The 48,540-nt window shown below is 60.2% G+C and carries 46 protein-coding genes and 1 pseudogene (1 of these 47 running past the window's edge); 24 read left to right on the top strand and 23 right to left on the bottom strand.

Annotation, left to right across the window (positions count from 1 at the left end):
• Positions 1–222 (bottom strand): annotated as a pseudogene (locus PMI11_RS07300) (sensor histidine kinase); the annotation flags it as partial.
• Positions 223–375: 153 nt separating this feature from the next.
• Complete coding sequence (locus PMI11_RS07295) at positions 376–2,367, bottom strand: methyl-accepting chemotaxis protein (protein ID WP_007815038.1); 1,992 nt, start codon at positions 2,365–2,367, stop codon at positions 376–378.
• A 454-nt stretch (positions 2,368–2,821) separates the two neighbouring features.
• Between PMI11_RS07295 and rpmH the strand changes: the two genes are divergently transcribed.
• The 4 genes from rpmH (at position 2,822) to yihA (ending at position 5,956) form a co-directional block, all read left to right on the top strand.
• Complete coding sequence (gene rpmH, locus PMI11_RS07290; RefSeq protein ID WP_016552555.1) at positions 2,822–2,956, top strand: 50S ribosomal protein L34; 135 nt, start codon at positions 2,822–2,824, stop codon at positions 2,954–2,956.
• A gap of 22 nt (positions 2,957–2,978) precedes the next feature.
• Positions 2,979–3,380, top strand: a complete 402-nt coding sequence (gene rnpA / locus PMI11_RS07285) for a ribonuclease P protein component (RefSeq protein WP_007815037.1) — start codon at positions 2,979–2,981, stop codon at positions 3,378–3,380.
• On the top strand, positions 3,380–5,173 hold the full coding sequence (yidC, locus tag PMI11_RS07280; protein ID WP_007815035.1) for a membrane protein insertase YidC: 1,794 nt from the start codon (positions 3,380–3,382) through the stop codon (positions 5,171–5,173). Before rnpA ends, yidC begins: the two co-directional genes overlap by 1 nt.
• A gap of 129 nt (positions 5,174–5,302) precedes the next feature.
• Positions 5,303–5,956 carry a ribosome biogenesis GTP-binding protein YihA/YsxC gene (yihA, locus tag PMI11_RS07275; RefSeq protein ID WP_007815033.1) on the top strand — a complete coding sequence of 218 codons (654 nt, stop codon included), beginning with the start codon at positions 5,303–5,305 and terminating at the stop codon, positions 5,954–5,956.
• 44 nt (positions 5,957–6,000) lie between these two features.
• On the opposite strand, the gene PMI11_RS07270 is transcribed toward yihA, so the two are convergent.
• The 3 genes from PMI11_RS07270 to PMI11_RS07260 all read right to left on the bottom strand — a co-directional run bounded on the left by PMI11_RS07270 (position 6,001) and on the right by PMI11_RS07260 (position 7,922).
• Complete coding sequence (locus PMI11_RS07270) at positions 6,001–6,558, bottom strand: fasciclin domain-containing protein (protein WP_007815030.1); 558 nt, start codon at positions 6,556–6,558, stop codon at positions 6,001–6,003.
• A gap of 111 nt (positions 6,559–6,669) precedes the next feature.
• Positions 6,670–7,389, bottom strand: a complete 720-nt coding sequence (locus PMI11_RS07265; protein ID WP_007815028.1) for an anti-sigma factor — start codon at positions 7,387–7,389, stop codon at positions 6,670–6,672.
• Entirely contained in the window at positions 7,386–7,922 is a 537-nt protein-coding gene (locus tag PMI11_RS07260; RefSeq protein WP_007815027.1) for a sigma-70 family RNA polymerase sigma factor, read from the bottom strand. Before PMI11_RS07260 ends, PMI11_RS07265 begins: the two co-directional genes overlap by 4 nt.
• Positions 7,923–8,092: 170 nt before the next feature.
• On the opposite strand from PMI11_RS07260, the gene argB reads away from it, so the two are divergent.
• A complete protein-coding gene (gene argB, locus PMI11_RS07255; protein ID WP_007815025.1) occupies positions 8,093–8,980 on the top strand; it encodes an acetylglutamate kinase in 888 nt (295 codons plus the stop codon).
• A 31-nt stretch (positions 8,981–9,011) separates the two neighbouring features.
• On the opposite strand, the gene PMI11_RS07250 is transcribed toward argB, so the two are convergent.
• The gene (locus PMI11_RS07250) at positions 9,012–9,857 is read right to left on the bottom strand and encodes an oxidoreductase (RefSeq protein ID WP_007815018.1); all 846 of its coding nucleotides are present in this window, start codon (positions 9,855–9,857) and stop codon (positions 9,012–9,014) included.
• Positions 9,858–9,976: 119 nt separating this feature from the next.
• Here PMI11_RS07250 and PMI11_RS07245 point away from each other — a divergent pair, with 119 nt between their 5' ends.
• Positions 9,977–10,894 (top strand): LysR family transcriptional regulator, encoded by a 918-nt coding sequence (locus PMI11_RS07245; RefSeq protein WP_007815016.1) that lies wholly within the window; start codon positions 9,977–9,979, stop codon positions 10,892–10,894.
• Here PMI11_RS07245 and PMI11_RS07240 read toward each other — a convergent pair.
• From PMI11_RS07240 to bchE, 3 genes are read right to left on the bottom strand one after another with little or no spacing between them, the layout of a single operon-like run.
• Positions 10,879–11,649: an isocitrate lyase/PEP mutase family protein gene (locus tag PMI11_RS07240; RefSeq protein ID WP_007815014.1), complete on the bottom strand. Its 771-nt coding sequence runs from the start codon at positions 11,647–11,649 to the stop codon at positions 10,879–10,881. The two genes, PMI11_RS07245 and PMI11_RS07240, sit on opposite strands and share 16 nt — an antisense overlap.
• On the bottom strand, positions 11,646–12,716 hold the full coding sequence (locus tag PMI11_RS07235) for a bifunctional transcriptional activator/DNA repair enzyme AdaA (RefSeq protein WP_007815012.1): 1,071 nt from the start codon (positions 12,714–12,716) through the stop codon (positions 11,646–11,648). The genes PMI11_RS07240 and PMI11_RS07235 overlap by 4 nt, the downstream gene beginning before the upstream one ends.
• A 55-nt stretch (positions 12,717–12,771) precedes the next feature.
• Positions 12,772–14,301, bottom strand: coding sequence for a magnesium-protoporphyrin IX monomethyl ester anaerobic oxidative cyclase (bchE, locus tag PMI11_RS07230; protein WP_007815009.1), 1,530 nt, complete (start codon positions 14,299–14,301; stop codon positions 12,772–12,774).
• A gap of 187 nt (positions 14,302–14,488) precedes the next feature.
• On the opposite strand from bchE, the gene PMI11_RS07225 reads away from it, so the two are divergent.
• The gene (locus tag PMI11_RS07225) at positions 14,489–15,196 is read left to right on the top strand and encodes a pyrimidine 5'-nucleotidase (RefSeq protein WP_007815007.1); all 708 of its coding nucleotides are present in this window, start codon (positions 14,489–14,491) and stop codon (positions 15,194–15,196) included.
• A 102-nt stretch (positions 15,197–15,298) separates the two neighbouring features.
• On the top strand, positions 15,299–15,928 hold the full coding sequence (locus PMI11_RS07220) for a calcium-binding protein (protein WP_007815005.1): 630 nt from the start codon (positions 15,299–15,301) through the stop codon (positions 15,926–15,928).
• Between the two features lie 134 nt (positions 15,929–16,062).
• Here PMI11_RS07220 and PMI11_RS07215 read toward each other — a convergent pair whose 3' ends face one another.
• A complete protein-coding gene (locus tag PMI11_RS07215; RefSeq protein WP_007815003.1) occupies positions 16,063–16,929 on the bottom strand; it encodes an LOG family protein in 867 nt (288 codons plus the stop codon).
• Between the two features lie 195 nt (positions 16,930–17,124).
• On the opposite strand from PMI11_RS07215, the gene dapD reads away from it, so the two are divergent.
• From dapD to PMI11_RS07200, 3 genes are all read left to right on the top strand, one after another.
• A complete protein-coding gene (gene dapD / locus PMI11_RS07210; protein WP_007815001.1) occupies positions 17,125–17,982 on the top strand; it encodes a 2,3,4,5-tetrahydropyridine-2,6-dicarboxylate N-succinyltransferase in 858 nt (285 codons plus the stop codon).
• Positions 17,983–18,084: 102 nt separating this feature from the next.
• Entirely contained in the window at positions 18,085–19,278 is a 1,194-nt protein-coding gene (dapE, locus tag PMI11_RS07205; RefSeq protein WP_007814999.1) for a succinyl-diaminopimelate desuccinylase, read from the top strand.
• Positions 19,265–19,861 (top strand): hypothetical protein, encoded by a 597-nt coding sequence (locus PMI11_RS07200; protein WP_007814997.1) that lies wholly within the window; start codon positions 19,265–19,267, stop codon positions 19,859–19,861. The genes dapE and PMI11_RS07200 overlap by 14 nt, the downstream gene beginning before the upstream one ends.
• Before the next feature lie 59 nt (positions 19,862–19,920).
• Here the strand turns inward: PMI11_RS07200 and truA are convergent, their stop codons facing one another.
• From truA to PMI11_RS07180, 4 genes are all read right to left on the bottom strand, one after another.
• Positions 19,921–20,727, bottom strand: coding sequence for a tRNA pseudouridine(38-40) synthase TruA (truA, locus tag PMI11_RS07195; protein WP_007814994.1), 807 nt, complete (start codon positions 20,725–20,727; stop codon positions 19,921–19,923).
• Positions 20,727–21,662 carry a methionyl-tRNA formyltransferase gene (gene fmt / locus PMI11_RS07190; RefSeq protein WP_007814991.1) on the bottom strand — a complete coding sequence of 312 codons (936 nt, stop codon included), beginning with the start codon at positions 21,660–21,662 and terminating at the stop codon, positions 20,727–20,729. The genes truA and fmt overlap by 1 nt, the downstream gene beginning before the upstream one ends.
• A gap of 97 nt (positions 21,663–21,759) precedes the next feature.
• On the bottom strand, positions 21,760–22,275 hold the full coding sequence (def, locus tag PMI11_RS07185) for a peptide deformylase (RefSeq protein WP_007814989.1): 516 nt from the start codon (positions 22,273–22,275) through the stop codon (positions 21,760–21,762).
• Between the two features lie 96 nt (positions 22,276–22,371).
• Complete coding sequence (locus tag PMI11_RS07180) at positions 22,372–23,871, bottom strand: globin-coupled sensor protein (protein WP_007814987.1); 1,500 nt, start codon at positions 23,869–23,871, stop codon at positions 22,372–22,374.
• Between the two features lie 193 nt (positions 23,872–24,064).
• On the opposite strand from PMI11_RS07180, the gene PMI11_RS07175 reads away from it, so the two are divergent.
• From PMI11_RS07175 to PMI11_RS07165, 3 genes are all read left to right on the top strand, one after another.
• The gene (locus tag PMI11_RS07175) at positions 24,065–25,285 is read left to right on the top strand and encodes a DNA recombination protein RmuC (RefSeq protein WP_007814984.1); all 1,221 of its coding nucleotides are present in this window, start codon (positions 24,065–24,067) and stop codon (positions 25,283–25,285) included.
• Between the two features lie 44 nt (positions 25,286–25,329).
• Entirely contained in the window at positions 25,330–26,229 is a 900-nt protein-coding gene (locus PMI11_RS07170) for a ribokinase (protein WP_007814982.1), read from the top strand.
• Positions 26,230–26,467: 238 nt separating this feature from the next.
• Entirely contained in the window at positions 26,468–28,807 is a 2,340-nt protein-coding gene (locus PMI11_RS07165) for a methyl-accepting chemotaxis protein (RefSeq protein ID WP_007814980.1), read from the top strand.
• Positions 28,808–28,883: 76 nt separating this feature from the next.
• On the opposite strand, the gene ptsN is transcribed toward PMI11_RS07165, so the two are convergent.
• From ptsN to lptC, 6 genes are all read right to left on the bottom strand, one after another.
• Positions 28,884–29,348: a PTS IIA-like nitrogen regulatory protein PtsN gene (ptsN, locus tag PMI11_RS07160; RefSeq protein ID WP_007814979.1), complete on the bottom strand. Its 465-nt coding sequence runs from the start codon at positions 29,346–29,348 to the stop codon at positions 28,884–28,886.
• 72 nt (positions 29,349–29,420) lie between these two features.
• Positions 29,421–30,002, bottom strand: a complete 582-nt coding sequence (raiA, locus tag PMI11_RS07155) for a ribosome hibernation-promoting factor, HPF/YfiA family (protein ID WP_007814977.1) — start codon at positions 30,000–30,002, stop codon at positions 29,421–29,423.
• A gap of 322 nt (positions 30,003–30,324) precedes the next feature.
• A complete protein-coding gene (gene rpoN, locus PMI11_RS07150) occupies positions 30,325–31,875 on the bottom strand; it encodes an RNA polymerase factor sigma-54 (RefSeq protein WP_007814975.1) in 1,551 nt (516 codons plus the stop codon).
• 156 nt (positions 31,876–32,031) lie between these two features.
• Complete coding sequence (lptB, locus tag PMI11_RS07145) at positions 32,032–32,745, bottom strand: LPS export ABC transporter ATP-binding protein (protein WP_244430541.1); 714 nt, start codon at positions 32,743–32,745, stop codon at positions 32,032–32,034.
• Positions 32,746–32,848: 103 nt separating this feature from the next.
• A complete protein-coding gene (locus PMI11_RS07140; RefSeq protein ID WP_007814972.1) occupies positions 32,849–33,502 on the bottom strand; it encodes an LptA/OstA family protein in 654 nt (217 codons plus the stop codon).
• Positions 33,503–33,515: 13 nt separating this feature from the next.
• Positions 33,516–34,181 (bottom strand): LPS export ABC transporter periplasmic protein LptC, encoded by a 666-nt coding sequence (lptC, locus tag PMI11_RS07135; protein ID WP_007814969.1) that lies wholly within the window; start codon positions 34,179–34,181, stop codon positions 33,516–33,518.
• Between the two features lie 223 nt (positions 34,182–34,404).
• Between lptC and sppA the strand changes: the two genes are divergently transcribed.
• The 3 genes from sppA (at position 34,405) to PMI11_RS07120 (ending at position 36,119) form a co-directional block, all read left to right on the top strand.
• The gene (gene sppA / locus PMI11_RS07130; protein ID WP_007814966.1) at positions 34,405–35,355 is read left to right on the top strand and encodes a signal peptide peptidase SppA; all 951 of its coding nucleotides are present in this window, start codon (positions 34,405–34,407) and stop codon (positions 35,353–35,355) included.
• A gap of 31 nt (positions 35,356–35,386) precedes the next feature.
• Positions 35,387–35,686, top strand: coding sequence for an integration host factor subunit beta (locus tag PMI11_RS07125; protein WP_003544934.1), 300 nt, complete (start codon positions 35,387–35,389; stop codon positions 35,684–35,686).
• Positions 35,687–35,786: 100 nt separating this feature from the next.
• Positions 35,787–36,119 (top strand): LapA family protein, encoded by a 333-nt coding sequence (locus tag PMI11_RS07120; protein WP_007814964.1) that lies wholly within the window; start codon positions 35,787–35,789, stop codon positions 36,117–36,119.
• Between the two features lie 6 nt (positions 36,120–36,125).
• Here PMI11_RS07120 and PMI11_RS07115 read toward each other — a convergent pair whose 3' ends face one another.
• Positions 36,126–36,566: a GNAT family N-acetyltransferase gene (locus PMI11_RS07115; RefSeq protein ID WP_037070850.1), complete on the bottom strand. Its 441-nt coding sequence runs from the start codon at positions 36,564–36,566 to the stop codon at positions 36,126–36,128.
• A 45-nt stretch (positions 36,567–36,611) separates the two neighbouring features.
• Positions 36,612–37,064: an SRPBCC family protein gene (locus PMI11_RS07110; RefSeq protein ID WP_007814958.1), complete on the bottom strand. Its 453-nt coding sequence runs from the start codon at positions 37,062–37,064 to the stop codon at positions 36,612–36,614.
• 115 nt (positions 37,065–37,179) lie between these two features.
• Here PMI11_RS07110 and PMI11_RS07105 point away from each other — a divergent pair, with 115 nt between their 5' ends.
• The 6 genes from PMI11_RS07105 to PMI11_RS07080 all read left to right on the top strand — a co-directional run bounded on the left by PMI11_RS07105 (position 37,180) and on the right by PMI11_RS07080 (position 43,662).
• Complete coding sequence (locus PMI11_RS07105) at positions 37,180–38,277, top strand: class I SAM-dependent methyltransferase (RefSeq protein ID WP_037070848.1); 1,098 nt, start codon at positions 37,180–37,182, stop codon at positions 38,275–38,277.
• A complete protein-coding gene (locus tag PMI11_RS07100) occupies positions 38,274–39,131 on the top strand; it encodes a TrmH family RNA methyltransferase (RefSeq protein WP_007814954.1) in 858 nt (285 codons plus the stop codon). The genes PMI11_RS07105 and PMI11_RS07100 overlap by 4 nt, the downstream gene beginning before the upstream one ends.
• Positions 39,128–39,634, top strand: coding sequence for a signal peptidase II (gene lspA / locus PMI11_RS07095; RefSeq protein ID WP_007814952.1), 507 nt, complete (start codon positions 39,128–39,130; stop codon positions 39,632–39,634). Before PMI11_RS07100 ends, lspA begins: the two co-directional genes overlap by 4 nt.
• A 55-nt stretch (positions 39,635–39,689) precedes the next feature.
• Positions 39,690–41,924: a hybrid sensor histidine kinase/response regulator gene (locus tag PMI11_RS07090; protein ID WP_037070846.1), complete on the top strand. Its 2,235-nt coding sequence runs from the start codon at positions 39,690–39,692 to the stop codon at positions 41,922–41,924.
• A gap of 108 nt (positions 41,925–42,032) precedes the next feature.
• A complete protein-coding gene (locus PMI11_RS07085) occupies positions 42,033–42,908 on the top strand; it encodes a GNAT family N-acetyltransferase (RefSeq protein WP_007814947.1) in 876 nt (291 codons plus the stop codon).
• Positions 42,909–43,026: 118 nt separating this feature from the next.
• On the top strand, positions 43,027–43,662 hold the full coding sequence (locus PMI11_RS07080; protein ID WP_007814946.1) for a bleomycin resistance protein: 636 nt from the start codon (positions 43,027–43,029) through the stop codon (positions 43,660–43,662).
• A 44-nt stretch (positions 43,663–43,706) separates the two neighbouring features.
• On the opposite strand, the gene PMI11_RS07075 is transcribed toward PMI11_RS07080, so the two are convergent.
• Complete coding sequence (locus PMI11_RS07075) at positions 43,707–45,992, bottom strand: NADP-dependent malic enzyme (RefSeq protein WP_037070844.1); 2,286 nt, start codon at positions 45,990–45,992, stop codon at positions 43,707–43,709.
• Between the two features lie 113 nt (positions 45,993–46,105).
• On the opposite strand from PMI11_RS07075, the gene mutS reads away from it, so the two are divergent.
• On the top strand, positions 46,106–48,540 hold the 5' portion of the coding sequence (gene mutS, locus PMI11_RS07070) for a DNA mismatch repair protein MutS (RefSeq protein WP_007814943.1). Its footprint extends 292 nt past the window's final position; 2,435 of the gene's 2,727 nt are visible here — the first part of the coding sequence; its start codon is at positions 46,106–46,108; the stop codon falls past the right edge of the window.

The raw sequence follows: 48,540 nt of genomic DNA, 5'->3' as shown, positions 1-48,540 counted from the left end.
GGCGGCCGTATTCAGCCGATCCTCCAGCCAACGCACTCGCATGCTGGCGATCGAGGGAAAGAAGATCAGGATTTCCGCCAGCATAATGAAAAAAACGGTGAGCCAGAGCAGCTTGCCGGAGAGGCGGCTGAACATGCCGGCACGCGGATACGAACCCTTGGCAGCCTCACCGGCCGCGATGTTCTCCGCTTTGGAAGTCTCGCCCTGGTCTTGAACCGGCATCTCGTCTTGTCCGTGCGGCGAAAGGCCGCCATCAGAATGAGCTCTTATATTAGACGAGAATGCTCCGCTTTCAAATCTTTGCGAGGAGCGGCAAGTCGTCACAAACGAAAACGCCGCCCGCAGGCGGCGTTCCGATCCCGGTCATAAAGGCTATCAGAATTCTTCCCAGCTCTGCTCCGCAACAGCGGCATTGCCGCTGAAGGCGCGGGCGACGCGGCCGATAGCGCGGCGCGCCGGAGAGGCGACTGGCTGGTGATGCTGCTGGCGGGCAACGGCAACGGGCGCTTCGTTGGAAACCTTGAAGCGGGAGATGAGGCGCACGAGGCCATCGGCTTCGGCCGACAGCTTGTGGGTCGCAGCCGAGGTTTCTTCCACCATCGCGGCGTTCTGCTGGGTCACCTGGTCCATCTGGTTGACGGCGGTGTTGACCTCCTTGAGGCCGGTCGACTGTTCCTTTGCCGCCGTTGCGATCGAATGGATATGGTCGTTGATGGCGATGACCCGCGTCTCGATCTCCGAGAGCGCCTCGCCCGTCGCCTGAACCAGCTTGACGCCGACCTGCACCTCGTCGCCGGACTTGGTGATGAGCGCCTTGATATCCTTGGCGGCCGTTGCCGAGCGCTGGGCGAGCTCGCGCACTTCCTGGGCGACCACAGCGAACCCCTTGCCGGCTTCACCAGCGCGTGCGGCCTCGACGCCGGCATTCAGCGCCAGCAGGTTGGTCTGGAAAGCGATCTCATCGATGACGTTGATGATCTGACTGATTTCGCGGGAGGCCTGCTCGATACGACCCATGGCATCGACGGCGTTGCGGACCACGACGCCGGAGCGACCGGCATTGTCCTTCGCCTCGGAGACCATGACGGTCGCTTCCTGGGCGCGTTCCGTCGAATTCTGTACGACGGCGGTTATCTCGTCGAGAGCGGCGGAGGTTTCCTCAAGTGCTGCAGCCTGCTGCTCCGTGCGCTTGGAAAGGTCGTCGCTGGCGTTCCTGAGTTCGTTGGTATTGCCGTTGATCGCTTCCGTCGTCTCGCGCACCTCGCGCATGGTCGTCTGCAGCGTCACGAAGGTATTGTTGACGTTTTTCTGCAATTCGGCAAAAGCGCCCTGGAATTGACCGCGCATGGTCTGCGTCAGGTCGCCTTCAGCAAGGCTCGCAATGACGCGGCGGGTTTCATTGACGCCGGCATCGACGCTCGACAGCAGCGTGTTGATATTGCCGGCGAACTGGTTGAGGCTCTCGTCTTCATAATCCTTGTTGATACGGTGGCTGAAATCGCCGGCGGCAGCAGCGGCCACGACGACGGACATGCTGGACTGGAGGTCGTCGCTCTTTGCACGCATTGCCGCTTCCTGAGCGTTCATGCGCTGGATGACGAGGCCGTTTTCCTTGAAGACGGCGACAGCGGCGGCCATCTCGCCGATTTCGTCCTTGCGACCGGCGAAGGGCACTTCCGCCTGGAAATTGCCGTCTGCGACGTCCTTGATCGCCTGCGTCACCTTCTTGATCGGCCGGCTCAGATGGCTGGTGCCGATATAGAAGCCCATGCCGACGCCTGCTGCAATGCCGATGCCGGTGATGCTGAGCACCAGTGTCAGGATCCAGCTGCGGAAATCCTCGATCTGATTTTTGACGGCCGTCAGTTCGGCCTTATCGGTGTTGACGATCGCATCGATCTCGGCCTGGAAGGCCTTACGGTTGGCACGGTTGGCGTCGTTGTTGCCCTGCTCGTTGGCGGCCTGCGGGCTTACCTCCGTGCCGAGACGGACCGTTTCGCTGCGGAAGGTGCGGAATTCCTTGGCGCGATCAACGAGGTTGGTGAAGGAAGCCTTCTGGCTATCAGGCACAAGCGGCGCCCAACCGGCGATGACCTTGTCGATTTCATCCAGATCGGCCATCAGGCCCTTGGCGAAGGCCGGCGTCTGTTCCAGGCTCTTTGCAGCATAGATGCCGCGCGATTCCATGACGACGGCGGTGACGAAGCGGTTGAGGCGTTCGCCGGCGTAGGCGCGGGTCGCGGCATGCTCATAAGCAGTGAGGTTCGCGCTGTACTCGCTCATCGCCGACAGCGCGGTGGCACCGATCAGAAGCGCAACGCCACCCATGACGGAGACAAGAAGATTGATTTTGCCGCGAATTTTCACTGAACGCTCCCTCGCTTCGCACAATGGCTGGAAATCAAATTCCCAGCCGATGTACTGAAAGATCGAGTAAATTCGTTAATGTTGTATTTCGAATATTAACAATATCGACTACAAGAAATTACCCATATTTACTGTTGCACGCATTGGGCTTCGCCTCGAACCGAGCATCTTCGAGGAATAAAAGTTGCAGCTGAAAGCTTTCGGAAGCTTCTGGATGAAATATACAACTATATAGTGAATGGCCGAATTCGTTAACACCAGGGTGCGAAATCTTGCCATCCGCCCCGCAGCTCCGGGGAATCCGCCAGTCATAATTGACTTTGGCAGGCTTCATCCGTATAAGCCGCCGCACGTCCGGTCATTTCAGGTCTTTCATGACCTCGCCCGTTCGAAAAACCACGCTCCTTGCATTATGCAAATTCAAGAAGGGCCGCACTCCGCGGTGTTTAAATAAATGAAGCGTACCTATCAGCCCTCGAAGCTTGTTCGCAAGCGCCGCCACGGTTTCCGTGCGCGTATGGCCACTAAGGGCGGCCGCAAGGTCATCGTTGCTCGCCGCGCCCGCGGCCGCAAGCGTCTTTCGGCCTAAGGCCGGAATTGCCCGATAGAAAATGACGGGCGACTTGAAGACCAAAGAAGACAAACAGATTGTCGGGCGGCTCTTGAGCCGCCCGCAATTTCTTGCAGTCCGCGAAGGCGAAAAGCGCCGCGGCCCTCTCTTCCTTCTCGAGGTCCTGAACCGCAAGGAAGAAGAAAGCGAAGCCCGCGTCGGCTTCACAGTCACCAAAAAACACGGCAACGCGGTCGAAAGAAACCGCATGCGGCGACGCCTTAAAGAAGCGGTGCGGCTTCATGCAGGGTTTGCAATGCAGCCCGGACACGACTATGTGGTTGTCGCCCGCAGGGACGTCTTGACAGCGTCCTTCGATGAACTGGCCGCGGAACTGAAAGCCCGCGTGGAAACCAGGCCGAAACACCGGCGCCCGAAAGACGAGCGCCCCAGGAACGTATGATGCAAAACAACCGCAATTATTTCATTGCGATCGCTCTCTCGGTGCTGATCGTCCTTGGCTGGCAGTTCCTCTATATGAACCCGCGCATCGAGGCTCAGCGCAAGGCTCAGGAAGCCCAGAAGGCACAGCAGCAGACCGAGCAGACGCAGCAGCCTGCCGCCGGCGGCCAGAGCGCGCAGCCGAACGGCGCGGCTCCCACCGGTCAGGCCACGGCGACGGCGACCCGCGAGGAAGCTCTGGCAAAATCGCCGCGTGTTGCCATCGATACGGCCGCCCTCTCCGGCTCCATCAACCTCGCCGGTGCGCGCCTCGACGACCTGAGGCTGAAGGCCTATCACGAGACCGTCGACAACTCGAGCCCGATCATTACGCTGTTCTCGCCGGCTGAAACCAAGGACGGCTATTTCACCGAGTTCGGCTATATCGGTACCGAAGCGACAGGCGCCGTTCCCGGCCCGTCTACCATCTGGACCGCGCCTGAAGGTGCGAAGCTCACCGAAAAGACGCCGGTGACGCTGACCTACACCAATGACAAGGGCCTGACCTTTACCCGGACGATTTCCGTCGATGACCGGTACATGTTCACGGTCGTGGACAAGATCACCAATAGCGGCGACGCCGCCGTATCGTTGTCCAATTATGGCCGCGTGACGCGCTACAACAAGCCGACGACGCCTTCGGTCTACGTGCTGCATGAGGGCTTCCTCGGCGTGCTCGGCGCCGGCAGCGGCATTTCCGAGAGCAAGTACACGGCGATCGAGAAGGAAAACCAGTCAAACCCGACGGTCACCGGCGGCTGGATCGGCATTACCGACAAATATTGGGCCGCGGCTCTCATCCCGAGCCAGACCGTTCCCTTCGATTCCCGTTTCTCGCATTTCACGGACGGTCAGCCGCGCTACCAGGCCGATTTCAAGGGTGAAGGCCTGTCGATCGCTCCCGGAGCGACGGTCGACGTCACTAACCTCGTCTTTGCCGGCGCCAAGGAAGTGCCTGTCGTCGATGAATATGAAGCGAAATATTCCATCCCGAACTTCGATCGCCTGATCGACTGGGGCTGGTTCTGGTTCCTCACGCAGCCGATGTTCAAGCTGATGGACTTCTTCTTCCGCTACTTCGGCAATTTCGGCGTGGCGATCCTCTGCACGACCATCGTCGTCAAGGCGCTGTTCTTCCCGCTCGCCAGCAAGCAGTACGCTTCGATGGCGAACATGAAGCGCATGCAGCCGAAGATGGAAGAGCTGAAGGCCAAATTCGGCGACGACCGCATGGGCCTGCAGCAGGCGACGATGCAGCTCTACAAGGAAGAGAAGATCAACCCGATCGCCGGCTGCTGGCCGGTTGCGCTGCAGATTCCGATCTTCTTCTCACTCTATAAGGTGATCTACATCACCATCGAGATGCGGCATGCACCGTTCTTCGGCTGGATCAAGGACCTTTCGGCACCCGATCCGACGACGATAGTCAACCTCTTCGGCCTGCTGCCCTTCGAAGCACCGGCCTTGCTGCATCTCGGCGTCTGGCCGCTGATCATGGGTGTCACCATGTTCGTGCAGATGCGCATGAACCCGACCCCGCCGGATCCGACGCAAGCGATGATCTTCAACTGGATGCCGCTGGTCTTCACCTTCATGCTTGCAAGCTTCCCGGCAGGCCTCGTGATCTACTGGGCCTGGAACAACACGCTCTCGGTCATCCAGCAGTCGGTCATCATGAAGCGCCACGGCGTGAAGATCGAGCTCTTCGACAATCTGAAGGGCCTGTTCAAGCGAAAACCGGCGCCATCGAAATAGTCGAAAAGCCCTGCTTCGGCGGGGCTTTTTGTTTCGGGCCGCAGAAGCGCTCAGCCGTGCGAACCTTGACAATACGTCTTAAAAACATGAAGCCGGTTTCATTACGAACCCGGAGATTGCAGAATTCATATGACTGAAATCGCAAAGCCGCTCTTCGGCCACCCCTGGATATTCATCCGCGGCGTGCCTTCCATGAAATTCCTTCCGCCGGAAGGCCCCCTGGAAGTCGCTTTCGCCGGCCGGTCGAATGTCGGCAAATCATCGCTGATCAACGCGCTGGTCGGTCAGAAAGGTCTGGCGCGCACCTCCAATACGCCGGGACGTACGCAGGAGCTCAACTACTTCGTTCCGGACGGCTATTCCGGCGAAGGCAACGACCTGCCGCCGATGGCGCTGGTCGATATGCCGGGCTATGGCTATGCACAGGCGCCGAAGGAGCAGGTGGATAACTGGACAAAGCTCGTCTTCGACTATTTGCGCGGCCGCTCGACGCTGAAGCGCGTCTATGTGCTGATCGACAGCCGCCACGGCATTAAGAAGAACGACGATGACGTGCTGACGCTGCTCGACAAGGCGGCCGTCTCCTACCAGATCGTGCTGACCAAGACAGACAAGATCAAAGCGCCTGCCGTGCCAAAGCTGTTGGCCGAAACATCGGAGAAGATCCGCAAGCGTCCCGCCGCTTATCCGGCTGTGCTTTCCACCTCCTCGGAAAAGAACGAAGGATTGGACGAGCTGCGGCAGGCGATTGCCGAAACGGTCGGCGTCAGCAACTGGAAATAAAAAGAGGCGCCCAGAAGGGCGCCTCAGACAGCCGGTATTTGAATTTACATCTTCGGCAGCAGCACTTCGTCGACGACGTGGATGACGCCGTTCGACTGTTTGACGTCGGCGATGGTGACGTGGGCGACACCGCCATTTTCATCCGTCAGCGTGATCTTGCCCATGCTTTCCTTTGCCTTGAGCACGCAGCCGCCGACCGTTTTGATGTCGTGCTCGCCGCCGTCGTCCTTGATCATCTTGGCGACGGTCTTCGACATGGCATCGGCGGCAACGACATGGCAGGTCAGAATCTTGACGAGCTTGCCCTTGTTTTCCGGCTTCAGCAACGTAGCGACAGTGCCTTCCGGCAGGGCAGCGAAGGCTTCATTGGTCGGCGCGAAGACGGTGAAAGGCCCCTTGCCTTCCAGCGTGCTGACAAGGCCGGCTGCCTTCACGGCAGCAACCAGGGTGGTGTGATCCTTGGAATTGACGGCATTCTCGACGATGTTCTTGTTCGCATACATCGCAGCACCGCCGACTATCGGGTTCTTTGCCTGAGCAGCGAATGCGATAGCGGAAAAGGTGGCGGCGAGCGCTGCAGCACGCAATGCGGACTTGATCATGATTTTTCTCCTCTGCATCCGGTCGCAGCCGCCGGCTTTATGCCTTGCGCCGCCCGGATATCAGTAACTACGGAAGGCGCTGCAGAAGAGTTTCAGGACAATGATTTTATTTTACGGCCTGTGGATCGAACCGCTGGCGATTACGGGGCCTGACGGCTGATGTGTGGGCGAACCGCCGAATGGCTCCAGGCTGACGGCCAGCGTCACGCCATCGGAAATCTGGCTGCGCATATCGGTGGGGATCAGCAATTCGCCGTTCATGCCCGGTCGGAAAACGCCGAGAGAGTGAGGCGTCCCGCTACCCGGTACGAGCCATAGCTCCAGAGACTTCTCCTCCGGCTTGCCAGCCGCAACCGGCACGATCTTCAGCCGGCCGCTCTGGATATCGTAGGAGGCCGTCAGATTGACTTGATTGTTCTGTCCCGAGAGGTCCGCCACCAGCGGCGGCGATGCCGGAGGCTGGGGCACGAGACCGGAGGCAAAGGCGATGACACCCAAGGTGACCGCAAGCGAGGCAAATGTCAGCGAGCGCCAGAAACCGGCGGAGTTCCAGAGGCCGTGCGAAAAACGCGGCTCACTTTCGGCATTGGCGAAGAGGCGCGCCTCGATCTGCTTGAAGGTCTCGTGGCTTGGCGCGGCCGTGCCATATTCATCGTTGAAGCTGGAAAGGTTGACCTCCCAGCGGCTGACGATGGCGGCAAACGGCCGGTCGCGGCGCATGCGCTCCTCGACGATCCTGCGATCCTGAAGGGAGAGGACGCCCAGCACATATTCGCCGGCGAGAACCTCATCCCGGGAGCGGTCTCCCTTACTTTTGTCGGGCGATGTCATCGTTCCATGCACTCTCTCAGTTTCAGCAGGCTGCGTCTTAGCCATGTCCTCACCGTGTTCAGCGGGACACCAAACTGATCGGCCAGTTCCTGATAGCTCAGCCCTTCGACATAAGCCCGTTTCACCGCGACCGCACGATCAGCTTCCAACTCTTCCATGCAGGTGTCAATCCGCCTTCCTTCATCCTTAATCACGACTTGCGCTTCAGGATCGGGACCAGCATCGGCAAGATCGAACGCTTTGTCGATTTCGTCGGCGACCGGCTTGCGCGCCCGCAACGCATCGATCGACTGATTGCGGGCAATTGCCGCAAGCCAGGCGACCGATGTCGAGGAGCCAGCCGTAAAGGCACCGGCGCGCTGCCATATCTTGATATAGACCTCCTGAAGCACCTCTTCCGCCTCGTTCCTGCTTCCAAGAATACGAAGGCAGATCGCCAGAAGTTTCGGACTGGTCTGGTTATAGAGCGCGGCAAAGGCCTTGCGGTCGCCAAGCGCTACCCGGCCGAGTAAATCTGCAAAATCCCCAGTCATGGCGCCCTCGAATGAACGATTTCCGGTACGGTAGTTTCAGTGCGATAGTTTCAATATGCGCTGGCACGTTCCCAGGTCGGCCTTAGATACGAAAAACTATTGCGTGCCGGATTATTCCCTCTGTCAAAAACTTGAGATAAAAGGCCGCGATCAATTCCACGGGGTCCCCCATGAACGAGTCCGAAAGCGAAATCCAGGCACGTCTTCTCGCCCAGGCGCTGCCCTTCATGCAGCGCTACGAAAACAAGACGATCGTCGTGAAGTACGGTGGCCATGCCATGGGCAATCCCGAGCTCGGCAAGGCCTTCGCCAGCGATATCGCCCTTTTGAAGCAGTCCGGCGTCAACCCGATCGTCGTGCATGGCGGTGGTCCGCAGATCGGCGCGATGCTGACGAAGATGGGTATCGAATCCAAATTCGAAGGCGGCCTGCGCATTACCGACCAGAAGACGGTCGAGATCGTCGAAATGGTGCTTGCCGGCTCGATCAACAAGGAAATCGTTGCGCTGATCAACCAGACCGGCGAATGGGCAATCGGCCTTTGCGGCAAGGACGGCAACATGGTCTTTGCCGAAAAGGCCCGCAAGACCGTCAAGGACCCCGATTCCAACATCGAGCGCGTGCTTGATCTCGGCTTCGTCGGCGAAGTTGTCGAAGTCGACCGCACGCTGCTCGACCTTCTCGCCCGCTCCGAGATGATCCCGGTCATCGCGCCGGTTGCTCCGGGCCGCGACGGCGCGACCTACAACATCAACGCCGACACTTTCGCGGGCGCCATCGCCGGCGCGCTGAACGCTACCCGCTTGCTGTTCCTGACGGATGTGCCCGGTGTGCTCGACAAGCAGGGCAAGCTCATCAAGGAGCTTTCCGTCGCCGAAGCGCATGCGCTGATTGCCGACGGCACGATTTCCGGCGGCATGATCCCGAAGGTCGAAACCTGCATCGACGCCATCAAGGCGGGCGTGCAGGGCGTCGTTATCCTGAACGGCAAGACGGCCCATTCCGTGCTGCTCGAAATCTTCACCGAGCACGGCGTCGGCACGCTGATCGTACCCTGATCGAAAAAGGCGCCCTTCCGGGCGCCTTTTCTTATGCTTCGGCAAAGCTCGTCGAGAGCGTCAGGTCTTCCCAGGCATCGATTTCAGCACTCAGGCTCTTCAGCTTGTCGCGAACAAGCGTCAGCGCATCGGCGCCGAGCAAGAGATGCACGGGCGGGTTTTCAGCCTCGACCAGCGCCAATACGGCGGCGGCCGCTTTGCGAGGATCGCCTGCCTGTTTGCCGCTCTTTTCCTCGCGGCCCCTGCGGATAGGATCGAAGAGCGAATCATAGTCGGCGATGCTCCTGTCGGTGCGGATCATCGATCGTCCGGCCCAGTCGGTGCGGAATGAGCCGGGAGCGACCGCCGTGACTGCGATGCCGAACGCCTTCACTTCCTTCGCCAAAACCTCGCTGATGCCTTCGAGCGCAAATTTGCTGCCGCAATAATAAGCGATGCCCGGCATGGTGATGAACCCGCCCATCGATGTGATGTTGATGATGTGACCGGCCCGCCGCCGGCGCATGAACGGCAGAACGGCCTTCATCATTCCGACGGCGCCGAAGACATTGACCTCGAATTGCCGGCGCATCTCCTCGATCGGCGATTCCTCCAATGTCCCCTCGTGCCCGTAGCCGGCATTGTTGATGAGAACGTCCACCGGGCCGATTGCTCTCTCGATACCAGCGACGGCCGGTTCGATTGCTTCGATATCGGTAACGTCCAGGCGGACCGCCATTGCACGACCCGGCGCCAAGCTCTCGAACAGGGCTGCAGCTTCCTCATCCCTCACGGTTCCCACCACGCGATGCCCCTTCTCCAATGCGGCCTGCGCAAAGGCGCGGCCAAAGCCCGAGCTGACGCCGGTAATGAGAAACTGCTTTTCGATTGAACTCATCTTGAACTCCTGTCCTAGCGTAACCGTCACATAGAGGCGGCTCGTTCCGTCATGTGGCGGTGCAGGAGAGGTAGTTCCAATATATTGCACAGGTGAATACGATACTTTAAAAGTATCACATGGAGCTTCGTCATCTTCGCTATTTCATTGCTGTCGCAGAAGAACTCAATTTCACGCGCGCCGCGCGGAAGGTCGGCATCGGCCAGCCGCCACTCAGCAACCAGATACGTGATCTTGAAAACGAGATTGGCGCACCCCTTTTCCGCCGCCTGTCGAACGGTGCGGAACTGACGGAGGCAGGCGGTGCTTTCCTGCCGGAAGCCCGGGCGATTTTGCTTCAGGCGGAACAGGCCAAACAATCCGCCCTCCGGGCGGCGCGCGGCCAGAGCGGGCGGCTGCGGGTCGGCTTCACCAGCTCTGCGGTGTTCAATCCGGTCGTGCCCGCCATCGTGAACGCCTTTCGCGAGAAATATGCAGCCGTCAAATTCAGCCTAGAGGAGGCGCCTACCACGCAACTGCTGGAGCGGCTCGATGGGGAAGAGCTAGACGCTGTCTTTATCCGCCCAGGTAGTGGTGATGAGTTGCAGGTTCGATGTCAGCTGCTGGCCGAAGACCCAATGGTCATCGTGGTTCCGGTAAAGCATCCGCTGTCCGAGATGCGGACATTGCGCCTCGACGCGCTGGCCCGAGAAAGCTTCGTTCTCTTTCCACGCGAGGCGGGTGCGGGCTTCTTCGACGATATCATGGCCGCATGCCGGCGAGCGGGATTTGAACCACAGCTCGGCCAGTCGGCGCCGCAGATCACCTCGATCGCCAGCCTGATCGCAGTTGGTCTCGGCGTCTCGATCGTCCCGGCGGACATGACGAAGATCAATGTTCCCGGCGTTCGCTACATTGCAATTGCGGGCGAAGCACCGACAGCACGGTTGGCGCTCGCCACCCGGCGTGACGAGCGCTCTTCCATCATTCGAAATTTCATAGCTCAGGCCATCGCCACACAGAAAAGCTTCGCCAACAATAATCAGATCGCCGAATAGATCGCGGCCGCGGCTTCTTTCAGCTTTTCCATCATGGCCCGATACGGGCCGGGTCCATAGCTGATGCGCGAAACACCAAGCCTTGCGAGGGCCGCCGGATCGGGCGCACCCGCCTTCATCATGATATTGACCGGCAGCGTGGATGCAGCGCAGACTTTTTCGATCAAGGCCGGTTCAATCAGGCCCGGCACGAAGAAGCCGCTGGCGCCTGCCGCCGCATAAGCCTTGCCGCGCTCGATCGCCGCATCGACCAACCCTGCGTGCCTGGAGCCGTCACCTTCCTGAAGGAAGAGATCGGTGCGGGCGTTGATGAAGAAATCGATACCCCGTGCCTTGGCCATTTCCCTGATCGCGCGGATGCGTGCTGCTTGCGCTTCGATGGGATGAAGGCCGGTCTCGCCGACGCGCTGGTCCTCGAAATTGATCCCTACGGCGCCGGTCTCGATGAGCTTTGCGACATTGGCCGCGGCACCGGCGGGTTCCGTGGAATAGCCGCCTTCGAAATCAACCGAGAGCGGCAGGTCGTTGACGGCCGTGATCGAGCGCGCCGTCTCGATAAGCACATCCATTGGCAGCTTCTGGCCGTCGCCATAACCATTGGCTGCCGCGACGGACCAGCTTCCAGTCGCGAGTGCCTTCGCACCGGCCTCCGTCACAGCCTTGGCCGTTCCGGCATCCCAGATGTTGTAGAGAATAAGGGGATTGCCCTTGCGATGCAGCGTGCCGAAAAACTCGGCCTTCTCAATCTGGTTCATGCTGTCCTCTCCATCTTATGTGCACTGATTTTTTCCTCGTGCCGAAGCAGCCATTGCTTGCGCCAGAGCCCGCCGCCATAACCCGTCAATGAGCCGTCCGCGCCGAGGACGCGATGGCAAGGCACGATGATCGCGAGTTGGTTGGCGCCGTTGGCGCGGCCGACGGCACGCACCACCTCCGGCCTTTCCATCTCTCTTGCGAGATCGCCATAGGGGCGCGTCTGGCCGACGGGAATTTCGATAAGCTTTGCCCAGACATGCTTTTCGAAGGGCGTGCCGCCAAGTGCCAGCGGCGTCTTGAATGTGGTTAGCCGCCCTTCGAAATAGTCCCTGATCTCCGTTTCGATCTGGTCGATAACAGGCGTGCGACCGATCGCGACCGAGGAGCGGACACGCTTCTGCAGCGCTTCGAGTTCGGTCGGTAAAGCCTTGCGGTCGTGAAATTCGAGGAGATGTAGATGCGTCTTGTCGGCGACTGCTATCATCGGCCCGAGCGGTGTGTCGAACCAGTCGGCAAAGAGCAGTTCGCGGTTTTGCGAAAGCGCCGGCGCCTTCCCGACCAGCCGCTGGAAAGCCGCTCGGAAGCCGCTTCCCGATTCATATCCCGCTTCGAATTGCACGTCGATGACGCGGGCGCCATCGGCGAGCTGCCGGGCCGCCTCGCCCAACCGCCGATAACGGACGATATCGTGAAAGGTCATGCCGAGCGCTCGCTTGAAAGCGCGGCGGACGGTCGATGGATCATATCCCCTGCGCACAAGCTCGTCTTCGGTCCAGCGCACCTCCGGTTCGCTGTCGAGCCGCGCCAGCAGCATGTCGACGATCGGCTCGCGGCCCGGCTGTTCCAGCGGCTTGCAGCGCTGGCACGGGCGGAAGCCCGAATGCATGCAGGCGGCGATCGTGTCGAAGAAGATGGTGTTTTCCCGCTTCGGCTTGCGCGCCGGGCAGGTCAGACGGCAGAAGATGCCTGTCGTCTTCACGCAGACATAGGCCTGGCCCTCATAATCGGCGCTGCGCGCGATCAGGGCATCATAAAGCGTGTCATCATCGGGGCGTTGGAAAAGCATGTCCGCTTTCTAGCACTCCGCGCCTGTGTCGTCCGCCGAAAATCGGGCGTCTATTTTATTCCGCAGCGTCGAGGCTCTTCACATGCCGCTGCGGGCGCAGCATCGATTCCTCCTCCGCATCCTGCGGCGCGCCCCAGAATGTCTCAAGCGTCGGACCTTCCTTGAGATGGCGGCGGCGGAAGAGGAATTCGCGGATCTCGTGGAACCAGACGCGGCGGCCCATCTGCGTGTACCAGCGCATGGAATGGCGCTGTTCCGGATCGCGATGAAAAAGGATGCGCAGCAGCGCCTTCGGGCGCGCCTGGACCGCGACCTCGATCAGCTTGACGCAGGCGACCAGCACGATCGGGTTGAGATACCGCATCTTCAGGACCTGATGCTTGTAGTCCCATTTGCGGATATCGGTCTCGATTACCTGCCGCTCGCGAGCGATGCGGAAGAAGGGCGTCCAGCGATGCGGCGTCACATAGAGCGCCTGGATCTGGTCGGGATCATAGGAGAGCAACTGCCGGAAGCCGCGCCAGAGATCACTCAGCCTCTCCTCCTCGAAACCAACGACCCAGGTCGCCATGGAGAGGATATCGTGCTGGCGCAAAAGGCGGATCGCTTCCCGGTCGGTCGCCTTGGCGCCGCCCTTCTTGATCAGGGCAAGCGTCGCCTCATCGGTGTTTTCCATGCCGAGCAGCCAGCGCACGACACCCGCCCTTCGGTAGAGGTGCAGGATATCGGCATCGCGGACGATATCATCCGCCCGCGTCGAACCGACGATCTGCACCGGCACATTCTCGGCAATCATCGCTTCGAGGAAGGCCAGCCAGGCTTTTCGCGAGGATGTCGGGTTCTCGTCGGCGAGATTGATGAGCTCGACGCCCTCTTCGCGATAGAGCCGTGCAATCTCCCGGGCGAAAAGCTCCGGCGAACGATGACGCCAACGGGTCCAGAAACCACGCTGGCCGCAATAATTGCAGAGATGCGGACAGCCGCGGGAAAACTGCATGACGACGGCACGCTTGCCGCCCCAGTAGCTATAGTTGCGATGGTCGATCAGTTCCCAGCCGACGCGATAAGCATCGAGATCGGCGATCGCCTGTGCCGGCTGCGTTGCCAGGATTTCACCGTGGCCATCGCGAAAGGCGATTCCGGGGATGGTCGCGGGCGGGCGGTTCGTCGCCAGGGCATCGGCTAGGCGCCGCATGGTTTCCTCGCCCTCGCCGCGCACGAGGATATCGAATGCCTCGGTCTCGGCCAGCACCTCTCGCCAGTGATAGGTCGGGAACACGCCGCCATAGATGATGGAGATTTTGGGATCGCCGCGCTTGATAGCTTCTGCGATCACGCGGGCTGTGGGATGCGCCGACGTCGAGCCGGAATGGCCGATCAGCACCAGATCGGGACTGTCAGCCACCACTCGGCTGACAATGTCTGCAACCGTCATCGGCCCGAATTCTGCATCGATGAGCCTGACGGCGTGACCATCGTCGATCAGCGGACCTCCAACCGAAAGAAGCCCGAGCGGTGGAAGATGATCATCGGGAATACGGCTGCCGATTGCGGTATGCGGCGGGTTTATCAGAACAATCTTCATGCGACTTCACCCTTGCGGGTCCCCCTGTCTGACGCAGGCGGAGGTCACCAGCGATCGATGGCGAAAGTCAGCCAAAATCTCTCTGAAGTTGTGAAAATCTGGCGGCATTTTTGGGAGAACCTTGGCAGGCAGGAGCTGCAAGCAAAAGCCTTTGGTTTCCCGCGGCGACCATGCCATAAGGGCGGCTATGACAAAGATCGACCGCACACCTACCAAAAACGATTTCGAGCATGTGACCGAATGGGTCTTCGACCTCGACAACACGCTCTATCCGCATCACGTCAATCTCTTCGCGCAGATCGACAAGAACATGACGGCCTATGTCTCGGCGCTCCTGCAAATGGAGCAGGAGGAGGCCCGGAAGCTGCAGAAGCAGTACTACTACGATCACGGCACGACGCTGCAGGGGTTGATGATCCATCACGGGGTGGATCCCAACGACTTTCTCGAAAAGGCGCATGCGATCGATTATTCGGCGCTCACCCCGCAGCAGGACCTTGCCGATGCGATCAAGGCCCTGCCAGGCCGTAAGTTCATCTTCACCAACGGCAGCGTCCAGCATGCACAGGCGACGGCCGGTGCGCTCGGCATCCTCGACCATTTCGACGACATCTTCGATATCGTCGCGGCCGACTATCTGCCGAAGCCGGCACAGGCGACCTACGACAAGTTCACGGCGTTGAAGAAGGTCGAGACGGGCAAGGCTGCGATGTTCGAGGATCTGCCGCGCAATCTCACCGTACCGAAAGCGCTCGGCATGCAGACCGTTCTGCTCGTGCCGCGCAATCTGGAAGAGACTGTCGTCGAATGGTGGGAGAGAACGAGCGGCGAGGACGACCACATCGATTTCGTCACCGACGATCTCGCTGATTTCCTGAAGAAGATTACGACCTAACTTACCAAAGCTTCATCCATCTTACAGATGTTTAACTGGGCCGTGGCAGGGTTCGGTCCTACCTTTCGTATCGAGGGACATCCTACGAAAGGACGCACTGACATGTACCGCAACAAGCTTATCCTGACGGCGCTTTCCTCTGTTCTTCTTCTCGGCGCAGCCGCCGGGGCCAGCTTCGCAGCACCAGGCGATCAGGCTGATCATCCAGGCCACCATGGAAAAATGGAGCATGGCATGATGGGCGGTCCGCGTGGCGCGGCCTTCCGCGAAATCCTCTTCGTGCGCATGCTGAAACAGTTCGACACGAACAAGGACGGGCAGATTACCAAGCAGGAGGCGACCGATGGCATGGAGAAGATCTTCGCCGCCATCGACACCAACCATGACGGCTCGCTGACGCCAGGCGAAATCCGCGCGTACCGCGAAGCACAGTTCAAGGCGCGTCGTGAAGCGGTCTCGGCCAAGCAGGGCGATGCGGATCAGAATGTGGCGCCGCAGGCAGGCGACGACAAGGACCATGGCCGTCACGGCCACGACGGCCACCACTGGATGCATGACAATGCCCGCTTCATGGCAATCACCATGATGATGGGGCGTATCGACACCGACCAGAACGGCCAGATCAGCAAGCAGGAAGCGGAAACCGCCTTCAACAAGTTCTTCGATCGCATGGACCGCAACAAGGACGGCGTGATCTCGATCGACGACATGCCTGACCAGCCCTTCCTTTGAAGGGAATAATAAAGCGTTCCCTGGATATCGCGAGGGGTTTGCCCCTCACTCGAAGCCCTCTTCCCGTCCACGGGAGGAGGGGTTTTTCATTTGTGCCGGGCGTAAAGCCGCTGACCAGTTTGGCTTGAACTGCTCTATTCGCGGTGCTCGTAGAAATCCTGCACGATCTTCCATGCCTCATCGGCGGTATCAACGAAGCTGATGAGGTTCACGTCCTCAGGCGCGATCGTCCCGAATTCGGCAAGAGCCTCGAAATTGATGATGCTGTGCCAGAATTTCGAGCCGAAGAGCAACAGTGGGATGCGCTCCATACGGCCGGTCTGGATCAGCGTCAGGCATTCGAAGAATTCGTCCAGCGTGCCGAAGCCGCCGGGGAAGACTGCGACCGCCTTGGCGCGCACCATGAAATGCATCTTGCGAATCGCGAAATAATGGAAGTTGAAGCTGAGCTCGGGCGTCACATAGGCATTCGGTGCCTGCTCGTGCGGCAGCACGATGTTGAGGCCGATCGAAGGGGCTCCCTCATCCGCCGCACCGCGGTTTCCCGCCTCCATGACGCCGGGGCCACCACCGGTAACGACGACATATTCATGGAAATCGAAACCGGCTGCATAACGCGAGCAGAGGCGGGCGAATTTGCGAGCTTCGTCGTAGTAGACCGATGCAGCTTCGAGGTTTGAACGCTGGGTCTCGTTGCGGGCTGCCCAGGCGCTCTGGCCGGGGGCCGGAATGCGGGCGCCGCCAAACATGACGACGGTCGATTTGATGCCGCGCTCGGCCATCATCATCTCGACTTTCAGGAGTTCGAGCTGCAGGCGGATCGGGCGCAGCTCCTCGCGGCAGAGGAAATCCTCATCCACATAGGCAAGGCGATAGGCCGGCGAGAGCGTCTGCGGCGTCTTCGGAACCGCTTCCGCGCGCTGCCTGTCGCTCGAACTGCTCTTCAACGGATCCCAGACGCCGTCCTTGCGCCGTCCACCGCCGTTTCTTGCCTTTGCCATATCGAAATGCCTTTCAGTATCACCGGTCACAAGTGATCGGATATGTCGCTATAACGCCTTGAATCCAGATATGATCTTGTCCGAAAAATCATTCCATTTTACGGGCGCATGCTGTAGATCGGGTTACAGCCCGCCAACCGCAATTCCGGAGACTCCGCTGTCTCCACGATAAAGATCGAAGTTTAAGGAATTCCCATGAGCGCCATCGACCTCGCATCCCTCGAAAAGACCGTCGAAACTGCCTTCGACAATCGCGACAATGTGAACACGTCGACCAAAGGCGAGGTCCGCGATGCGGTCGAGGCGGCTCTTAACCTGCTCGACGAGGGCAAGGCACGTGTGGCCGAGCGCGGCGCCGACGGCACCTGGAAGGTCAATCAGTGGCTGAAGAAGGCGGTGCTGCTGTCTTTCCGCCTTAATGACATGGAAGTCGTCAAGGGCGGTCCCGGTCAGGCAACCTGGTGGGACAAGGTGCCATCGAAGTTCGAAGGCTGGGGCGAAAATCAGTTCCGCGCCGCCGGCTTCCGCGCCGTGCCGAATGCGGTCGTGCGCCGCTCAGCCTATATCGCTCCTAACGCCATCCTGATGCCGTCCTTCGTCAACCTCGGCGCCTATGTCGGCGAAGGCACGATGGTCGACACCTGGGCCACCGTCGGTTCCTGCGCGCAGATCGGCAAGCATGTGCATCTCTCGGGCGGCGTCGGCATTGGCGGCGTTCTGGAGCCCATGCAGGCCGGCCCGACGATCATCGAGGATAACTGCTTCATCGGTGCGCGTTCGGAAGTCGTCGAAGGCTGCATCGTACGTGAAGGCTCGGTGCTCGGCATGGGCGTCTTCATCGGCAAGTCGACCAAGATCGTCGACCGCGCTACCGGCGAGATCAGCTATGGCGAAGTACCGCCCTATTCGGTCGTCGTTGCGGGCTCGCTGCCATCAGACAAGACGATGGCAAACGGCCAGCAGGCGCCTAACCTCTATTGCGCCGTGATCGTCAAGCGCGTCGACGAGAAGACCCGTTCCAAGACGGGCATCAACGAACTGCTCCGAGATTGATGACAGCCCGATATTGATTCGGTAAACAATCGGCGTCTTTTAGGCGAGGCGGCCTCACGCCTTGCCACGCCTTTGCCATTCCCACCGGATAATTCGACCGCCATGACCGCCACGAATCCTGTTGCCAATCTTCAGACCCTGATCCGCTGCCCGTCCGTGACGCCCGCAGAAGGCGGCGCGCTTTCCGCGCTGGAAGCGATGCTGTCCCCGCTCGGTTTCAAGGTCGACCGAGTGGTTGCGAAGGAAGCTGGCACGCCTGATGTCGAGAACCTCTATGCCCGCCTCGGTAGCGAGGGGCCGCATCTGATGTTTGCAGGCCATACCGATGTGGTGCCCGTCGGTGACGAAGGTGCCTGGACGCATCCCCCCTTTGCCGCCGAGATCGCCAATGGCGAGCTGTTCGGCCGCGGCTCGGTCGATATGAAGGGCGGCATTGCCTGCTTTGCCGCCGCCGTTGCCCGGCATGTCGAAAAGCATGGCGCACCGAAGGGCTCGATTTCCCTCCTGATCACAGGTGACGAGGAAGGCCCGTCGATCAACGGGACGATCAAGCTGTTGCAGTGGGCGGCGGAGCGCGGCGAGACATGGGATGCCTGCGTCGTCGGTGAGCCAACCAATCCGAACAAGCTCGGCGACATGATCAAGATCGGCCGGCGCGGTTCTCTGTCCGGCAAGATCGTCGTGCACGGCGTGCAAGGGCATGCGGCCTATCCGCATCTTGCCGATAATCCGGTGCGCGGCATGCTGCAACTGACCCAGGCGCTCATGGATCCGCCCTTCGACGCCGGCACCGACAATTTCCAGCCGTCCAACCTCGAAGTGACAACCATCGATGTCGGCAATCCGGCAACAAACGTCATTCCGGCCAGGGCCTCTGCGAGCTTCAACATCCGCTTCAACGACACCTGGACGGCCGATACGCTGCGAGCTGACATCATCCGGCGCCTCGATGCGGCAGCTGCGGACGGTGCATTGCGGCCGGATCGCGAGCCGGTGAAATATGAGATCATCTGGGCCGACCGCCCGAGCCATGTTTTTCTGACGCGCAACAATGCGCTGATCGCCTCGCTGTCCTCGGCGGTCGAGACCGTCACAGGCGCATCGCCGGCGCTGTCGACCACAGGCGGCACCTCGGATGCGCGCTTCATCAAGGATTATTGCCCGGTCGTGGAATTCGGCCTTGTCGGCCAGACCATGCACATGGTCGACGAACGGGTCGCCGTTGCGGATCTGGAGACGCTGACGGCGATCTACGAGACCTTCATTGAGCGTTGGTTTGAGAATGCCGGGCTTTAGAGAGGTCCAATATTATCTCGCCGGCATCTGGTTGCTGATCAAGCTCGATCCGCGCGGTTTTCGCTTCCTCGACATATCGGATCGCGGGGTCAACCGATCCTTCTGGGCGATCATCTGGTGCCTGCCGCCAACGGGAATCACCTGGCTTACGTTACGCAACGGCTATCTAAGATCGATGCCGCCAGAGGCTGATGTCGGGTTTACCTTCTATTTCCGGCTAGGGCTGATCGAACTCAGCAGCTGGATCGTGCCGCTGATCTTTGCTGGCCTGCTATTGTTTGCCTTGCGCATGGGGGAGCGTTTCGCGCCTGTCATCGTCAGTGTCAATTGGCTCAGCGTGCCACTCGCTTACATCAATGGATTGCTGCTGGCGCTTGTCTTTTTCATGCCAGGTTCAATCGACATCGTACGATTGCTGCTCCTAGTTAATGCGCTCGCACAAATCTTCGCGCTGGCGCGTGTTCTGCGGATGATCTGCCACGGGCAAGTTCTAACGGTCGGCGGGCTCACTTTGGCGCTTATGGTGCCGCCGATGATAGTGTCAGAATATCTGTTCAACTTCCTCGGCGTCTCTCCGGGGTAATCGGTTGACGACTTCACCCTCTTCCTTGGCGAAGATCCTGATACGCGCCGTAGGCCGGATTACGATAGATCGTCGTCGTTATCGTTTTCATCGGCCTGTTTGCGCCGGTCGATGATCACCTCCGGATAATCCACCTGCATGAAATAGAGCCCGTCGGGCGGCGCTACGGGGCCGCAGGCCTTACGGTCGCGCGCGTCCAACGCTGCCCGTACATCGTCAGGTGTCCACTTGCCCTCTCCCGCGAGCTTCAGCGTTCCTGCAAAGGAGCGAATCTGGTTGTGCAGGAAGCTCTGGGCGGTGGCACGGATCTCGATCAGTTCGCCGCTACGGGTCACATCCAGCCGATCGAGGGTGCGCACAGGGCTGTTTGCCTGGCAGTGAGCCGAACGGAAAGTCGAGAAATCATGCTTGCCGACGAGCGTCTGGGCTGCGGCATGCATGACCTCGTGATCCAATATCTTAGGCACCCACCAGGCCTTGCCCGCTTCCAGCGCCAACGGAGCGCGGCGGCTGATGATGCGGTAGAGATAGTGCCGGCGGAGTGCGGAAAAGCGGGCGTCGAAGAATTCGCTCGCGGTCTCGACATCAAGGATCGCCACTTTCTCACCCGCAAGCTTCAGATGGGCATTCAGTGCATTCTGCAGCTTGAAGGGCGACCAGTCCTTCGAAAGGTCGGCATGGATGACCTGCCCCATGGCGTGGACGCCGGAATCGGTGCGGCCCGCGCCGCGGACGGACACGGTATCGCCGCTTGCCGAGAAAATCGCCTTTTCGATCGCGCCCTGCACCGAGGGTCCGTTGTCCTGTCGCTGCCATCCGACATAGGGGCCGCCGTCATATTCGACGATCATGCGGTATCGCGGCATCAGACGAGCCTCGTGCCCGCAGCAAGCGGCGTGCCGCGCAGGAAGTCGGCTGCGGCGAGCGGTTTGCCGCCGGCCTTCTGAAGCTTCGTGAGGCGGACGGCGCCCGCCCCGCAGGCGACGACGAGACCATCGGTCAGAAGTGCACCGGCTGCGCCCTCACCCGCCGCAAGTTCGGAGCCGAGCACCTTGACGCGCTCCGCCTTGCCATTGCTTTCGAGTTCGAACCAGGCGCCCGGGAAAGGTGCGAGGCCGCGGATATGGTTATGAACGTCCTTGGCGTCGCGGCTGAAATCGATACGCGTTTCCGCCTTGTCGATCTTGGCGGCATAGAGCACACCTTCGGCCGGCTGCGGGGTCAGCGGCAGATCGTCCATCTCCAGCTTGACCATGGCCTCAGCCATCGCCTTTGCGCCTGTTTGCATCAGGCGGTCGTGCAGTTCGCCAGCAGTCATGTTCGGGCCGATCTCGACTTCGCGGGTCAGCGCGACATCGCCGGTATCGAGGCCCTTGTCCATCTTCATGACCATCATGCCGGTCTTCTCGTCGCCGGCCATGATCGCCCGCTGGATGGGAGCAGCACCGCGCCAGCGCGGCAGCAGCGAGGCATGGCCATTATAGCAGCCGTAACGCGTGCCGGTCAGGATGGCCTCGGGCAGCAGCAGGCCATAGGCAACGACGACGCCGACATCGGCACCCAGCGCACGGAAGCGCTCACGCTCTTCAGGATCTTTAAAATTGACAGGCGTAAAGACCGGCAGGCCGAGCAGCTCGGCCGCCTGATGTACTGGCGACTTCTGGAGGTCGAGCCCGCGCCGTCCGCCCGGCCGCGGCGGCTGAGTATAGACAGCCACGATCTGATGGCCGGCTTCGACGAGCAGGCGCAGCGTCGGGACGGAAAAGTCGGGCGTTCCCATGAAAACGATACGAAGAGACATTCTATCTCGCCAATTGAGGATCAACCGTCTTCAAACGGGTTTACGGGCTCACAATCAAGCCCGCTCGAAATCATTCGTACGCACCGCTGCGGGTCGCTCAGAGTACCTTGGACTTGGCAGCCTTGGTGAACTTCTTGATGACCATTTCGCGCTTCAGCCGCGAGATATGATCGATGAAGAGCACGCCATTCAGGTGGTCGATCTCGTGCTGGAGGCAGGTCGCCAGGAGACCGTCGGCCTCCACGCTCTGTTCCTTGCCTTCGCGGTCCAGATATTTGACGGTGACCTTCGCGGGACGTTCGACTTCCGCATAATAGTCGGGAATGGAAAGGCAGCCTTCCTCATAGACGGAACGGTCATCCGAGGAGCTGACAATCTCCGGATTGATGAAGACGAGCGGCTGCTTTTCCTCGCCTTCCTTCGAAAGATCGATGACCAGCATGCGGCGCGGAACGCCGACCTGGATTGCGGCAAGGCCGATGCCCGGTGCGTCATACATGGTTTCCAGCATATCGTCCGTAAGGCGCTGGAGATCGGCGTCGACCCGCTCGATCGGCTTGGAAACCTGACGGAGAACGGGATCGGGAAGAATGATGAGTGGCTTGATGGTCATGGCGTTCCCATAACCCATCTTTTCAAACTAGGGAATTATCCGCCGGGCAGGGATTGCGGTTTTTTGCAGCGCCTGCCCGGATTTTGCCTGGATTTTTCAGGCCGCGCGGCGGGCAGTACCGGCAACCTGCCGACCTTCGGCGCGAGCGCGGAAACGCTGCAGCAGTTCGATGAGGTTCTCGACCCCATCCTTCAGCCTGCGGGTCTCGGCAGACGTACGCTCGACCATGCCGGAATTCTGCTGGGTGATCGTGTCCATGTTGCGGATCGCCACGCTCACCTCGTTGACGCCGGTCGCCTGATCGCGGGCGGCAGCCGCAATATCGGCAACGAAGCTGTTGATGATGTCGATACGGCTGATCATGTCGCTTAGCGCCTCGCCGGTGCTGCTGACAATGTTGACGCCCTCGTTCACCTGTGTCGAGCTTTCGGAGATCAGGTTCTTGATCGCCTTGGCGGCATCGGCCGTGCGCTGGGCAAGCTGACGGACTTCCTGCGCGACCACAGCAAAGCCCTTGCCGGCATCACCGGCGCGCGCAGCTTCGACGCCGGCATTCAGTGCCAGCAGGTTGGTCTGGAAAGCGATCTCATCGATGACGCCGATAATCTTGGCGATTTCGGTGGAGGACTTCTCGATACCCGCCATGGCCGAAACGGCGCTGGTGACGAGTTCGCCGGAATTCTTGGCTTTCTCCTGCGTTTCGCGCACGGCGCCGGACGCCTTTTCGGCGTTGGCGGCGGTTTGACTGACGCTGACGGAGAGCTGCTGCAGCGCAGCCGAGCTTTCTTCGACGCCAGCCGCCTGCTGCGCTGTGCGCAAGGCGAGGTCGTCCGTCGCCTTGGACATCACATCGGCACCTTCGAGAATGTGGCCGGACGTGGTGCGGACAGACGTGAAAGATTCGCGAAGAGCGTTGACGGCCCTGTTATAGTCTTCGGCCATTTGGCGAAAATTCCCGGGCAGATCGGAGGGAAGCGTTGCTTCGAGGTCGCCGCGCGACAGTGCTTCGAGGCCGCGGCGCAGATGTTCCAGTGCCAACGCCTGATCGGCTTCTGAGCGGGTGCGTTCTTCTTCCAGCGCGCGGCGCTTTTCCTCGAGCGCTTCCAGATAGACGGAGATGGAATAATCCATGTCGAGCATCGCCGCCTTGATGACGGCGGTCAGCTTTTCGGCAAGCGCCTTTCCCTGCTGGCGGGCAAAGAGCGATGGCCACTGCTTTTCCATGAGGCCGCGGACGAGCTCCGACATGACAAGCGCATAGCCGCCGATATACCAGCGCGGCTCTAGGCCGATGCGGGCATGGGTGCGGCCGACGGCCGTAACACCATTCACATAGCTCTCGTCGAAATTGCCGCCCGAAAGGTTGCCCCAATGTTCCTGCTGGCGCTTCTTGGCATGGCCCATATGGGCCTTGTTGGAGAAGAAACCTGCGACCGCCGGGGTCTTGGCAAGCTTGCCGTAGAACTTGTCGAGTGCGCCGCCGAGAAGCTCCGAGATCGCCGGTCGCAGCTCCCGCAGGTTCTTGCGCGCCTCATCGTCAAGCTCAATGAAGTCAAGGCGCTGCCTGAGGGCATTGTCGGTCTGGTGGGAAGTCATGGGGGATCTCTATCTGGCGCGAATGCGGAGGGAAATTGCAGCGCCAGATTTGGCGAATATGGTTTAGCAATCGTTAAGTGCGCGCCTGATTTTTCTTCCGTTACAGCAAATTAGCGTCATTCGCATTGGTGATATGGCGTGGATTGTTCACGTTTTGATCTGGATATTGCCGCTTATTTTGTTATGGTGCAGCATGACCATGACATCCGACTCACTCACCATTTCCCTGCCGATACTGAGCCCCGGCGTGCTTGCCCTTGCTGGCGGCGCTCTCGCCGTTCTCATTCTCGTGACAATCGTGTTTGCCTTTCGCAATGCCAGCATCCGTCGCGAAGAGGCGGAGGAGGCCAATCTTCGCGCCGCCGAAAGCGAGGCGCGCATGGCTGAGCTTCTGAAAATCCAGGCGGAGATGCAGGGACGTATCTCGACCATGACGGAGGTCTTCGGTGCACGGCAGGCCGAGCTCAATCACGCGATCAATCAGCGGCTTGACGGCATGTCACAGCGCATGAGCTCGACGCTGACCGAGCAAACGAAATCAACACATGACAACCTGCAGAAGCTGCAGGAGCGCCTGGCGGTGATCGATGTTGCCCAGAACAATATCCAGACGCTCGCCAAGGATGTCGTCGGGCTGCAGGCTATTCTTTCCAACAAGCAGACGCGTGGGGCTTTCGGCCAGTCGCGTATGGAAACGATCGTCGCCGATGGCCTGCCGATGGGCGCCTATGCCTTCCAGCAGACGCTTTCCAACGGCTCGCGACCGGACTGCACGATCAGAATGCCGAATGGGGCACCGCCGCTCGTCATCGATGCCAAATTTCCGCTCGAGGCGTGGAACGCGATCCGCGATGCAGGCGGCGCGGATGCCGGTAAGCTTGCCGGCCAGCAGTTTCGCCGTGACATGGAAGTTCACATCAAGGATATTTCCGAGAAATATCTGATCCAAGGCGAGACGCAGGAGACGGCTTTTCTCTTCGTTCCCTCGGAATCGATCTTCGCTGAAATTCACGAAAATTTCGAAGGGATCGTGCAGAAGGCGCACCGTGCGCGCATCGTTATCGTCTCGCCTTCGCTCTTGATGCTGTCAATCCAGGTCATTCAGGCCGTGCTGAAAGACCAGCGCATGCGGGCGCAGGCGCATGTCATTCAGGGAGAAGTCGCCCTCCTCATGGACGATCTCGGCCGGCTCGACGAGCGTGTACGTAAACTGCAGGGACATTTTTCCCAGACGCAACGCGACGTGGACCAGATCATTACCTCGGCGGACAAGCTCACCAAGCGCGGCGCGAAGATCGAAGCGCTGGAGTTCGAAGGCGGCGACAGCAAGCCGGCCCGCGAGAACGAGCCGGTGGCGAAATCCGTCGAAAGCCGAACTGGATTGCTCAAGCTCAGGGTGGTTGACGAGGAGTGATCGCTTCGGCAGTGTCGCGGCCCGAAGCAAGGGACGGACATGCCATGATCACAGTTTTCGGCTCCATCAATATGGACCTTATCGCCACCACCGAGCGCCTGCCGAAGCCCGGCGAAACAGTTGCCGGCAATAGCTTTGCAACGGCTGCCGGCGGCAAAGGCGCCAATCAGGCGCTCGCCGCCCGGCGAGCAGGCCGCTATGTCCATATGGCGGGCGCTGTCGGCAAGGATGCCTTTGCCGAGGGCGCCCTTGAACTGCTCGACGGCGCAGGCACCGACCTATCCCTCGTCGACCGTGTCGAGGGGCCGACCGGCACAGCCCTCATTCTTGTCGGTGGCGACGGCGAGAACATGATCGCGGTCATTCCCGGCGCGAACGGCAAGGTGAGCGGCGACAACGCCGAGGCTGCCGTCAACGCCATGAACGAGGGCGATATACTCATGCTGCAGCTCGAAATTCCAGTCGAAGCGGTCGAGCGCGCGCTTGCTGCCTCTCGCGCCAAGAGCATCACCAGCATTCTCAATCTTGCCCCGCTCATTCCGGATGCGCCGCGACTCGGTCGGCTGGCCGACATCATCATTGCCAACGAGACCGAATTCGAGCGGCTGGCGGGACAGGAGAACATGAGTGCCGGCGACCGTGAGGCGGCGTTGGAGCGCCTGCATGCCGAGACCGGCCAGACGCTGATCGTTACGCTCGGCGGCGATGGAGTCATCGCGATCCGGGATGGTCAGATTTCCCGCGCGCAGGGCCTCGTCATCGAGCCCGTCGATACTGTCGGCGCCGGCGATACGTTCTGCGGTTACTTCGCAGCAAGCCTCGATGAGGGACTGGATTTCAACTCGGCGCTGCGCCGTGCAGCGGTTGCCGGCTCGCTCGCCTGCCTGAAGCCGGGGGCACAACCCTCCATTCCTCTCGCAGCCGAAGTCGCAGACAGAATATAGTCCAGTCCAGCTGCGAACAACCGATGAAAAGCCTCCTCTAGTTTTGGGGTGGCGTTCCGGATTTGCTGCCGAAACATAGCGAATTTCATTCAAATTTAAGAGGTTTCTGGCGATCCTTCGGGCGATCGCCACCTCGCTCATCTTCGAGGCGGCCCCCCATGGCTGCTCCATGATAGAGCGTGCCTTACCCGCTGCGCCGGAGAATGGCCCTTCGGTGCGTCCTTGCCCCGAGGAACCTATGTTCATTTTCAGAATGAAATCGCTTGCGGCGAAGCTCATCGTCATTACCGGTGCCGCCATTGCACTGGTGCTTGTCGTTTCGAACCTCTTCCTCATCGACCAGACCCGTAGCCGCGTCCAGACCCTGACGCTGGACCAGGCCAATTCGGAAGCCAAGTCGATCGCCAACGAGATTGCAGCCAATGTCGGCGAGCTTGCTAGCGCTGCCCGCACCATGTCGGGCGTCGTCGGACGCGGGCATGAAGGCAAAATACTCGATCGCAAGGGCATCATCAGCGTTCTGAAGGCCAATCTCGAACAGAACGCTTTCGCCTTCGGCAGCTGGTTCTGCGAGCAACTTGGCGCCTTCGACGGCAAGACCACGGAAATCGCCAACAACAATGACGAGGGCACCAACAAGGTTGGAGCCTTCACGCCTTACTGGTCGAAGAACAGGACCGGTGACATCCAGTTCTCGACTTTCGACAATGACTACAAGGCCGAATGGTGGAAACTCGCCGCCGACAGCGGCAAGGGCGCGATCACGGCGCCCTACCTCGCCGAAGGCACCGACGTTCCGACCCTGCTGACTTCGATTGCCTATCCGGTCATGTCCGGCGGCAAGATGATCGGTGTGGAAGGCGTCGATATTTCGCTGAAGTCGCTCACCGACAAGGTGCAGGCGCTGCGCCCCTTCGGCTCCGGCCGTGTGACGCTGATCGCCCAGAACGGCAACTGGATCGTCGCTCCGACCCCCAACCTGATGTCGAAGCCCTATGGCGATAATCCCGGCTCGGCTGACGTAAAGGCTGCGCTTTCGTCCATGAAGGTCGGCCTCGTCAAGAACCTCAGCTTCGATGGCCTCGATCCCTTCGACCGTGTCGTCTATCCCTTCGCAGTTCCCGGCCTGAACGCCAACTGGGTCGTGCTGGTCGACGTCCCGCACACGGCGATGAATGCTCCGGTTCAGGACCAGACCTTCATGATGGTCATCAACGGCATCATCGTGCTCGGCGCAGTGCTGCTCGCCCTTTACTTCGCCGTCCGCTCGCTTGTTCAGCGTCCGCTCGCTGGCCTCGTTTCCAGCGTCAAGGCGCTGAGCGACGGAAAATACGACGAAACGGTTGCCGGCCAGAACCGTGCCGATGAAATCGGCTCGGTCGCCAAGGCTCTCGAAGGCTTCCGCTTCGCGCTTGCCGATACGCGGCGTCTCGAAGCCGAGGCCGACAACCAGCGCCTCGCGGCCGAAACCGAACGCGGTCGCTCGGAATCGGAACGCCAACAATCGGTCAACCTGCAGCGTCACATCGTCTCGATCGTCGGTGCAGGCCTTTCCGAACTGTCACAGGGTAATCTCGGCCACCGCATTACAGAGGAATTCCCCGGCGAATACGGCAAGCTGAAGCAGGACTTCAATGCCGCTCTGGCAAGCCTCGAGGAAACCATCAACACGATGAGCCTCAGCGTCGTCAATATCGGCTCCGGTACGGGCGAAATCAGCAACAGCGCCTCCGACCTTGCCAAGCGTACCGAGCAGCAGGCGGCAAGCCTGGAGGAGACAGCAGCAGCGCTCAACGAGCTGACCGCCCAGGTCAATTCCAGCGCCGAGAACGCCCGTACGGCAGCCGACAACGTCAATCTCGCCTGCGAAGACGCCGAGAAATCAGGTGAAGTGGTGCAGAAGGCGATTGCCTCCATGCACGGTATCGAACAGTCCTCGACGGAAGTTTCGCGCATCATCGGCGTCATCGACGAGATCGCCTTCCAGACGAATCTTCTGGCTCTGAACGCCGGTGTCGAAGCGGCCCGCGCCGGTGAGGCAGGCAAGGGCTTTGCAGTCGTCGCACAGGAAGTCCGGGAACTCGCTCAGCGTTCGGCGAATGCCGCCAAGGAGATCAAGACACTCATCAACACCTCGGCCGTCCAGGTCAAGGAAGGCGTCGGTCTCGTCGGCCGCGCTGGCGAGACGCTGCACAAGATTGCCGAGCAGGTGATGGGCATCAACGGCCTCATCCGTCAGATCTCGGCCTCGGCCAGCGAACAGGCCATCGGCCTGAAGGAAATCAACCAGGCCGTGAACCAGATGGACCAGGTCACGCAGCAGAACGCCGCGATGGTGGAAGAAACCACTGCAGCCAGCGTGACGCTGAACGACGAGGCTCAGACACTGAAGACGTTGGTCACCCGCTTCCGCGTCTCCGGCCAGGGAAATGCCGCGACAGCACTGCGCTCCACCGCACAGCAGATGCGCACACCGGCTGCGCCGGCACCACGCGCGGCCGCTCCGGCACCGCGCCGGGCCGTTGCCCAGTCCCGCGGCTCAGCGGCTGTTGCCCAGGATAGTTGGGAAGAGTTCTGATTGCTGATCGCGTGACAAGAAAAAGGCACCCGAGCGATCGGGCGCCTTTTTTGCATTCCGGGTAGATCGTCAGCCGTCAGGCAGCGTTCGACGCCTGCTCTTCATTGAGGAAGGCATAAATCGCCGAAGCGGAATCGGTCGCGCGCAGCTTGGCGACCAGATCGTGGTCGCGCAGGACGCGGGCGATGCGTGAAAGCGCCTTCAGGTGATCGGCACCAGCGCCTTCCGGCGCCAGAAGCAGAAACACCAGATCGACCGGCTGGTCGTCCAGCGCTTCGAAATCGACGGGCTGTTCCAGCCGGGCGAAGATACCGACGATGGAGTGGATATTGACGAGCTTGCCGTGGGGGATGGCGATGCCGTTGCCGACACCGGTCGAACCCAGGCGTTCGCGCTGCAGGATCACATCGAAGATTTCCCGTTCGGAAAGCCCCGTAGTCCTGGAGGCTTTTGCTGCCAATTCCTGAAGCAACTGTTTCTTGGAATTTACCCTGAGGGCGGGAATGATCGCATCCTGGTGCAGCAAATCTGCCAATGCCATTTCTTTTTCCTTCTGTCGCTGAGATCGGGCGTCCGACGGAGCGGCGCCCTGCGCCGCTCCGTCGTCCTGATCTCAGCCTTTGATATTGGCCGAATCGATCCAGCCAATATTTCCGTCGTGACGACGGTAAACGATGTTGAGCTGTTCCTTGCCGGGACTGCGGAACAGGAGAAGCGGCTCGTCGGTCATGTCGAGCGCCATGACGGCGGTTGCAACAGACATCGTCTTGAGCTGCTTGGTGCTTTCGGCGACGATGGCCGGCGCGAAATCGTCCGGAACCTCGTCTTCATGATCGGGAACCGCATCCATGACGGTGTAGGCGACTTCTGCAAAGCCGTTACCGTTCAGATGATTTCCGGCGTGGTGATCCTTGAGCTTTCGTTTGTAGCGGCGCAGCCGCTTCTCGATACGTTCGGATGCCGCATCAAAGGCAATCTGCGGATCCATGGCCTCGCCTGCCGCATGTAGCACGACGCCGCTATCGAGATGAAGCTTGCAATCGGCGGAAAAACGAGAGTTCGACTTTTCCACGATCACCTGACCGGAATATCCCCCGTCGAAGTATTTCGTGACGGCCAAACCGATTTGGTCCTCGATCTTTTGACGGAAGGAGTCACCAATTTCCATATGTTTACCGGATACACGCACACTCATGGAGTTTCCCTTCTTATGGTAGTTTGCGAGTATCAGTTTACGCCAAGCCTCAACCTCATCCAAGCACTTCGCGCAATCTCAAGCAAGATGAGCTCAAGTCTGCGTGTCCCTGGTGCCGTGAGGATGATGGGGATAATGCCCGGATGCCCTTCGCTGCTCCGATTGCGGCGGGCTTCTAGCGACAGCCTCCCGGAAAGTCAATAGCCCGGCACAGCGATGTTCAGTATACGCGGAAAACGTGCAGTGAAAATCCCATAAAATGGGGAGGTACCGCCATCAACGGTTCCAGGCCGCGATCATTGGCTCGCCCTGGCGTTGCAAGTCAGAAACCGGCGACCTTGGCCAGCGCGCGCTTTTCCCTGCGGCGCTGGACGGAAGAGGCGATATTCATCGCCTCGCGGTATTTGGCGACCGTACGACGCGCGAGATCGATGCCACCCTTTTTGAGCATATCGACGATGTCGTCGTCAGAGAGTACCGCATCCGGGCTTTCCTGCAGGATCAGCGTGCGGATCTTGTGGCGAACTGCTTCAGCCGAATGGCTATCACCGCCCTCGACGGCGCTGATAGAGACGGTAAAGAAATATTTGAGCTCGAACAGTCCGCGCGGCGTCAACATGTATTTGTTCGAGGTGACACGGCTAACCGTCGATTCATGCATCTTGATCGCCTCGGCCACCGTCTTCAGGTTCAGCGGCCGCAGATGATCGACGCCGTGCAGGAGGAAAGCATCCTGCTGGCGCACGATCTCGCTTGCGACCTTCATGATGGTCTTGGCGCGCTGATCCAGGCTGCGCGTCAGCCAGTTGGCGGTCTGCAGACATTCGGAGAGGAAGGTATGATCCTCGCTGTTCTTCGCGACGCGCGAAAAATAGGACTGATTGACGAGGACCCGCGGCAGCGTATCCGGGTTGAGTTCGACCAGCCAGGCGCCATCCGAGGAGGGGCGGACCACGACGTCAGGCATGATCGCCTCTGAAACGCCAGCCTCGAAGCCGCTGCCGGGCTTCGGATTGAGCTGGCGGATTTCGGCGAGCATGTCGAGCAGGTCTTCTTCATCGACGCCGCAGAGGCGTTTCAGGGTAACGAAGTCACGCCGTGCCAGCAGTTCGAGGTTTTCGACCAGCGCCTGCATGGCGGGATCGAAACGATCCTTCTGGCGAAGCTGTATCGCCAGGCATTCGGCAAGGCTACGGGCAAAGACGCCGGGCGGATCGAGCGTCTGCAGCGCTGAAAGCACGCGCTCGATGTCTTCTGCATCGGTACCGAGACGCTCGCCGGCTTCCGCGACATCTGCCTGCAGATAGCCGGCATCGTCGAGCTGATCGACCAGGTTCTGGGCAATCAGGCGATCGGCCATATCGGGCAATATGAAGGGTATCTGCTGGGCAAGATGGTCGCGCAAAGAGACCTGACCGGCGACGAAATCATCAAGATCGTAATTGCTGTCAGCGCCTTCGGCGCTGCCCGGCATGGATTTCCACTGGCTGATGAGTTCTGGTGCGTCGAGTCGCAGCGGCGCGCCGTCATCGGGGAAGACATTGGTGTAATTGGCATCCAGCTCGTCACTCAGCCGGCTTGAGCTGCCATTATCATACCAGTCGCCGGACAGCGTTTCGCCACGATCCTCATACTCGCCATCCCCCGCATCATCCGTTTGCTGGGGATATGGTTCGTCCGCAGCCTCGCCACGTTCGCCGGCTTCGCCATCACCCGACGGAAATTCCAGAAGCGGGTTCTTCTCCACTTCCTGGGCGATGAACTGAGTGAGTTCGACATGCGTCATCTGCAGCAACTGGATGGATTGCATCAGTTGCGGTGTCATCACCAGGGACTGGTTCTGTCGCAGAAACAGATTGGCAGACAGGGCCATGGCGGACGCGAAACTCCCTCGACTCCTCCAGGAAACCGCGTCCGATCAAGGCTTCGGGCCACGGAAATCCGAGTTGGCCCAAAAATTGCTTTTTTATCCTATTTGGTCAAGCGGAACCTATGCCGCAGCCGCAATTTTCTGTCGTCCAGGACTGGTTCAGAGACTGAAATTGTCGCCCAAGTAGAGTCGGCGCACTTCCGGATTGTTGACGATATCGTTCGCGCGTCCGTGGGTCAGCACTTCGCCGGCGTGGATAATATAGGCCCGGTCGATCAATCCCAGCGTCTCACGCACATTGTGGTCGGTAATCAAAACACCGATGCCGCGTGCCGTCAAATGATGCACGAGGTTCTGAATATCGGCAACCGAGATCGGGTCGACACCTGCAAAGGGCTCGTCGAGCAGCATGAAGGTCGGGTCGGTCGCAAGTGCGCGGGCAATTTCCAGGCGCCGGCGTTCACCGCCCGAGAGAGCCACGGCGGCACTCTTGCGGAGCTTCGCGATGTGAAACTCCTCGAGCAGTTCGTCGAGCTTGTGCTCACGCGCCGCCTTGTCCTTTTCATGGACCTCGAGGACGGCGCGGATATTTTCCTCCACCGTCAGGCCGCGAAAGATCGAGGCTTCCTGCGGCAGGTAACCGACGCCGAGGCGGGAGCGACGATACATGGGCATCGTCGTCACGTCGTTGCCGTCGATTTCAATTGTTCCCTCATCAACAGGCACGAGGCCGGTGATCATGTAGAAACAGGTGGTCTTACCGGCACCGTTCGGTCCCAGGAGACCCACAGCCTCACCACGCCGCACGACTAGCGAAACGCCATTGACGACACGCCGCGTCGCATAGGTCTTGGTCAGACCGCGTGCGATCAGCGTTCCCTGATAACGGGCCTTGTCGACAGTAGCCGCGGCTTCTGTCGCGGCTCTGCCGGACTTGGTGGATAAGGAGAATAGCTTCACTTGAAAGGCCGACTTCTCAGTTCTGCTTTGGCTGCTGACTCGGCTGCGATTTCGGGTCGAGCTGAATCTGGACACGACCACCGCAGCTTTCAAGCTCTGCCTGACCTGTCGCCATGTGAACGGTGAGCTGGCAGCCGGTAAAGACGTTCGGGCCATCGGTCAACACGACCTTCTTGCCGGTGAGGATAAAGACCTGCGAGGTCATGTCGAAATTGCCGTCATCGGCGGTCGCCGTCTGCGTGCCCGAGGTCAGGTAAACCTTGTCGGTCACCAGGATCTTGTCGATGTCTGCACTGCCCGAGGCAAGCGAGCTCGACTGTTCTGCAGCGGCCGGAGCCTTCTCGGCAGCAGATGCTGCCGGCTTGGTGGCAGCATCGCCCGCTGCCGGCTGCTTCGCCTTGTCCTTGTAATAGACCGTCATCTTGCCGGCCTGCAGCGTCGTCGTGCCCTGAACGACCTTGACGTCGCCGGTGAAGAGCGCCGTGTGTTCCTGATCGTGGATTTCCAGCTTGTTGCTTTCAATCTGGATCGGCTGATCGCTGGAAAGCTTCATGCCAGGCATCGTCGTCGACTGGGCGGCCGCCCCCGCGACCGACAGGACGAAGGCAAGCGCGCCGGTGATGAAAGCTACGCCAGTCTTGCAAGTTGAAATGCGACGATCTTTTGTCATTTGACCCGGCTCTTTAGGTGCCCTGTTTATGGATGGTGGATGAATCAACATTCATGCGAACATTCCCCTCGAATGTGATCACGCGCCCCTTATCTGTTATATTGAGGGTCTGCGCAACAATCGAAGCATTGTCCTTGGTAATTCTGACGGGATCGTCCGTCGACATGTTTCCGCCCTTGATATCAAGATGGGCGGACTGAAAATTCGCAACGAGACCGCTGCTCAAAACGAGCGTGAACGGTGCCGTCATATGCAGGCTATCCGTGGCACGATTGAAATCCGCCGTCGCCGCGGTAACGCGGGCCATCAAGCCGTCATTCATCGGCACGGCAGCCTTGATCGTCTCCAGCGTGATGAAGTCGGGATTGCGGATATCCTGCAGCGCGCGTTCGGCGAGCATCGAATAGTTGATGCCATCTGAGTTGCGGCCGGCGATTGCCGGCTTTTCCATCACGACCTTACCGTTCTCGATTTTGGCGCCCTCGATCTTGATGGTTTCCGGTAGGTAAGTGCGGATCACCGAGACGGCGATGAAGATGAGGGAAATGATGAGGGCTGCGCCCGGCAGCAAGAACTTCAGGCGGCGGACACGCGCGGAATGGAACCGGGCAAGGCCATAGGCGCTGTCCTTTGGCCCCGCGTATGCGGGCTTCCCGTTGTTCCTGAGGGTATCGAGCATATGCCTGGTCCGTGTATGATGATCGTGCCGCTTATATAGCAATGCCGGGCGCCAATCACAGTTCGTTTCGCATTATTACATTGGCTTGCCAATATGGATTTTTTTCTGCAACAAGCAACTAAACCGAAAATAGCAGGTTCCCGGGGCATTTTCTCGCGGCAGCTCGCGCCTTATCTCCCCAGCGGCGGAGCACCGCCGTTGGGTCTCGTCTCTGGAGGTTGGAATGGACAGCTCGATCATCGCAGACCGCCGGCTGCTGCGCCGCAGGCTTGGCTTCTGGCGCCTTGCCGCGGTCGTGCTGCTCGTCGCGCTCGGCTTTGCGCTTTATAATTTTGCCGTCGGCGAAGGCAGCACCGCGCGGCCCCATATCGCCCATGTGACGATCTCCGGCCTGATTACCGATGATGACGAGTTGCTCGAGCGACTGGAAAAGATCAAGGACAATGATCAGGTCAAGGCAGTCGTGATCTCGATCTCCTCGCCGGGCGGCACGACCTATGGCGGCGAAAAGATCTTCAAGGCGATCCGGGCGATTTCAGAAAAGAAGCCCGTCGTCTCCGACGTCAGGACACTTGCAGCCTCCGCCGGCTATATGATTGCGACGGCCGGCGATACGATCATCGCCGGCGAAAGCTCGATCACTGGCTCGATCGGCGTCATCTTCCAATACCCGCAGATCCAGCCACTGCTCGATAAGCTCGGCGTCTCGCTGCAGGAGATCAAATCCTCTCCGCTCAAGGCCGAACCCTCGCCGTTCCACGACACCAGTGAAGAAGCCAAGGCCATGATCCGCAACATGGTTCTCGACAGTTACGACTGGTTCGTCAACCTCGTTGCCGACCGGCGCAAATTGCCGCATGACGAAGTGCTGAAGCTTGCCGACGGAACGATCTATACGGGCCGGCAGGCGCTGAAGGTGAAACTCATCGATGCGGTCGGTGGACAGCCCGAAATCCGCGCCTATCTGACCTCCCGAAACGTCAGCGACAAACTGCCGGTCGTCGACTGGGACAAGAAGAGCAACACGCCCTTCTTGCTCGCTGGAGCTGTTTCCCGGTTGATTACGATCCTTGGTTATGGTGATCTTGTCAAAAGCCAGGATCTCAACGGCATCCTGCCCCCAAAGTTGCTTCTTGACGGGCTGCTTTCAGTTTGGCAGGTTGGCCAGGATTGAATAAGAAATCAATAATTTAAGGGGGCCGACCGTGATCAAGTCCGAATTGGTGCAGATTGTTGCGGCACGCAATCCGCATCTCTACCACCGCGATGTCGAAAATATCGTCAATGCGGTCCTCGACGAGATCACTGATGCACTTGCCGCCGGCAACCGCGTCGAACTGCGCGGCTTCGGTGCATTTTCCGTAAAGAACCGCCCTTCCCGCTCCGGCCGCAACCCGCGCACCGGCGATACGGTCTTCGTCGAGGAGAAGTGGGTCCCCTTCTTCAAGACCGGCAAGGAACTGCGCGAGCGCTTGAACCCCGGACAGGCAGACGAAGAGGATTGATCCTCGGCATCAGGCATCAAGCCGCACTTGAACTTCGCCGCCGCACTTCTATTCTGGCGTCCACGAAGCTTGCCTTCGCTAAACCGGCGCGGAGACCGACATGACCAAGAAGATCATCAACCTTTTGATTTTGCTGCCGCTTGGTGTCATCCTGATCATCTTCTGCGTTGCCAACCGGCAGAGTGTGACGCTTGCCTTCAATCCGTTCCGGCCGGAGGATCAGGTTCTTTCGCTCGCCGCGCCGTTCTTCGTTTTCCTGCTTATCGCTTTCATCATCGGCATGCTGGTGGGCTCTGCTGCGACCTGGTTCAACCAGGGCAAGCACCGCAAGCGCGCACGCGTCGAAGCCAAAGAGGCGATCCGCTGGCAGAGCGAAGCAGATCGTCACAAGACGCGCGCGGAAGAGATCGTCGGGCAATTGCCCTCGCGATGATTGCCGCTATTCCACTGGCGCCGGAGTGAAACTCAGCTCTTCATAATCGCCTTCGGGTGAGGCGCCTCTGCCGGTGACCTGAAAGCCATGTGCCAGATAGAAAGCCTTGGCGTCGCGGTTGTTGACGAGGCATTTCAGCCGATAGTTATGCTCTGGCCAGCCGGGGAGCGATTTCAGCAGGGCGGTTCCTGCGCCTTTGCCCTGGAATTCTGGCAGGATATAGAGCATGTGGATGAAATCATCCGCCGCCCAGATCGAGATGAAGCCGGCTATCCCGTCGGCTCCCTCGCAGACGGAAACGACCTCGCCGTTGGTATGGGCGGCAAAATCTTCCCGATGAAACTTGCCGGGATCGACCCAGGTAAAGGTCTGGCGCCGGACGGACAGGTAGATGTCGGCAAGCTGCGTCACGTCTTCGGGGCAATTGGGTCGGATTTTCCAGGTCATCGGTCTTGCGTAAAAGGGATTCTCTGACATGCCAAGCCCATGTACCTAGCCTGCGGCCTTTTCGATGACGGCCGCATTGAAGCTCCCCCAGAAGCGTCGTGCGAGCTTTTCCAGCGTGGTGCGGATCAGCCGGCCGCCAAGCTCAGCGATCCTGCCACCCGTATCGCCGTCCGCACTATAACGCAGCAGGGTGTGCAGGCCCTCATCCACTAAGGTGACATCGGCTTCGCCCCTGGCAAAACCAGCAATGCCGCCCCGCCCTTCCGCGGCGATGGTGTAACTGCTCGGCGCATCGACATTCGAAAGCTTGATCTCGCCGTTGAACGTCACAGAAAACAGACCGAAGCCGACTTTGACGGTTGCCAGGAATTGCGTGGGCGACAGCTTTTCCACGCTCTGGCAGCCGGGAATGCATTGCCTGATGATATCGGGATCGTTCATGGCCGCCCATACAACATCCCGCGGCGCGGCGATGCGTTCCTCCCCGATCAGATCCATCAGCAGTTCCCCATTTCCATGAGCGAACCATATCATGACGGGAAAGCGCTTTGCCAAGGTCGGACGGGATGCTATTTGCACTGGCTCAATTGAATTTAAGACGCGGAAGACCACGTTGAAACAAAGAGAACGCCGGCCTGGCGCGAAGGTAGCGACAGGCCCTTCGGGCGGACGCCGCTCCGATGTGCGGCCTGCAAAGCCGGAAAAGACGGCCGTTAAGGCGGCACCAGCGCGCGAACAGCGCCCACCGGCAGCCGTTCCAGCGGTAATCGAACGCCCGCTGACGGCGCGCCACGGCGAGCGGCCGGCAGAGCGCGTACCCGTCATCCTGGAATCGACGGGTGCGGGCGATTTCCATCTGATCGACAGCGGCAATGGCCAGAAGCTTGAACAATACGGCCCCTATCGGGTCGTGCGGCCCGAGGGACAGGCGCTCTGGCAGCCATCGCTGCCCGCCCATGTCTGGGAGAAGGTCGATGCCGCCTTCACCGGCGATACGGATGAAGAAGGCACCGGCCGCTGGCGTTTTCCGAAGGAAGCGCTTGGCGAAACCTGGCCGCTCAACCTGCTCGGCGTCGATTTCTTCGGCCGCTTCACCTCTTTCCGGCATGTCGGGGTGTTCCCGGAGCAGATCGTTCACTGGAGCTGGATGAAGCAGCAGGTGGAAAGCGCCGGACGGCCGCTGAAAGTGCTGAACCTGTTCGGTTATACGGGCGTTGCCTCACTGGTCGCTGCTGCTGCCGGTGCGGAAGTCACCCATGTCGATGCCTCGAAGAAGGCGATCGGCTGGGCGCGTGAAAACCAGGCGTTGGGGCGCATGGAAAAGCTGCCGATCCGCTGGATCTGCGAGGATGCGATGAAATTCATCCTGCGTGAGGAACGGCGCGGCAGCCAGTACGATATCATCCTCACCGACCCGCCGAAATTCGGCCGCGGTCCGAATGGCGAGGTCTGGCACCTTTTTGAGCACCTGCCGTTGATGCTGGATATCTGCCGCGAGATCCTGTCGCCAAAGGCGGTTGGCCTCGTGCTGACGGCCTATTCGATCCGGGCGAGCTTCTATTCCATCCATGAGCTGATGCGCGAAACGATGCGCGGCGCAGGCGGTGTCGTCGAGTCAGGCGAACTCGTCATCCGCGAGGCCGGTCTCGACGGCAAGACGCCGGGCCGTGCGCTCTCCACATCCCTCTTTTCCCGCTGGGTGCCGAAATGAACGAATTCCACGATCGCGGCCCCCGCAGGGTCGGGCAGGTGAAGGAAGTCACCTCGCTTGCCAACCCGATCATCAAGGACATCAAGGCGCTGACGAACAAAAAGTCGCGCGAAGAGAGCGGCACCTTCATGGCCGAAGGCCTGAAGCTCGTCATCGATGCGATCGAACTCGGCTGGACGATCCGCACGCTCGTCTATGCAAAGGCGGCCAAGGGCAAACCGCTGGTCGAACAGATGGCGGCAAAGACCGTCGCCTCCGGCGGACTCGTACTCGAAGTCAACGAGAAGGTGATTTCTTCGATTACCCGGCGTGACAATCCGCAGATGGTGGTCGGCATTTTCGAAACGCGCTGGACCAAGCTCCGGGATATCAGGCCGAAGGATGGCGAGACATGGGTGGCGCTCGACCGCGTGCGCGATCCCGGCAATCTCGGAACAATCATCCGCACGGCCGACGCGGCCGGCGCTTCCGGCGTCATCCTTATCGGCGAGACGACCGATCCCTTCTCGCTAGAAACGGTGCGCGCCACCATGGGCTCGGTCTTTGCCGTTCCGGTTGCCCATGCGACGGCAGAGGAATTCACCGCCTGGAAGAAGCACGCCGGCGTTTCCGTCGTTGCGACCCACCTTGCCGGCTCGGTCGATTACCGCACGATCGATTACAAGAAAAAACCGATCGTGCTGTTGATGGGCAACGAGCAATCCGGCCTGCCGGAGCAGCTTGCCAAGGAAGCCGATGCGCTTGCCCGCATTCCCCAGCAGGGCCGCGCCGATTCCCTCAATCTCGGCGTTGCCACAGCCGTCATGCTTTTCGAGGCACGCCGCCATCTCCTCTCACTGTCCGAGGGCAAATGACCGACCAGACGACCGCACGCCCGGCGCTCTTTTCGCGACCGCTGCCGATCCTGATCTTCATCGTGATCGCCGTCATCCTCGACCAGATCGTCAAGATCGCCGTCGATCACTACCTGCCGCTTCAGGAGGCCGTGCCGGTCATTCCGATGCTGGCGCTCTACCGCACCTATAATCTCGGCGTCGCCTTCTCGATGCTGTCGGGCATGGATGGATGGTTTATCGTCGGCATGCGTTTGATCATCGTCGCCTTCGTGCTTTATCTCTGGCGTCGCACGGCCAAGGACCGCTGGTTGGCGCATCTCGGATATGCACTCATCATTGCGGGAGCGATCGGCAATCTCATCGACCGTTTCGCCTATGGGCATGTGATCGACTACATCCTCTTCCATACGGACACCTGGTCCTTCGCTGTCTTCAATCTCGCCGACAGCTTCATCACTGTCGGCGCCGGCTGCGTCATTCTCGACGAGATGCTGCACAAGCCGAAAAAGGCGGATCACTAAATTTTTAGCGGATTCCTGAAAACATTCGGAACGGGCAATATGTTAGCTGAACTGCATGCAGAGTATGGCGCAGCTACAGGAACGATTGTCCGTCGCATTCGGCGGAGCCGCCGTTAGGGCCTATCGAGGCCGGACGGCGGGTGAATTGACGTCGCCAGCTACCCTTCGCTCCCTGCATCCATTGCTCTTTCATTGGCTCGGCGGAGCAGGTCTCATTTCGGCGATCCTGCTACTATTGCTTTCTCATTGGGGCGGACCGCTGATGGCGGGCCTCGGCCTCATCCTGATCGCCGCGATTGCAGGCTATCTTGCCATTCTTTTCAAGAACGGAAACCGGCCCGGCGGCCGTAGCCCGGAGACGACGGAACGCGTCGATGCGACCGGCCTGCTCGGCACGGTCCATGACGTGCTCGGCGATATCGTCGTCACCCGCATGATGGATCGGCGCATCATCGGCGCCAACGAGACGTTCCGCAGCCTCACCGGTCGCGCAAAACCCGAAGGCCAGACCTGTGAGGAGATCGGCCTTGCTTTCCGCCCCGGCCCGCAGCCGCATCGATACGATGTGGAGATTTCGACACCGGCCGGACAGCGTATCTTTCTCTGGCACGATGTCGTGACCCGTGATCCGGCAAACGGACGCCTGCTTCTGCAGAGCATCGCGCGCGACGTGACTGAAGAGCGGCTTGCCGCCGAAAGCCGCGAGGAGGCACGGCAGAAGGCAGAATATAACAGCGCCGCCAAATCTCGGCTGCTCGCCACGGTCAGCCACGAAATCCGCACGCCTCTATCAGGCATTCTCGGCATGGCACATCTGATTTCCGAAACGAAGCTGACGCAGGAACAGCAGAACTATCTGACCAGCATCCGCCAGTCCGGCCATGCGCTGACGCAGCTGGTCGAGGATCTGCTCGACTTCTCCACCATCGAGGTCGGCCGTTTCCAGCTTCGCCCGCGATCGGAATCGCTGCGTAAGCTCGTCGAAAGCGTCGTCGAGATGCTGGCGCACCGTGCCCATGAAAAGGGTATCGAGATCGGCGCTACGGTCTCCGCCGACGTGCCTGAGCTGATGAGCTTCGATCCTGCGCGGCTGCGGCAGGTGCTTTTCAATGTCATCGGCAATGCGGTCAAATTCACGCAGACCGGCGGCGTCTTCATCCGCGTCTCCAGGGCGGTCGGCGAGCTGTCGATTACCGTCACCGATACCGGGCCTGGCATGACGGCGGAGGAACAGGCGCGCGTATTCGGGGAATTCGAACAGGGCGGCTCGCTTGCCCAGAAGAGCAACGGCACGGGCCTCGGCCTTGCAATCTCCGCCCGCATCATGCGCGAATTCGGCGGTTCGCTGACAGTTGCAAGCGAGAAGGGCAAGGGTAGCCGGTTCACCATCGGCTTCCCTGTCGAACTTTCGGAAGAGGATAAAACCACCCGGAATGCATTGCTGGCGGGAAACAGCATCGTGCTGCTCGCCCCGGCGGGTGCAGCGCGCACGGCGATTGCCGAGACGATCACGACGCTCGGCGGGCGCTGCCATCTCGTTGCCGGCGGCGAGGCGGCGCGCGAAAGCCTGCTGTCGCTCGCCCGCAGCGGCGACCGGCCGACCGATATCATCGTCGATCACCGCATGTCCGAGGAATTCTCGCGGCATATCGCCGATCGCACGGAGATCGCGGCACTGGGCCTGCGCAAGGTGCTGCTCGTCAATCCGGAAGAGCGTAACTCCTATTCGCTCGACCTCTTCGATGCGTGGCTGATCCGGCCGCTGCGCGAGCAGTCGCTGATCGACGTGCTGCGCGGACGCATGCGTGGCATGGAAAAGCGCGATGCGCTGAACGACAACCAGCCCGGCCTCGGCCCGTCCATTGCAGAACGGACGGCGGTGGGCGGCGGCCTTTCCGTCCTCCTCGGCGAGGACGATCCGATCAACGCCATGCTGGTGCGCGTCATGCTGGAAAAAGGCGGCCACTCCGTCAGGCATGTGGATGATTTCGAAACCCTGCTCGATTGTGCGCTTGGTGACGACAGGCCCGACATCATCATCAGCGATCTCTCCATGCCCGGCGGCAACGGTATCGACATGCTCGGACGCCTGCGCGGACACGAACGTCGGCTCGATCTTCAACCGGTTCCAGTCATCGTTTTGACTGCGGACAAGAGCGACGAATCGCGGCGACAGGTCTTGCTCAACGGCGCCAATCGCGTCATGGTGAAACCGGTAGATCCGGTCAGGCTGCTCACCGAAGTACAGGCGGTTGTTGCACTTTCAGCCCGCCGGGCTGAGGCGCGCTAAAGCTGGGGAAAACGGCACGTTTCTTGCGTGCACAAATTCGGTATGTCACTTTCCTGTCGTACATAAGTGTTTTATGGCGTGTGATAGGCCGGAGACGGGAGAATCGCCATGTCTGTTGACATCCTTAATTGTGACGCTACTGCCGAGGCCGCTCGGCCCTCGACGGCTGCCGCCCCGAAGGAAGGCGATGTTCTCGGCCGCATCGGCAATCTAGAGACCCGCCTTGCCCGCAGCGCGCGTGAGATCGATGCCGCGCAGGCCGTACGCTACCGCGTTTTCGTCGAGGAAATGAGGGCTCAGCTGCCAGCGGACGCCATGCGCCGCGAGCGGGATTTCGATGCCTATGACGCCTTCTGCGACCATCTCCTTGTTCTCGACCGCTCGATCGAAGGTGATGCCGAAGACCAGATTGTCGGCACATACCGCCTGCTCAGACAGGACGTCGCCATGGCCAACGGCGGTTTTTACTCGGCTTCGGAATTTGCGATCAACGAGCTCATTGCCCGCCACCCCGACAAGCGCTTCATGGAACTCGGCCGCTCCTGCGTGCTGCCGGAATACCGCACCAAGCGCATCGTCGAACTGCTCTGGCAGGGCAATTGGGCCTATGCGTTGAAGCACGGCATGAGCGCGATGTTCGGCTGCGCCTCCTTCCCGGGCGTTCACCCGGAAAGTCATGCGCTGGCTCTCTCCTTCCTCTATCACAGCGTACTCGCCAAGGATGAATGGGCCGTCGGCGCGCTGCCGCATTTGGCGCGCGACATGGACCTGATGCCGGCTGAAGGTGTCAATCCGAAAAGGGCGCTGATGGCGCTGCCGCCGCTCATCAAGGGTTACCTGCGCCTCGGCGCGATGGTTGGCTCCCACGCTGTCGTCGATCAGGCATTCAACACGACCGACGTGCTGATCGTGCTGCCGATATCAAGCATTTCCGACCGGTATCTCAACTATTACGGTGCGGATGCAGGCCGTTTTGCAAGCTGACGGCTGCCGCTTGACGGCGGTGCCTCGCCAATTCATCCTCTTTCGGCGTTTTCAGTAGGGCGCATCGGCAATGGTGCCGGCTGGGCTATGCCCGCCTACAACATCAAAACCTTGCGCCATGCCGAATTTCGAAAACCTCAGAAAGAAAGCCAAGCAGTTTAAACGCTGGCATCAGGATCGCTATTATCCTGTCGCTGCGGAGATCCGCTGCTGGCTTGCCCGTTACCGCCATCTCAACGACCAGCAAATCCTCGAGCTTGAATTCAAGCTTGCCGATGCGCAGGAGCTTGTGGCGGCACAGGAGGGATTTGAAAGCTGGTCGGCGCTCAAAAAGGGGCTCATCGACATGAATGCAACAGCTGGACAGAAATCTGCCTCCCAACCGACACTGCTCGATGCCCAACCGCAGCTTTTCGTGAGTGATATTCACGCCGCCTGTGATTTTTACTCACAGAAACTCGGCTTCGCTCCTGGCTTCATTTATGGCGAGCCGCCCTTCTACGCACAGGTCGTTCGCGGTGCGGCGAGGCTCAACCTTCGACACGTCGAAATGCCAGCTTTCCATCCGGAGCTTCGCCAACGTGAGAAGGATATCCTGTCCGCGACGATTACGCTTGATGATGTGAAGGCGCTTTTTCTCGAATACACCGCAAACGGCGTTCCGTTTCACCAGCCGCTGCGGCTGGAGCCCTGGGGTGCCAGAACATTCATCGTCTGCGATCCAGATGGAAATCTGATCGCTTTTGCGGGATAAACCGTTTGGGCGGACCACATCAGCGGTCCGCCCTCTCTTGTTTATCAGGAGCCGGCAGCATAGGCCGCAATCGCAGCCATGTTGACGATATCGCTGTCCTTGGCGCCCATCGAGGTGATCTGCACCGCCTTGTCGAGGCCGACGAGGATGGGTCCGATGACCGTCGAGCCGCCGAGTTCCTGCAGCATCTTGGTCGAGATCGATGCCGAGTGGAATGCCGGCATGACGAGGACGTTGGCCGGACCGGAGAGGCGGCAGAAGGGATATTGCTCCATCACCTTACGGTTCAGGGCAACGTCGGCGGCCATTTCGCCGTCATACTCGAAATCGACGCGACGCTTGTCGAGGATCTTCACAGCTTCGCGCACACGCTCGGAACGCTCACCCGAGGGATGGCCGAAGGTGGAATAGGCGAGCAACGCGACGCGCGGCTGGTAGCCCATGCGGCGCGCGAGACCTGCGGCCTCCTCGGCAATATCGGCGAGCTCCTCGGCCGTCGGCATATCGTGAACCGCAGTGTCGGCAACGAAGACCGTGCGGCCGCGGCAAAGCGCGATCGACACGCCGATCACTCGATGGCCCGGCTTATGGTCGATGCAGCGGCGCACATCTTCGAGTGCCGTCGAATAGTTACGGGTGATGCCCGTCACCATGCCATCAGCGTCACCAAGCGCCACCATGGTGGCAGCGAAATGGTTGCGGTCATTATGGATCAGGCGCTGCGCGTCGCGGTGCAAATAGCCCTTCCGCTGCAGGCGGGCATAGAGATAATCGATATAGGCCTCGACGCGGGTCGAGATACGGGCATTGACGATCTCGAGGCCCGGACGATTGAGGTCGATGCCGGCGCGTTCGGCCGTTGCACGGATCAGATCCTCGCGGCCGAGCAGGATCGCGGTGCCAAGCTGCTGATTGGCGTAAGACATGGCGGCGCGCATCACCTGCTCTTCTTCGGCCTCGGCAAAGACCACGCGCTTCGGATGGCGGCGCACGCGCTCATAGAGGCTGGCGAGCGTGGAGGCGATCGGGTCGCGGCGGGCCGACAGCTCTCGCTTGTAGCCGGCCATGTCGGTGATGACCTTGCGGGCGACGCCGCTTTCGATCGCCGCTTCGGCAACGGCGGCCGGAATGGCGGATATCAGGCGCGGATCGAAGGGAACCGGGATGATGTATTGCGCACCGAAGCGCGGACGATTGCCCTGATAGGCAGCCGCAACATCATCGGGCACGTCTTCACGGGCGAGGCTTGCGAGTGCCTTCACAGCGGCAATCTTCATCGCATCATTGATGGTCGAGGCGCGGACATCGAGGGCGCCGCGGAAGATATAGGGAAAGCCCAGCACGTTGTTGACCTGGTTCGGATAGTCCGAACGGCCCGTCGCCATGATGGCGTCATCACGGACACGAGCAACTTCCTCGGGCGTAATTTCCGGGTCAGGGTTGGCCATGGCGAAGATGATCGGCCGGTCGGCCATGGAGCGGATCATCTCCTCGGAGAAGGCGCCCTTCTGCGACAGGCCGAAAACGACGTCGGCGCCCTGCATGGCTTCTTCCAGCGTGCGGGTATCGGTCTTTGCCGCATGCGCCGATTTCCACTGGTTCATGCCTTCGGTACGACCCTGATAGATGACGCCCTTGGTATCGCAGAGGATGATGTTTTCGGGTGCAAAGCCCATCGACTTGATGAGCTCGACGCAGGCGATGGCGGCAGCGCCCGCGCCGTTGCAGACGAGCTTGGTGGTCTTGAGATCGCGGCCGGTCAATTCCAGCGCGTTGATGAGGCCGGCGGCGGCAATGATCGCGGTGCCGTGCTGATCGTCATGGAAAACAGGAATATCCATCAGCTCGCGCAGACGGCTTTCGATGACGAAACAGTCCGGCGCCTTGATGTCTTCCAGATTGATGCCGCCGAAGGACGGACCGAGGAAACGCACGCAGTTGATGAATTCGTCGACATTTTCCGTATCGACTTCAAGGTCGATGGAATCGACATCGGCGAAACGCTTGAAGAGTACGGACTTGCCTTCCATGACCGGCTTGGAGGCGAGCGCGCCGAGATTGCCGAGACCGAGGATAGCGGTGCCGTTGGAGATGACGGCAACCATGTTGCCGCGGGTCGTGTAATCGTAAGCAGTCGCCGGATCTTCGGCGATGGCCTTCACCGGCACAGCGACACCAGGAGAATAGGCAAGCGAGAGATCGCGCTGCGTCGCCATCGGTTTGGTTGGGTTGATCTCCAGCTTGCCGGGCCGACCCATCGCGTGAAACTCAAGCGCTTCCGTGTCGGTGACAGACGTCACCGGCCGTTCCTTCTTCGCCATATCGGACATACCTCCTCCAAACGTCTTGTGGGTGACGTTTTCCTATTCGCCAATTGCTGTTGTCATCTATAGACGCGCGCGGATAGGGTTGGCACTCATTTTTTGGGAAAAACTGCACCTCCGTGAACGCACGAATAGACAGCAGAAACGAAGCCTTCTCGGCAGCCGAGCTCGCGACTGAAGAAAGCCGCGCCTCGGCGACGCCGATGATGGAACAGTTTATCGAGATCAAGGCGAACAATCCGGATTCGCTGCTCTTCTATCGCATGGGCGATTTTTACGAGTTGTTCTTCGAGGATGCGCTCGAGGCTTCGCGCGCGCTCGGCATCACGCTCACCAAGCGCGGCCAGCATATGGGGCAGGATATTGCGATGTGCGGCGTGCCTGTGCATGCGGCCGATGATTATCTGCAGAAGCTGATTGCGCTAGGCTATCGCGTCGCGGTCTGCGAGCAGGTGGAAGACCCGGCGGAAGCCAAGAAGCGCGGGTCGAAATCCGTCGTCAAGCGCGATGTCGTCCGCCTCGTCACACCGGGCACAATTACCGAGGAGAAGCTGCTTTCACCCTCGGAATCGAACTATCTGATGACGCTGTCGCGTATCCGCGGTTCTTCCGAGCCGGTGCTGGCGCTTGCCTGGATCGATATTTCCACCGGCGTCTTCCGGTTGGCGGAAACCGATGCATCGCGACTGCTCGCCGATATCCTGCGCATCGATCCGCGCGAACTCATCGTACCGGATACGATGTTTTACGACGGCGAACTGAAGTCGGTCTTCGATGTACTCGGCCGCACCGCCGTTCCACAGCCGGCTGTGCTTTTCGACAGCGCAATGGCAGAAACCCGTATAGCGCGCTACTTCGACGTTTCGACGCTCGACGGTTTTGGAAGTTTCTCGCGCGCCGAGCTTGCAGCCGCGGCAGCCGCCATCGCCTATGTGGAGAAGACGCAGATTGCCGAACGGCCGCCGCTTGGGCGACCTGAACGGGAAAGCGGCGCCTCGACGCTGTTCATCGATCCGGCAACGCGCGCCAATCTGGAACTTGTGCGCACACTCTCTGGTGATCGCAACGGCGCGCTGCTGAAGGCGATAGACCGCACGACTACCGGCGGTGGGGCACGACTGCTTGCCGAACGGCTAATGTCGCCGCTCACCGATCCCGCCCGTGTCAACGAGCGCCTGGATTCGATCGGCTTCCTGATGCAGGAACCGTCGCTCTGTGGCGACCTGCGCGACGCACTGAAACACGTACCCGACATGCCGCGGGCGCTCTCCCGCCTGGCGCTCGACCGCGGCGGTCCGCGTGATCTCTGGGCGATCCGCCAGGGGCTTGGCGCTGCCACGCATATTGCCGATCTGCTGGGAAGCGCGATGCTGCCGGAGGAGCTGGAACAGGCGCGCATGGCGCTCCAGGCTCTACCGTCCGAGCTCGAAGCCTTGCTTGCGGATAACCTCGCGGAAGAACTGCCGCTCTTAAAACGCGATGGCGGCTTCCTGCGCGACGGTGCCAATGCCGACCTCGACGATGTCAGGGCGCTGCGCGACCAGTCGCGCCGGGTCATTGCCGGGCTGCAGCTGCAATATGCCGAAGAGACCGGCATCAAATCGCTGAAGATCAAACACAACAATATCCTCGGTTACTTCATCGAGGTCACCGCCGGCAATGCCGGACCGATGACCGATACGGCCGAGGCGAAGGCTCGCTTCATCCACCGGCAGACGATGGCAAATGCCATGCGGTTCACCACGACGGAGCTTGCCGATCTCGAAAGCCGCATCGCTAACGCCGCCGACCGCGCGCTGCAGATCGAGCTCGAAGCTTTCGACCGGATGACGGAAGCGACTGTTGCCGAGGCCGAAGCGATCAAGGCCGGTGCGCGGGCGCTTGCCGTCATCGATGTCGCGGCAGGTCTGGCACTGCTTGCAGAGGAGCAGGCCTATTGCCGGCCGCTGGTCGATGGCTCGAAGATGTTTGCGATCGAAGGCGGGCGCCATCCCGTCGTCGAACAGGCACTGCGGCGCCAGTCCATCGGTCCTTTCGTCGCCAATAATTGCGATCTGTCGCCCGTCTCCGATGGCAAGGATGGCGCGATCTGGCTCCTGACCGGCCCGAACATGGGCGGCAAATCGACGTTCCTGCGCCAGAATGCGCTGATCGCCATTCTTGCGCAAATGGGCTCCTTCGTGCCGGCAACCTCTGCGCATATCGGCATCGTCGACCGGCTGTTCTCACGCGTCGGCGCATCCGACGATCTGGCGCGCGGGCGTTCCACCTTCATGGTGGAGATGGTCGAGACTGCGGCAATCCTCAATCAGGCCAGCGAGCGCTCGCTGGTCATTCTCGACGAGATCGGCCGGGGTACTGCGACCTTCGACGGTCTTTCCATCGCCTGGGCTGCTGTCGAGCATCTGCATGAAGCCAACCGTTGCCGTGGGCTTTTCGCGACACATTTCCATGAGCTGACCGTGCTTTCCGAAAAGCTTGCCCGGCTATCGAACGCAACGATGCGCGTGAAGGAATGGGACGGCGACGTCATCTTCCTGCATGAGGTCGGTCC

The sequence above is a fragment of the Rhizobium sp. CF142 genome (genome assembly GCF_000281145.1).
GTDB lineage: Bacteria > Pseudomonadota > Alphaproteobacteria > Rhizobiales > Rhizobiaceae > Rhizobium.
This window is presented reverse-complemented; position numbering and strand designations above follow the sequence as displayed.

Bases quoted from the DNA above. Each gene is read 5' to 3' on its own strand.
- rpmH (WP_016552555.1), top strand. From the start codon at position 2,822: ATGAAGCGTACCTATCAGCCCTCGAAGCTTGTTCGCAAGCGCCGCCAC.
- rnpA (WP_007815037.1), top strand. From the start codon at position 2,979: ATGACGGGCGACTTGAAGACCAAAGAAGACAAACAGATTGTCGGGCGG.
- yidC (WP_007815035.1), top strand. From the start codon at position 3,380: ATGCAAAACAACCGCAATTATTTCATTGCGATCGCTCTCTCGGTGCTG.
- yihA (WP_007815033.1), top strand. From the start codon at position 5,303: ATGACTGAAATCGCAAAGCCGCTCTTCGGCCACCCCTGGATATTCATC.
- PMI11_RS07270 (WP_007815030.1), bottom strand. From the start codon at position 6,558: ATGATCAAGTCCGCATTGCGTGCTGCAGCGCTCGCCGCCACCTTTTCC.
- PMI11_RS07265 (WP_007815028.1), bottom strand. From the start codon at position 7,389: ATGACATCGCCCGACAAAAGTAAGGGAGACCGCTCCCGGGATGAGGTT.
- PMI11_RS07260 (WP_007815027.1), bottom strand. From the start codon at position 7,922: ATGACTGGGGATTTTGCAGATTTACTCGGCCGGGTAGCGCTTGGCGAC.
- argB (WP_007815025.1), top strand. From the start codon at position 8,093: ATGAACGAGTCCGAAAGCGAAATCCAGGCACGTCTTCTCGCCCAGGCG.
- PMI11_RS07250 (WP_007815018.1), bottom strand. From the start codon at position 9,857: ATGAGTTCAATCGAAAAGCAGTTTCTCATTACCGGCGTCAGCTCGGGC.
- PMI11_RS07245 (WP_007815016.1), top strand. From the start codon at position 9,977: ATGGAGCTTCGTCATCTTCGCTATTTCATTGCTGTCGCAGAAGAACTC.
- PMI11_RS07240 (WP_007815014.1), bottom strand. From the start codon at position 11,649: ATGAACCAGATTGAGAAGGCCGAGTTTTTCGGCACGCTGCATCGCAAG.
- PMI11_RS07235 (WP_007815012.1), bottom strand. From the start codon at position 12,716: ATGCTTTTCCAACGCCCCGATGATGACACGCTTTATGATGCCCTGATC.
- bchE (WP_007815009.1), bottom strand. From the start codon at position 14,301: ATGAAGATTGTTCTGATAAACCCGCCGCATACCGCAATCGGCAGCCGT.
- PMI11_RS07225 (WP_007815007.1), top strand. From the start codon at position 14,489: ATGACAAAGATCGACCGCACACCTACCAAAAACGATTTCGAGCATGTG.
- PMI11_RS07220 (WP_007815005.1), top strand. From the start codon at position 15,299: ATGTACCGCAACAAGCTTATCCTGACGGCGCTTTCCTCTGTTCTTCTT.
- PMI11_RS07215 (WP_007815003.1), bottom strand. From the start codon at position 16,929: ATGGCAAAGGCAAGAAACGGCGGTGGACGGCGCAAGGACGGCGTCTGG.
- dapD (WP_007815001.1), top strand. From the start codon at position 17,125: ATGAGCGCCATCGACCTCGCATCCCTCGAAAAGACCGTCGAAACTGCC.
- dapE (WP_007814999.1), top strand. From the start codon at position 18,085: ATGACCGCCACGAATCCTGTTGCCAATCTTCAGACCCTGATCCGCTGC.
- PMI11_RS07200 (WP_007814997.1), top strand. From the start codon at position 19,265: ATGCCGGGCTTTAGAGAGGTCCAATATTATCTCGCCGGCATCTGGTTG.
- truA (WP_007814994.1), bottom strand. From the start codon at position 20,727: ATGCCGCGATACCGCATGATCGTCGAATATGACGGCGGCCCCTATGTC.
- fmt (WP_007814991.1), bottom strand. From the start codon at position 21,662: ATGTCTCTTCGTATCGTTTTCATGGGAACGCCCGACTTTTCCGTCCCG.
- def (WP_007814989.1), bottom strand. From the start codon at position 22,275: ATGACCATCAAGCCACTCATCATTCTTCCCGATCCCGTTCTCCGTCAG.
- PMI11_RS07180 (WP_007814987.1), bottom strand. From the start codon at position 23,871: ATGACTTCCCACCAGACCGACAATGCCCTCAGGCAGCGCCTTGACTTC.
- PMI11_RS07175 (WP_007814984.1), top strand. From the start codon at position 24,065: ATGACCATGACATCCGACTCACTCACCATTTCCCTGCCGATACTGAGC.
- PMI11_RS07170 (WP_007814982.1), top strand. From the start codon at position 25,330: ATGATCACAGTTTTCGGCTCCATCAATATGGACCTTATCGCCACCACC.
- PMI11_RS07165 (WP_007814980.1), top strand. From the start codon at position 26,468: ATGTTCATTTTCAGAATGAAATCGCTTGCGGCGAAGCTCATCGTCATT.
- ptsN (WP_007814979.1), bottom strand. From the start codon at position 29,348: ATGGCATTGGCAGATTTGCTGCACCAGGATGCGATCATTCCCGCCCTC.
- raiA (WP_007814977.1), bottom strand. From the start codon at position 30,002: ATGAGTGTGCGTGTATCCGGTAAACATATGGAAATTGGTGACTCCTTC.
- rpoN (WP_007814975.1), bottom strand. From the start codon at position 31,875: ATGGCCCTGTCTGCCAATCTGTTTCTGCGACAGAACCAGTCCCTGGTG.
- PMI11_RS07140 (WP_007814972.1), bottom strand. From the start codon at position 33,502: ATGACAAAAGATCGTCGCATTTCAACTTGCAAGACTGGCGTAGCTTTC.
- lptC (WP_007814969.1), bottom strand. From the start codon at position 34,181: ATGCTCGATACCCTCAGGAACAACGGGAAGCCCGCATACGCGGGGCCA.
- sppA (WP_007814966.1), top strand. From the start codon at position 34,405: ATGGACAGCTCGATCATCGCAGACCGCCGGCTGCTGCGCCGCAGGCTT.
- PMI11_RS07120 (WP_007814964.1), top strand. From the start codon at position 35,787: ATGACCAAGAAGATCATCAACCTTTTGATTTTGCTGCCGCTTGGTGTC.
- PMI11_RS07115 (WP_037070850.1), bottom strand. From the start codon at position 36,566: ATGACCTGGAAAATCCGACCCAATTGCCCCGAAGACGTGACGCAGCTT.
- PMI11_RS07110 (WP_007814958.1), bottom strand. From the start codon at position 37,064: ATGGATCTGATCGGGGAGGAACGCATCGCCGCGCCGCGGGATGTTGTA.
- PMI11_RS07100 (WP_007814954.1), top strand. From the start codon at position 38,274: ATGAACGAATTCCACGATCGCGGCCCCCGCAGGGTCGGGCAGGTGAAG.
- lspA (WP_007814952.1), top strand. From the start codon at position 39,128: ATGACCGACCAGACGACCGCACGCCCGGCGCTCTTTTCGCGACCGCTG.
- PMI11_RS07090 (WP_037070846.1), top strand. From the start codon at position 39,690: ATGCAGAGTATGGCGCAGCTACAGGAACGATTGTCCGTCGCATTCGGC.
- PMI11_RS07085 (WP_007814947.1), top strand. From the start codon at position 42,033: ATGTCTGTTGACATCCTTAATTGTGACGCTACTGCCGAGGCCGCTCGG.
- PMI11_RS07080 (WP_007814946.1), top strand. From the start codon at position 43,027: ATGCCGAATTTCGAAAACCTCAGAAAGAAAGCCAAGCAGTTTAAACGC.
- PMI11_RS07075 (WP_037070844.1), bottom strand. From the start codon at position 45,992: ATGTCCGATATGGCGAAGAAGGAACGGCCGGTGACGTCTGTCACCGAC.